This is a genomic window from Sulfurimonas sp. (assembly GCF_019429335.1).
Classification (GTDB): Bacteria; Campylobacterota; Campylobacteria; order Campylobacterales; family Sulfurimonadaceae; genus Sulfurimonas.
On the sequence record NZ_JAHYJB010000013.1, the window covers coordinates 1 to 44,291 of the forward strand.

44 protein-coding genes are annotated in these 44,291 nt (G+C 39.9%); 4 read left to right on the forward strand and 40 right to left on the reverse strand.

Annotation, left to right across the window (positions count from 1 at the left end; translation table 11 throughout):
- Nucleotides 1-43: 43 nt before the first annotated feature.
- From K0A91_RS06205 to K0A91_RS06315, 23 genes are all read right to left on the reverse strand, one after another.
- Nucleotides 44-559, reverse strand: coding sequence for a hypothetical protein (locus tag K0A91_RS06205; protein ID WP_295009059.1), 516 nt, complete (start codon nucleotides 557-559; stop codon nucleotides 44-46).
- A 251-nt stretch (nucleotides 560-810) separates the two neighbouring features.
- Nucleotides 811-930: an AAA family ATPase gene (locus K0A91_RS06210; protein WP_295009060.1), complete on the reverse strand. Its 120-nt coding sequence runs from the start codon at nucleotides 928-930 to the stop codon at nucleotides 811-813.
- A 27-nt stretch (nucleotides 931-957) separates the two neighbouring features.
- Nucleotides 958-1,209 (reverse strand): hypothetical protein, encoded by a 252-nt coding sequence (locus K0A91_RS06215; protein WP_295009062.1) that lies wholly within the window; start codon nucleotides 1,207-1,209, stop codon nucleotides 958-960.
- Between the two features lie 74 nt (nucleotides 1,210-1,283).
- Nucleotides 1,284-1,625: a TraR/DksA family transcriptional regulator gene (locus K0A91_RS06220; protein WP_295009064.1), complete on the reverse strand. Its 342-nt coding sequence runs from the start codon at nucleotides 1,623-1,625 to the stop codon at nucleotides 1,284-1,286.
- Nucleotides 1,626-1,646: 21 nt separating this feature from the next.
- Entirely contained in the window at nucleotides 1,647-4,013 is a 2,367-nt protein-coding gene (locus K0A91_RS06225; protein WP_295009066.1) for a tetratricopeptide repeat protein, read from the reverse strand.
- A 15-nt stretch (nucleotides 4,014-4,028) separates the two neighbouring features.
- Nucleotides 4,029-5,537, reverse strand: coding sequence for an NADH-quinone oxidoreductase subunit NuoN (nuoN, locus tag K0A91_RS06230; protein WP_295009068.1), 1,509 nt, complete (start codon nucleotides 5,535-5,537; stop codon nucleotides 4,029-4,031).
- Nucleotides 5,537-7,090, reverse strand: coding sequence for an NADH-quinone oxidoreductase subunit M (locus K0A91_RS06235; protein WP_295009070.1), 1,554 nt, complete (start codon nucleotides 7,088-7,090; stop codon nucleotides 5,537-5,539). The genes nuoN and K0A91_RS06235 overlap by 1 nt, the downstream gene beginning before the upstream one ends.
- A 3-nt stretch (nucleotides 7,091-7,093) precedes the next feature.
- Nucleotides 7,094-9,016, reverse strand: a complete 1,923-nt coding sequence (gene nuoL, locus K0A91_RS06240) for an NADH-quinone oxidoreductase subunit L (RefSeq protein ID WP_295009072.1) — start codon at nucleotides 9,014-9,016, stop codon at nucleotides 7,094-7,096.
- Between the two features lie 3 nt (nucleotides 9,017-9,019).
- Nucleotides 9,020-9,328: an NADH-quinone oxidoreductase subunit NuoK gene (gene nuoK, locus K0A91_RS06245; RefSeq protein ID WP_295009074.1), complete on the reverse strand. Its 309-nt coding sequence runs from the start codon at nucleotides 9,326-9,328 to the stop codon at nucleotides 9,020-9,022.
- Nucleotides 9,325-9,903 (reverse strand): NADH-quinone oxidoreductase subunit J, encoded by a 579-nt coding sequence (locus K0A91_RS06250; RefSeq protein ID WP_295009076.1) that lies wholly within the window; start codon nucleotides 9,901-9,903, stop codon nucleotides 9,325-9,327. Before K0A91_RS06250 ends, nuoK begins: the two co-directional genes overlap by 4 nt.
- An 11-nt stretch (nucleotides 9,904-9,914) precedes the next feature.
- Entirely contained in the window at nucleotides 9,915-10,550 is a 636-nt protein-coding gene (gene nuoI / locus K0A91_RS06255; RefSeq protein ID WP_295009078.1) for an NADH-quinone oxidoreductase subunit NuoI, read from the reverse strand.
- 9 nt (nucleotides 10,551-10,559) lie between these two features.
- Nucleotides 10,560-11,546 (reverse strand): NADH-quinone oxidoreductase subunit NuoH, encoded by a 987-nt coding sequence (gene nuoH / locus K0A91_RS06260; protein WP_295009080.1) that lies wholly within the window; start codon nucleotides 11,544-11,546, stop codon nucleotides 10,560-10,562.
- A gap of 3 nt (nucleotides 11,547-11,549) precedes the next feature.
- On the reverse strand, nucleotides 11,550-14,036 hold the full coding sequence (locus K0A91_RS06265; protein ID WP_295009082.1) for an NADH-quinone oxidoreductase subunit G: 2,487 nt from the start codon (nucleotides 14,034-14,036) through the stop codon (nucleotides 11,550-11,552).
- Nucleotides 14,033-16,279, reverse strand: coding sequence for an NADH-quinone oxidoreductase subunit G (locus K0A91_RS06270; RefSeq protein WP_295009083.1), 2,247 nt, complete (start codon nucleotides 16,277-16,279; stop codon nucleotides 14,033-14,035). The genes K0A91_RS06265 and K0A91_RS06270 overlap by 4 nt, the downstream gene beginning before the upstream one ends.
- Before the next feature lie 12 nt (nucleotides 16,280-16,291).
- Nucleotides 16,292-18,325, reverse strand: a complete 2,034-nt coding sequence (locus tag K0A91_RS06275; RefSeq protein ID WP_295009085.1) for an FAD-dependent oxidoreductase — start codon at nucleotides 18,323-18,325, stop codon at nucleotides 16,292-16,294.
- Nucleotides 18,326-18,339: 14 nt separating this feature from the next.
- The gene (locus K0A91_RS06280; RefSeq protein ID WP_295009087.1) at nucleotides 18,340-18,561 is read right to left on the reverse strand and encodes an NADH-ubiquinone oxidoreductase subunit E family protein; all 222 of its coding nucleotides are present in this window, start codon (nucleotides 18,559-18,561) and stop codon (nucleotides 18,340-18,342) included.
- A 94-nt stretch (nucleotides 18,562-18,655) separates the two neighbouring features.
- Complete coding sequence (nuoD, locus tag K0A91_RS06285) at nucleotides 18,656-19,894, reverse strand: NADH dehydrogenase (quinone) subunit D (protein WP_295009088.1); 1,239 nt, start codon at nucleotides 19,892-19,894, stop codon at nucleotides 18,656-18,658.
- Between the two features lie 8 nt (nucleotides 19,895-19,902).
- Nucleotides 19,903-20,709: an NADH-quinone oxidoreductase subunit C gene (locus tag K0A91_RS06290; RefSeq protein WP_295009090.1), complete on the reverse strand. Its 807-nt coding sequence runs from the start codon at nucleotides 20,707-20,709 to the stop codon at nucleotides 19,903-19,905.
- Nucleotides 20,710-21,219 carry an NADH-quinone oxidoreductase subunit B gene (locus tag K0A91_RS06295; protein ID WP_295009092.1) on the reverse strand — a complete coding sequence of 170 codons (510 nt, stop codon included), beginning with the start codon at nucleotides 21,217-21,219 and terminating at the stop codon, nucleotides 20,710-20,712.
- On the reverse strand, nucleotides 21,201-21,590 hold the full coding sequence (locus tag K0A91_RS06300; protein WP_295009140.1) for an NAD(P)H-quinone oxidoreductase subunit 3: 390 nt from the start codon (nucleotides 21,588-21,590) through the stop codon (nucleotides 21,201-21,203). Before K0A91_RS06300 ends, K0A91_RS06295 begins: the two co-directional genes overlap by 19 nt.
- 328 nt (nucleotides 21,591-21,918) lie before the next feature.
- The gene (locus K0A91_RS06305; protein ID WP_295009094.1) at nucleotides 21,919-22,527 is read right to left on the reverse strand and encodes a DUF6448 family protein; all 609 of its coding nucleotides are present in this window, start codon (nucleotides 22,525-22,527) and stop codon (nucleotides 21,919-21,921) included.
- A 209-nt stretch (nucleotides 22,528-22,736) separates the two neighbouring features.
- Nucleotides 22,737-23,150, reverse strand: a complete 414-nt coding sequence (locus K0A91_RS06310; RefSeq protein WP_295009096.1) for a nucleoside deaminase — start codon at nucleotides 23,148-23,150, stop codon at nucleotides 22,737-22,739.
- Between the two features lie 22 nt (nucleotides 23,151-23,172).
- The gene (locus tag K0A91_RS06315) at nucleotides 23,173-23,922 is read right to left on the reverse strand and encodes a hypothetical protein (RefSeq protein WP_295009098.1); all 750 of its coding nucleotides are present in this window, start codon (nucleotides 23,920-23,922) and stop codon (nucleotides 23,173-23,175) included.
- Between the two features lie 318 nt (nucleotides 23,923-24,240).
- Here K0A91_RS06315 and K0A91_RS06320 point away from each other — a divergent pair, with 318 nt between their 5' ends.
- Entirely contained in the window at nucleotides 24,241-24,714 is a 474-nt protein-coding gene (locus K0A91_RS06320; protein WP_294927869.1) for a pyridoxamine 5'-phosphate oxidase family protein, read from the forward strand.
- Nucleotides 24,715-24,813: 99 nt separating this feature from the next.
- Here K0A91_RS06320 and K0A91_RS06325 read toward each other — a convergent pair whose 3' ends face one another.
- The 8 genes from K0A91_RS06325 to K0A91_RS06360 form a co-directional block, all read right to left on the reverse strand.
- Nucleotides 24,814-25,566: a methylated-DNA--[protein]-cysteine S-methyltransferase gene (locus K0A91_RS06325; RefSeq protein WP_295009100.1), complete on the reverse strand. Its 753-nt coding sequence runs from the start codon at nucleotides 25,564-25,566 to the stop codon at nucleotides 24,814-24,816.
- A gap of 26 nt (nucleotides 25,567-25,592) precedes the next feature.
- The gene (locus K0A91_RS06330) at nucleotides 25,593-26,855 is read right to left on the reverse strand and encodes a serine hydroxymethyltransferase (RefSeq protein ID WP_295009102.1); all 1,263 of its coding nucleotides are present in this window, start codon (nucleotides 26,853-26,855) and stop codon (nucleotides 25,593-25,595) included.
- A gap of 148 nt (nucleotides 26,856-27,003) precedes the next feature.
- Nucleotides 27,004-27,447: a nucleoside deaminase gene (locus tag K0A91_RS06335; RefSeq protein WP_295009104.1), complete on the reverse strand. Its 444-nt coding sequence runs from the start codon at nucleotides 27,445-27,447 to the stop codon at nucleotides 27,004-27,006.
- Between the two features lies 1 nt (nucleotide 27,448).
- Entirely contained in the window at nucleotides 27,449-27,802 is a 354-nt protein-coding gene (locus tag K0A91_RS06340) for a CbiX/SirB N-terminal domain-containing protein (protein ID WP_295009106.1), read from the reverse strand.
- Between the two features lie 78 nt (nucleotides 27,803-27,880).
- Nucleotides 27,881-29,617: an ATP-binding protein gene (locus K0A91_RS06345; RefSeq protein ID WP_295009108.1), complete on the reverse strand. Its 1,737-nt coding sequence runs from the start codon at nucleotides 29,615-29,617 to the stop codon at nucleotides 27,881-27,883.
- 8 nt (nucleotides 29,618-29,625) lie between these two features.
- The gene (locus K0A91_RS06350) at nucleotides 29,626-30,774 is read right to left on the reverse strand and encodes an outer membrane protein transport protein (RefSeq protein WP_295009110.1); all 1,149 of its coding nucleotides are present in this window, start codon (nucleotides 30,772-30,774) and stop codon (nucleotides 29,626-29,628) included.
- A 15-nt stretch (nucleotides 30,775-30,789) separates the two neighbouring features.
- The gene (gene nfo / locus K0A91_RS06355; RefSeq protein ID WP_295009112.1) at nucleotides 30,790-31,635 is read right to left on the reverse strand and encodes a deoxyribonuclease IV; all 846 of its coding nucleotides are present in this window, start codon (nucleotides 31,633-31,635) and stop codon (nucleotides 30,790-30,792) included.
- The gene (locus tag K0A91_RS06360) at nucleotides 31,628-32,101 is read right to left on the reverse strand and encodes a hypothetical protein (RefSeq protein WP_295009114.1); all 474 of its coding nucleotides are present in this window, start codon (nucleotides 32,099-32,101) and stop codon (nucleotides 31,628-31,630) included. The genes nfo and K0A91_RS06360 overlap by 8 nt, the downstream gene beginning before the upstream one ends.
- A gap of 82 nt (nucleotides 32,102-32,183) precedes the next feature.
- On the opposite strand from K0A91_RS06360, the gene K0A91_RS06365 reads away from it, so the two are divergent.
- Complete coding sequence (locus tag K0A91_RS06365) at nucleotides 32,184-32,987, forward strand: ion transporter (protein WP_295009116.1); 804 nt, start codon at nucleotides 32,184-32,186, stop codon at nucleotides 32,985-32,987.
- 114 nt (nucleotides 32,988-33,101) lie between these two features.
- Here K0A91_RS06365 and K0A91_RS06370 read toward each other — a convergent pair whose 3' ends face one another.
- Nucleotides 33,102-33,410 carry a TM2 domain-containing protein gene (locus K0A91_RS06370; RefSeq protein ID WP_295009118.1) on the reverse strand — a complete coding sequence of 103 codons (309 nt, stop codon included), beginning with the start codon at nucleotides 33,408-33,410 and terminating at the stop codon, nucleotides 33,102-33,104.
- Nucleotides 33,411-33,645: 235 nt separating this feature from the next.
- On the opposite strand from K0A91_RS06370, the gene K0A91_RS06375 reads away from it, so the two are divergent.
- Both K0A91_RS06375 and K0A91_RS06380 read left to right on the forward strand, forming a co-directional pair.
- Entirely contained in the window at nucleotides 33,646-34,917 is a 1,272-nt protein-coding gene (locus K0A91_RS06375) for a DNA polymerase IV (RefSeq protein ID WP_295009120.1), read from the forward strand.
- A gap of 12 nt (nucleotides 34,918-34,929) precedes the next feature.
- A complete protein-coding gene (locus K0A91_RS06380) occupies nucleotides 34,930-35,871 on the forward strand; it encodes a DUF234 domain-containing protein (protein WP_295009122.1) in 942 nt (313 codons plus the stop codon).
- On the opposite strand, the gene K0A91_RS06385 is transcribed toward K0A91_RS06380, so the two are convergent.
- The 8 genes from K0A91_RS06385 to K0A91_RS06420 all read right to left on the reverse strand — a co-directional run bounded on the left by K0A91_RS06385 (nucleotide 35,864) and on the right by K0A91_RS06420 (nucleotide 44,063).
- Entirely contained in the window at nucleotides 35,864-36,664 is an 801-nt protein-coding gene (locus K0A91_RS06385) for a J domain-containing protein (protein WP_295009124.1), read from the reverse strand. The genes K0A91_RS06380 and K0A91_RS06385 overlap by 8 nt on opposite strands.
- Nucleotides 36,665-36,863: 199 nt before the next feature.
- Complete coding sequence (gene aguB, locus K0A91_RS06390; protein WP_295009126.1) at nucleotides 36,864-37,706, reverse strand: N-carbamoylputrescine amidase; 843 nt, start codon at nucleotides 37,704-37,706, stop codon at nucleotides 36,864-36,866.
- A 13-nt stretch (nucleotides 37,707-37,719) separates the two neighbouring features.
- Nucleotides 37,720-38,796, reverse strand: a complete 1,077-nt coding sequence (locus K0A91_RS06395; RefSeq protein WP_295009128.1) for a hemolysin family protein — start codon at nucleotides 38,794-38,796, stop codon at nucleotides 37,720-37,722.
- 168 nt (nucleotides 38,797-38,964) lie between these two features.
- Nucleotides 38,965-39,282 (reverse strand): cupin domain-containing protein, encoded by a 318-nt coding sequence (locus K0A91_RS06400; protein WP_295009130.1) that lies wholly within the window; start codon nucleotides 39,280-39,282, stop codon nucleotides 38,965-38,967.
- Nucleotides 39,279-40,064 (reverse strand): AmmeMemoRadiSam system protein B, encoded by a 786-nt coding sequence (amrB, locus tag K0A91_RS06405; protein ID WP_295009132.1) that lies wholly within the window; start codon nucleotides 40,062-40,064, stop codon nucleotides 39,279-39,281. The genes K0A91_RS06400 and amrB overlap by 4 nt, the downstream gene beginning before the upstream one ends.
- An 18-nt stretch (nucleotides 40,065-40,082) precedes the next feature.
- Nucleotides 40,083-40,670 carry an AmmeMemoRadiSam system protein A gene (amrA, locus tag K0A91_RS06410; protein ID WP_295009134.1) on the reverse strand — a complete coding sequence of 196 codons (588 nt, stop codon included), beginning with the start codon at nucleotides 40,668-40,670 and terminating at the stop codon, nucleotides 40,083-40,085.
- 74 nt (nucleotides 40,671-40,744) lie between these two features.
- The gene (locus K0A91_RS06415; RefSeq protein WP_295009136.1) at nucleotides 40,745-41,617 is read right to left on the reverse strand and encodes a TIGR01777 family oxidoreductase; all 873 of its coding nucleotides are present in this window, start codon (nucleotides 41,615-41,617) and stop codon (nucleotides 40,745-40,747) included.
- Between the two features lie 208 nt (nucleotides 41,618-41,825).
- Nucleotides 41,826-44,063: an AAA family ATPase gene (locus K0A91_RS06420; RefSeq protein WP_295009138.1), complete on the reverse strand. Its 2,238-nt coding sequence runs from the start codon at nucleotides 44,061-44,063 to the stop codon at nucleotides 41,826-41,828.
- Nucleotides 44,064-44,291 lie beyond the last annotated feature (228 nt).

Below are 44,291 nucleotides of genomic sequence, written 5' to 3' on the forward strand. Positions count from 1 at the left end.
AGAAAAAATCCAAGAGAAATAAAAAATCATTCGGACACTTATGCTAAAATATCGCCACAGAAAATATCTCTTCTTCAACTGTCCGAATGAAACCGACAGAGGTGTCCGGATAAACCGTTATATGCACATAAACAAAAGCTACACTATACCTTGCCCTTGTAATAGCAACATAAAATTTTGCACGACTTGTGCCATCAAGATTTTTATTTTTTAAAACAAAATCCAATATTGGTTTCGTTGGGTATATCAAAACTCTATCAAAGCCTAAACCTTTTGACTCTCCAAAGTTCATAACTGAAAAACTTGTATTAACCTTCGTTCCTCTGTTCCAGACCAATTGCAAAGGCTGATATTGTGCTAAATAAATATCTATATCACTTTCTTTTATAAAAAATATCCCTTTATGCTCTACTTCATCATTCTGACTTGATGAAGGAACTGAATAATTTGGAAATAATGTAGAAGAAAATTGACAAATAAATTCATTATTTCTATAACTACAATTCAAGCTGATTTCATCAATTTCGACTGAGACTTTTTTACATTGCTCATTGTACATATTTTGATGTTTTTCATCAAATGCTATCTTAAATGAAATACCACTTTCTTTGTCTTTTTTTTCATAATTTAAATTACCTTCAAATAGTGGGTATTTGCCATCTTAAAAAAATATTTCGATAAGTATGTATGGTAAAATTTCTGGATTCTCTAAATACTCTTGAATACATTCAACATTAAATAAATATTCTGTTAACTCATTTCTTAAATATTTACCGTTCAATAGCCCTGTAAGTGCCAAATGAATAGTTTCTAAAATAGTTGATTTACCAGCTCATTATTTCCAACTAATATATTTATGCCACTATCCAAATCCAACTCTAGCTTTTTAAAGCTTTTGAAATTTTCTATGTAAACTTTTTTGATTTTCATTTACTGACCCCTTTATACAGTTTTATTTCACTCATTCCCAACCACCTCTTTCACTCTACCCATCAACCCAAAACTCTCCACTTCCAAAAGTGAAAACACAAACCATTTTTTGCCGAGGTCTTTTAGGCTTGCTCCTATGTGGTAAATCTCTTTTTCATCGTAAATTATCCCCTGCTTGAACATATCTGCATTTTGCGAAAGAAATTGTCTCATCTTTACAAAGCTATTTATGATTTGGATACTTGTTTTTATGGTTGTTTGTATCGCTAGTTCACTCATGCACAACACCGCCCCAACACCAAAAGTTTTAGTTTTGTTATATTTTACCTAAAACTGTTGAGTTTTTAGATGTGTTATCTCTTAACGGAGGCGCACTCTATGCAAAGCCCGTTTTCTGGCATTATCTCAAGTCTCTCTTTTGCGATGTCATCGCCACAGTCTATACATTCGCCAAAGGTTTTGTTATGGATTCTGTTGAGTGCGGAGTTGATTTTTTTCAATCTTATCTCTGCTTGTCGCAGATTTTCAAGAGACATATTCTGCTCTTGCATAGCCTCTTGTCTTGTAAGCCTTCCTAGCGATACATCAGGACTTACGGGCTTTGTTCTCTCTTTTAAAGAAGCGATGCCGCCCTCAACCTCACTCTTTAAGTTTTCAAGTTTTTCTTTAAAGTATTGTAAATTTTCATCCTGCATTTTATGCCTTTGTTTTAGTTACTATATCTCTTTTGCGCTCTTTGCGAGTTTCGCCCAAGCAGATGCAGGTTCAGCATCTATTGCCTCTTGATAAGCCTTTTGCGACTCATCGTCTCTCCAAAGTTTGGCAAGAACGCTTCCTAAGAGATACTTTTGTCTTGCTCTTTGAGTGCTATTTAGCTCCAAGGTATCGAGTGATTTTATCACATCAAGCGCCCTGTCGTAATTCTCTTTGTCGGTATATGCCTGATAGAGCGTAAACTCAACAAAAGGGCTCTGCGGATGCGAAGCAGAGATGCGCTGTATACTCATAACTCTCTCGCCGTACTCTATGACTAGGTTGTTGTCTTTTTTCTCGCTTCCAACCGCCATTACGGCTATATATCTGTCAATATCGACATAGTCGTCTCCGTAAGCTTTTAACACATCTGCGATAGACTCAATCATATTGTTTGAATTTTCAAGCCTGTGATATGTGTCAAAAATATATCTGTAAACATCCCTATACGGAGAGTTTACCTCACTCTGCGTAAGAGTTATTAACTCCTTTGAAGCCTCTATTACATTAGAGTAGTTTCCTGTCGCAAAATCTACTTTAATATATCTGTAGAGCCACTTTTTTCTCTGCTCTAAATCTTTTGACTTGAGGTTTTTATCTGCCATTTTTTTAGCAAGCTCAAAATCCGCACCCTTCATGGCACACTCATAAACTCCATCATCCCACTCGGCTGAGAGTTCTATCTTATATTTTGACGAGACTACAAGTACGCTGTTACACTCTTTATCTTTAAGGGATTGCTTCATGGTTCCTATAGCAGCCTTTGTTATGAGCGTAGGAATATCACTATACTCTACGGTATCAAGCTTAAGAAGCTTTGTCTCCATGCCAAGAGCATCTGCAAACGCTCCCTCGGCTATTAAAAGTTTTGCTTTTTCATATATGGCTTTGTCGCCTATGCTGTCTCCCGCATACTCGTCCATCAGTTTTTCATAGTTTGCGAGTTTAGAGCTTGCGTTTTCATCATTTACGTCAAAAAAGAGCGAATCTTTTGCTACCTGAACCTCTTGAATATACATGCCGTCCGAAAAACGCTCTATATAGTTGTTTAAAGCCTCTAACGCCTCTTTTTTATTCTCAGACTGGCTTAGCCATATTCCTATGTTTCTTGAGAGCTCTTCGTACTCCTCGTCATTTGGATCAATATGCTCAAAAATCGCTTTTGCGATGGTTGTAGCCGAGATATAATCTCCGCTGTCATAAAAGTCATACATCATATCTAGCGACTTAAATTTTTGCTCTGAAAAATAGTCTGCTTTTGCCTTTGCAATCTTATCTACCTGCTCAGCAGCCTCTTTAATCTTTGAACTTGACATATGGATTTTTGCCAATCTAAAAGCCGCTTCTACCGCAACTTCAATGTTATCTGTTTCTCTGATAGCCTTTTCATACAGCGTTTGAGGCCTTGAGAAGTTGCCCGCAGCTTCAAGCGATTCTGCTAAATATATATATCCCCATTTTGCATATACGGAATCGGAATGCTCGCTAAAGAGTCTGTCATAAAAGTAGTCCGCATCGCTGCTTAAGCCGACTTTGCCGTAAGATTTTGCAAGAAGCGAGAGCACTTCCGGAACATTCTCATCTGAAGAGTACTCTCTTAGATAATCTTTTGCAACCTCTATAAGTTTTTCATTCTCATCCATTTTAGAGTGAACTCTGATCTTATAAAAAAGCAGCTCTGGCTTAAAGAGCGTGTCTGGGTACTCTTTCATAATATCATTAATCAGCTCCAAAGTGAACTCATAATTTTTCTCTTCGTAGAGCTTTTTTATCTTTATATATTCTGTTACGTCGCCGACTCTTTTTATATGGACGGGATTTCCCTCAATATCAAGACTTCCGACGTATGGAAACTTATCCTCGCCCAATGTAAAAGGAAAGTTTATAGCAGCGTCCGACTTCTCTTGCGCCTCAATGTAAGGAAGTTTATCTTTGTATCCTACAATCATCCAGCGGTTTGATAGTTCTACTTTTGCGCTAAAAACGGTGTCTTCCTTTACTAAATTAAAAACAATAGGAAAGAGTTTCATTTTTTCAAAAGGCTTGATTACAAGAAAAAAAGTCTCTTTTTTTATCTCACTGTCAATTTCAAAAAAACTGTTTTGGAGTTTTTGGATTTTTTGCGCCGGAGATTTAGGAAATGCGCAAACTATTTTTACAACAGAGTTAAAGTCATCTCTAAACTCTTGACATAAAAATTTGTCTTTATCGCTTAGGTGAAGCGTTGAGTATGATTGATGATTCTCTTTTGCGCCTTGGAGAGATATCTCAAGGGCAAAAACGTTTATAGAGAGAAAAATAAAGAGCAGTGCTTTTAACAAATGAGACACCCTTTATTTCATATTTTAGTAGCCGCTATTATATACAAATACCGTGACAAACTCTAAGAGTTGATTTACAGCCATAAAAGCAAATATAGTTCCTATGGCAGCAAAACCGATAATTGTTTTAAGTGGAAGTGTAGCATTTGCCACATATACGTGACCGTTGTTTTCAACAATCGGCTCTTTCATAAACATGTAAACTATCAATTTAAGGTAGTAATATCCGGCAATTGCAGAGTTTAACGCCATGATTAACGCTAGAACAGTGTATCCGCCCGTAACAGCAGAACTTATCAAGTAAAGCTTGCCCCAAAACAGAGCAAACGGCGGAAGTCCAGCTAGGCTTAACATAAACAGAGCCATAATTGACGCCGCCATAGGAGAGGTCTTAACCATTCCAGCAAACTTGTCATAGCTGTGGTCCGACTGCTGATGCGCAGGAAGATTTTTTTGTCTGCTTATCCATAGCATAGAGAATGAGCCGAGGTTTGTAAAGCTAAAGAGTATCCAGTATAAAAAGAGTGCGCTGTTTGACTGAGTTGTGCCGATTAAAATCGCCGCCATAACAAAACCTGCATGCGAGATTGAACTGTACGCAAGCATTCTCTTAACATCGGTTTGCACCAATGCCCAGACATTTGCCATAGTCATAGTCATAACTACACCAATATAGAGAATAACCTCCAGCCACACAACGCCGCTGTGGATTAAGAACTCAAAGAGTCTCATCGCAACAACGAATCCAGCTATCTTTGGAACAATTGACATGTAGCCTGCAAGTGCCGCTGATGAACCCTCGTAAACGTCAGGTGTCCATGTATGAAACGGAACCATAGATAACTTAAATCCAAACGACGCAAGCAAGAAGACAACGCCAACAAGCACAAAGCCGATATCTGCATAGTTGTTTGCAGCCAATACTTCAGCAATCTTGTTTATCTCAACTGAACCTGTGAGCGCATAAAACACCATTGCACCGAAGCTGTAAAAACCTGCCGCAAGAGCGCCCATGGTGAAGTACTTTACAGCCGCTTCAAACGACTTGTCGCGGTTATGCATAGCGATAAGCGTATATAGTGCCAGTGAAGCAGTCTCAAGTCCTACAAAGATAAGGATAAGGTTGTCTGTTGCAACCATAAACTGGAATCCTGCAATCATAAACAAGAAGAGCGCGAAAAATTCAGGGTAGCTGAACTCATGGAATCTCTTGTGTGTAAGTGCAAGCGGGATAAAGAGCATAGATGCGCCGACAATTATAAACTGTGACAAAATAGCAAGACCGTCTATAAGCATTACATCAAAAATACCCATGACAGTGCCGTTTTGGCTAAACACGCCAGCCGAATCCATCAAAGCGACAAAGTCAACCCCCAAGATAAGCAAGCTTAACATTACATAGAGAGATTTATCCTTTTTGCTATTAAAGAGATCAATCATAATAATTAACAGCGCACCAATAATTGGGATTAACATGGGCACTAGAGTGGCTAGATTTAACGACTCAATTGAAACATTTACCGGTGATAACATTAGCGTGCCTCCTCTGCTGAATTTGCAACAACATTCACATCTTTGAAAATATTTGGAATTCTAAATTTTGCCTCTTGCGTTATTGCTTTCTCATGCATTAATCCGACAACTGATTCAACGCTTGTATTTATTGTATCAAGCACTGGTTTTGGATAGATTCCAAGCCATATAGTGATAATCGTCAGCGGAATAAGAGCAACAAGCTCTCTTTTGTTTACATCTGGAAGATTTCTATTCTCCTCTTTTGTCACAACCCCAAAGAACATCTTCTTATATGCCGCTAACATGTAGATGGCGCCGACGATAATAGCAGTTCCCGCTAAAAGCGTCAAAATATGAGACTGTTTGTAAAAACCAAGCAGGCTTAAAAATTCGCCTACGAAGTTGATTGTCAGAGGAAGACCCACAGAAGCCATCAACATAATTCCAAAAATAGTCGCATATCTAGGCATAACGGAAGCCAATCCGCCAAACTCGCTCATCAGCTTTGTATGTCTTCTGTCATAAATTACACCGACAAGGAAGAAGAGCGCCCCTGAAACAACTCCGTGAGCTATCATAAGAAAGACTGAGCCGGTAATTCCCTCAACGTTTAGAGCAAATATACCAAGGATAATAACACCCATATGAGAAACAGATGAGTAAGCAACAACCTGCTTAATATCTTTTTGCGCATAGGCAACCATCGCCGTATAGATAATCATAATTATTGCCAGCACTGCTATCGGGTACATAAAGTAGACCGACGCATCCGGAAACAGCGGAAGCGAAAGGCGAATAAATGCGTATGTTCCCATTTTCAACAGGATTGCCGCAAGTATTACCGAACCGATTGTAGGTGCTTGACCGTGAGCATACGGTAACCATGTGTGAAACGGAAACATAGGGACTTTGACTGCAAAACCAATGAAAAATGCCGCAAAGAGCCAAAGCTGGAAAGATTCAGGCAATATCAGACGGTACCAGTCAAGAATGGCAAAGCTCCACTCTCCTGTTGCCTGATAGTAAAAATATGCCATAAAAAGCAGACCTACAAGCATTACAAGAGAACCGGCAAAAGTATATATGAAGAACTTTACTGAAGCATAAATCCTTAAAGGTCCGCCCCATGCTCCGATGATATAAAGCATTGGAACAAGCGAAAGCTCCCAAAAGAGATAAAATACTATTCCATCAAGCGCAGCAAATACGCCCACCATTGTCATCTGTAAAAACAGAAGCGTCACAATCATGTTTTTTATATCTTTTATCTCGTCGAGAGATGCGATGCCAATCATCGTAAAAAACGCTGCTAGGATAATAATAAATAGCGAAATTCCGTCAACACCGACTATATAGTTGATGCCAAACGTCGGAACAAGTGCGATAGTCTCCATAAACTGCATCCCAGATACATTATTGTCAAATGCAGCCCAGAGCCATAAAGCTAGCAAAAACTCAATAGTAGCAACTGCTACACCGTAAGCTCTTATGCTGCTTTTATTAACTACAAATCCCAACACACCTGCTAGTGCCGGGAAGAAAATTAAAATCGATAAGATATGATCCAACATCTATTAAACTCCTAAACCTGAGAGAAATGTTTTTATTTCTCCTGAATATCTTGCTGCAACTCCAAAAACTACAGCCAATGAGAGCAGAGCAACCGTACCCGCTACCATCCATTTTAGCATTGTCGATAGATTACCGCTCTGCATAACTCTTGTTCTCTCGCCTGTTTGATAGAATATATTTGCAATGCCATCAACCGTGCCATCAACAACCTTCTGATCAATTTTTGTCCAAAATACTTCCGAGAGTTCTCTATACGATTTTGCTATATACTCTTCATAAAAATAAGGAATATAGTACTGGTTGCTAAGAAGCTTGTATCCAAAACTATTCTCCATTTTAGAAGTTCCGTCCGGCACTTTGATATCTCTTGCCGTATATTTTTTATACGCATAAACAATCGCAAAAGCAACAAAAAGCTGAGTTCCGATTGTCATTATCCAGTAAGTTGCTACCGAGTGAACATGGTACTCAGCTGCAGGAAGAAGCTGCGTAACCATCTCATAGTAGCTCATCTTAAACGCACCGGCGATAATTGCCAAAATAAGAAGCGGGCTCATGGCAACAAGCATAAATTTATATGCTTCATGCGGATGGATACCGAATAGTTTGTATCTCTCTTCTCCGTGGAAGATTAGTGCTACAAGTCTAAATGAGTAAAACGCCGTCAGACCTGCAGTAAAGAGAAGCACGGAGTAGATGATATAGTGATTTTCAACAAACGCAACCTCTAAAATCAAATCTTTTGAGAAGAAGCCCGCAAGCGGGAAGATTCCGGCAAGTGCCACAGAAGCGATTGTCATCATAACAAACGTTCCCTTCATCACCTTGCCTAGACCTCCCATTTTAAACGGATCTAGCTCGTTATTCATGGCATGCATAACGTTTCCGGCACCCAAGAATAGAAGCGCTTTAAAGAATGCGTGAGCCATAAGATGGAAAAGCGCAACCCAGTATGCACCAAGACCCGCAGCTGCGAACATGTAACCAAGCTGAGATAGCGTAGAGTAAGCGATAACTCTCTTCATGTCGCGGTTTACAAGCGCCATAGATGCAGCAAAAAGTGCAACAAACGCTCCCAGAGATGCAATAAACAACCCGACATTTGGAATCAAATCATAAAGAGGATTTGCACGCACAACAAGATAAACGCCTGCCGTTACCATCGTTGCAGCGTGGATAAGAGCTGAAACCGGAGTCGGTCCCTCCATCGCGTCTGCAAGCCAAGTGTGAAGCGGAAACTGAGCCGATTTACCCATAGCACCGATGAAAAGGAAGATTCCCATCCATGTCAATACATCACTCTCTAAAGAGGGCATTGCCGCAAAAGCTTCTGCATACTGAAGAGTTCCCGTATTCCAGTAAATCAAGAAGATACCGATAAGCATACCAAGGTCGGCAATGCGGTTCATAATAAACGCTTCGTTTGCAGCCCAAGTTGCGCTCTCTTTATGGTACCAAAAACCGATAAGTCCCCATGAGCAAAGACCAACGCCTTCCCAACCGATAAATAGTCCTGCAAAGTTGTCACTCATAACAAGAACCATCATCGAGAAAACGAACGCCGATAGCCACGAGAAAAATCTATTGAACCCTTTGTCGTGGTCCATGTAGCCGATAGCATAAACGTGGACAACGGTTGAAACAAGTGTTACAACCATCATCATCGTAACGCTTATCTGGTCAACTACAAACCCAAACGGAATGTAAAGGTCTCCGGTTGCCATCCAAGTCATCATCTCTACATGTAAAATATTTCCTGTACTAAATACATAGAGCAGAAGAATAAAACTGCTTATAAGTGAGATGCCAAGCAGTGCGCTAGGGATGATTCCTGCAACCTTAGTCTTTGGTGATGCTCCAAAAAGAGCCGCAAACAAAGAGCCGACAAGCGGTGAGAAAAGCGCGGTATATAAAAAGAGTTCCATTGTTTATCCTCTCATCGTTGACATATTGTCAAGGTCGATATTGTTATGTTTTTTATGCCAGACTATTAAAAGCCCAAGACCAACGGCTACCTCAGACGCGGCAATAGCTATAACAAAAAATGCAAAAATTTGACCTGTCAAATCACCGTAATAGTGTGAAATTGCAGCAAATGAAATATTTACCGCATTTAAAAGTATCTCAGTTGCAAAAAATAGCATAAGCAGGTTTTTTCTTCTCATTACCCCAACTAAACCTATAGCAAAAAGGATAGTTGAGAGTACAAGATAGTGATTTAATCCGATTTCCATCATGAGAGAGCCTTTTTATTTTTATCTTCTTCTTTCATAATCATAATCTCGCCTTCGCTCATCAGAGTAAGAGAGAGATCCATTTTCTTTCCTGCAAGCACGATGCCCGCTATCATTGCCACAAGAAGCATAACTGCCGCAACCTCAAAAGGTACAAGATACTTAGTAAAAAGAACCATACCGACCTCTTGAGTATTGCCTGCTCCCTCTGTCATAGGATATAGAGCCTCTATGTTGTTTCCTACAATCGGTGCCGCAACAATAACAACAACCAAGATTGCAGAGATAATGCTTAGCCCTAAAACTATCGCCTTATTGCCCTGCTTCTCTTTAACCTCTCTTGTTGTGTCAAAAAACATCATACCAAAAGCATAAAGAGCCATGACTGCGCCAGAGTAAACTACGATTTGAACCGCACCTAAAAAGTCGGCACCTAAAATAAAGAAAAATGCCGATATAAAAATCATTCCTGCCGCCAAAGCCGATAGAGCATATAGCGCCTGTGACGTTGTTACCGCTATATAAAACATTGAAATTGTCAAAAAAGCGAACAGATAAAATGCAACTGCTTCAAACATAACCAAACTCCTTAATATGCTAGAGGTGTTTTTTTAACACGCTCGTCTTCATGTGGTGTAATTGCGCCAAAACCTTCAAACTCTAACTGAGTTCCGGCTTTCATCTTATCAAGCGGTGTGAGCATATCTTGATACATGATAAAGTGTTCTCTCTGGTCACTAGCGTTCTCATACTCGCCGCCATGCGTGATAGCAAGTTCAGGACAAACCTCTGCACAATATCCACAGAAGATGCAGCGACCAAGATTTATGCTGTACTCTGTCACCTCTTTGCGAGAGTTCTCATCAACTTTTGTATCTATTCTGATACAGTTTGATATACATATTTTCTCACAAAGACCACACCCGATACAGCGCTCTGTATCTGACTCCCAGAGTCGCTTCATCTCATGAACCGCTCTGTATCTTGGACCGATAGGCATCTTCTCTTGAGGATACTGAACGGTATGAATGTCAAACTTTATCATCTCGCGCAGAACTACCCAAAGACCGACAAACAGCTCGCCTCTTAGAGATCTTTGCACTACTCTTTTAAATTTGCCCCAGCCATCGACAGGATAGTCGGCTATATCAACCATATAGTAGTTGCTGTCTAATTCCGTAACATTTCTACTGCTAAAATGTTCTTCTACATGTTCGTTATGCATACTCACCCCTTACATCATTACTATACCGGTGATAACTATATTTATCACCGCTATTGGCATTAAAACTTTCCAACACAACCACATTAACTGGTCAGGTCTAACATCTGGCCAAGCCGCTCTTGTCCACAAGAAAAAGAAGAAGAAAAACGCAACTTTTCCAAGTAGCCCAAGTGCTCCAAGCAAGCTTCCGTCTCCATATCCGCCCAAGAAAACTAGAGAGATTACAAAAGAGATAAAGAACATGTTGGAATACTCACCGATGGCGAAAAGTCCCCATCTCATGCCTGAGTACTCAGTTCCAAATCCGTCAATAATCTCATGGTCGTTTGCAACCAAGTGAAACGGCGTTCTTCCCGTCTCAGCAAAAGCTGCTATCCAAAAGAGGATAAACGCAACAGGCTGTGACCAGAGTATCCAGCTTGTAATTCCACCTGACTGATACTCGTTAAAGTCAATAAGTGAAAGTGAGCCAACCATCATAATCGGAGCCAAAATAGATAAGCCTGTTATAACCTCATAAGAGATAAACACCGCTGCACCGCGCGCAGCAGAGAGAAGTGCGAACTTGTTTGCAGAAGCCATACCGCCAAGAAGAGGACCGTATAGACCGACTCCCATAATTCCAAGAATATATAATATACCGATGTTGATATCCGCAACTATCGGATGAACTTCGTATCCAAAAATCGTAAATGAAGGCAAAAATGGAATTGCGGCTGCCGCCATAAATGCAGTTGCAGCAGTTATTACAGGTGCAATTTTAAAGATGCGTCCAACTACGTTTGTCGGAACAATATCCTCTTTTGTAAAGAGCTTGATACCATCCGCAGCAACCTGCAAGAGCCCAAAAGGACCGACAATCATAGGCCCAAGACGGCGCTGCATAAACGCAAGAACTTTTCTCTCAAAATATGTTCCGATTCCCGCTAATGCAGAAAATATAAGTAAAATAACGATTATTTTAATAACCGTCTCTATTAAATATGCTGTTTCCATATATTACACCTTTTCTATCGAAGCTGCCACAAAGCGGTAATCGCTAAAGAGAGCCTCTGAATTTAATTTAGAGTCAAATGTCGGCAACAGTACTATGTCACCGCTGATTTTATTGTCACTTACGATATTTGCTACAAGTTCGCCGCTTTGGCTTTTAACTCTCACGCTCTCTCCTTCGTTGAAATCAGATTTGCTTAAAAACTCTTCACTCATATAAACACCGCTCGCCTCATCAAGGTTTGTAGTTTTATAGGTAAATGGGGTGAACTGTCTAACAGGATTTGCCATATAGATAAGCGTTCCCTCCATTTTTTCGCAACTTATTGCAGCTACAGACTCATCGCCGCTCACAGCAACTGCTACGTTATCAAGAAGATATCCGCGATGTTCCGTGCCGTCATTGTCATAATGGTTCGGAAGGCTGTCAAACTCTCTGGTTTTAAAACCTTTGCTTGTCGGCAGCATCTTTGTATAATCAACAACCAGCTCAGCTTTTAAACCAAGTTCATTTGCGATATCGTTAAGCTCATATCCCTTATATCCGATTGCCGCATTTGTAGGATTGACTCTTTTGTTGATGCTTGTAAGAGTTCCCTCCTGCTGATTGATTGCAGGCATATCCAAATCGCCATCACCAAGTGCCGAGAGAGTAAAATCTCCCTTAGTGTTATAACCGATTGCATACGAGCCGGCTTCATCATCAAGTTCACAGATAAGTGAGACGCCAAGCGAATTTGTTAAAGCAGGTATCATCACAAGCTCAAATGCGCTGTATTTTTCAATCAACGCCAAAAGACGAGCAAGATTTTTTGAGTTTGGATGAGTGTATAGGTCAGCTCCTGCAATTAAAACAAAGCTCTCCTTCTTTGCAAGGTTCTTCTCCAAATCTTCCATAAACTTCTCATCAGCTCCCAAAATATCTAAAAGACGGTTATCATCTACTACAACCTCTTTGGTGATTTTTTTGGGAACCATTTTCTTCTTCTCTTCTTCTACCTCTTCCTCTTCGCCGCTCTCTTCGTTTTTCTTCATAACTTTAACTATTTCGGTAACCTCTTCTTTGATTATCTCTTCGAGAGCTACAGTTTTTTGCGAGTGAAACGATGCAAGATACGAAACTATCTCTGAGGGAAGTTTCTCTTTGTCTGCAAACAGGTCAAGAATCAGATAAAGCACAGCCTCTTCTTGAAGCGGAGCGTGATACATAGTCATTATGCTCTTGCCAAGTCCCTCTATAATAGGGTCTTTTACAGGATGAAAATAAAGACCCGCGCCCTTGTTTACCGTCACGGAGTTGTTTAGCGCATAGCGCGCATTTGGATTGTCGCTTTTTAATGCAGCTCCAACCGAGATAACAAAGTTTGCGTTGTGAGTAGCTTCAAGATCGTAACCGTATAGTTTAGTTCCGCTTACTTGACTGTAATCATTTAAAAATGTCTGGAACGCTTTTGCTTCACTGTTTACAAGCTTGTAGCCGAACTTCTCTTTTAGCTTTTGAAGAACTAAAGCCTCTTCGTTTGTGATAGTAGAAGTAAACTTGATAGTGTCTGCTTTTTTAAATGCCTCTAGAGCTTTTGAAAATGCTGCCGTATCTTTTGCTTCAACTCTGTTTTGATAATCAAAGCCGTATCTCCCCGCACCGCAAAGAGAGACATAGTTCCACTCATTCATCACGCGGTAGATTTTATCATCCGTATTGTCGATGCCGGTATGTTTAACGTCGTAGCTTATTTGGCAACCCGCTGAACAGTGTCCGCATGTTGCAGGAATTTGCTTAAGTTCCCACGCATTTGAGGTATATATAAAATGTGTATCAACAAGCGCTCCGACAGGACAAACAGCAGCACATTCGCCGCAGCTTGTACAATCAAGCATCTCTTCGCCGCTTGTCAAACCGATAAGAGATTTGTTAAGTTTGTTCCACATCGCGTAAGCATCTTTTGGCATACTCTCTTTGTACTCTGCCTCAAGTGCATCGGCACCGCGCGGCACAGTTTTAAGCGAGTTGTCGCCTATCATATCTTTACATGCAGTAACACATCTTTCACAGACGATACAAAGACCCGGATTGTAGTGAATATGTCCCCAGTCTATATCTTTTCTGTTTACATCTTTCACCGCATAGTTCTGAGCATCAACGCCCATCTCTAATGTATAGTTTTGAAGTTCGCATTCGCCGGACTGGTCACAAACGCCGCACTGAAGAGGATGGTTTACGTCATAAACCTCCATAATCGCACGGCGCTCTTTTATGATATTTTCAGTCGAAGTCGTAATGTTCATCCCCTCTTTTGATTTCGCATTACAAGCATAAACCTGCTTGCCATCAGCCTCAACAAGACAAAGACGACATGCAAGTGTCGGACTGCATCTTGTCAAATAGCAAATTGCAGGTATAAAGATATCGTTTGCACGGGCAGCATTTAATATATACTCGCCCTCTTGCGTCTGTATCTCTTTTCCGTCAATGTTTATACTGATTTTATTCATTGCACCACTCTCACTATTTTGGATTTTTCAAATCTATATCTGCTAGCATCCACGCTTATATCAAATGTAGGATTTAGAGCTACAGTTCCTTTGAGTTCACCATCTATCTTAAACTCTCTTTGGATTGTTTCTCCTGCAAAGCTTATCTCGACTTTATCTCCGTCTTCAATTCTAGCAGCAACAGCAAACTGCACAGAACCCAGAAGATAGCTCTCACGAGGTAGGTGCTCTCTCCTTAGAGTATAGTTGTTGAACTGAAGAACAGGGTCACAATGGTAGATAATAGTACCGTTGAACTCAGGCAGATCATCAAGCTCTTCAAGCTTGCCATCAGACTTACATGTAACTTCATCAAGCAGATAACCGCGCTCATCATCTCCAAAAGGAGAGAGGAAGTTTTCCAGAGAATCAAACGCTACGCTCTTAAATCCTGCATTTTTATTTAACTCTAACGTGTAATCTACAGTCTCTTCTTTATCAAGTCCAAACGCTTTAGCAATATCGTTTAGCGTATATCCATTAAACGATAAAGCAACGTTTGTAGGCACTACTCTGTTGTCTATGCTTACAAAAGTTCCCTCTTGCTGATTAAGCGAGGCAACTGCCAAATCTGCGCCTTCAAGTGATGAGATTACAAATTCTCCCCTTGCGTTGTATCCGACTACGCCAGGGATATTCTCATCATATTCAAGTGTGTTTATAAGCGATACGCCAAGCGTATTTACATCGCGAGGAACAATTACTAAAGCAAAATCGCTGTACTTCTCTATAAGTGCGGCAAGTTTTGCTATATTGCTTGCTCTCTCATGAGCGATAAGGTCATTTCCGATTATAAGAGTTCGTTTTTTTGCTCTTGCAAATGATTTCATCATAAAAGAGAGCTCCTCTTCGCCGATGTTTGTCTCAGCGTATAGGTAACCAAAATCAAGCTCGTCAAAGAACTCTTTCTCGCTCTCATCCAAATCTGCATCCTGAAGTATAGTGTGAGCAAGAAGCGCCATAACGCCCTCTTCAGTTCCTACTTCATACTTCATAAACTGCGTAGCCGTATTTTGCATAAGCGTATCTTCCATAGGATGCGCATAAACTATCTTTGCACCGTTATGTTTTGAAGCGGTTGTCATGGCGTATCTTACACCAGGATTGTCGGTAGCTATTCTGCTGCCTATTATTATCAGGGAATCTGATTGTTTGATGGCATCAAGCGAGCCGCTATGGTGAAGTTTTCCGCTTACAGAGCTGTAAGCTCTCATAAACTCACCAAAGACTCTTGCATCTTCGTTAAAGAGCTTGATTCCCAGCTTCTCTTTTAAAAGCTCTAAAATATGAGCCTCTTCGTTTGTTATCATAGAAGAAAAACGTATAGCTTTTGCATTTTTAAGAGCCTCTATTGCTCTGTTAAATGCAGCTTCATCACTATTTTCTCTGTTCTCAAAATCAAAACCGAAACGTCCCGCTCCGCAAAGTGAACTAAATTCAAAGTTGTTTTTAACTCTAAATATCTCATCCGCGCCGTTGATAGAGCTGTGTCTTGTCTCATACTCAAGAGGGCATCCAGCCGAACAGTGCACACACGTTGCAGGAATGCGATCAAGCTCCCAAGCGTTTGCTCTGTATTTAAAACCGCTGCTAGTCAGTGCGCCGACAGGACAAACCGCGATACACTCTCCGCAGAATGTACAGTCAAGAGTTTCGCTGTTCTTTGGAATAATAGTCGAGCTGTATCCGCCGAATTTTACCTCGATTGCGTCATCACCGATAACCTCATTACATACATGTACACACTTCTCACACATAATGCAGAGTGAAGGTTCATAGTCTATCAATCCCCAATGTTGTGTAGGACGAAGCTGGTCGCGAGCTGAGAAGTTTTGGCGCTCTACGTTAAACTCTAAAGTTTTATTTTGTAGGTCGCACTCTCCTGATTTGTCGCAAACACCGCACTCTAGTGGATGATTAACATCATAAAGTTTCATGATGTTTGTTCTCTCATTTTGAAGAGTGTCATTGTTTGTGATAATCTCCACGCCCTCAGTAGGAGGAGTGTTACAGCTAAGAATAAAACCCTCCGCCCCCTCAGCTTCAACAACACACATGCGGCAAGATGCGCACGGAGTAGTTTTAGAGATATAACACATAGTAGGGATATAGATGCCGTTTTTGCGCGCTACAGTTAAAATAGTCTCGCCTTTTTGCGCCTCTACAGAGATACCGTCAATTTTAAAATTAATCAATTTATTCATCTCCTTCATCCTCTACGCCTGTACCATCGCGATATAGTAACAACGCATACAGCGCTGGGCTTCGCTCATGGCCTCTTCTTGAGTAAAGCCCAGCTTTACCTCTTTGTTGTTATGTTTTCTATCATCAACATCAAGTACCGTAGAGTGCTCTCTAGCAACACCTTTTAACCAGCCTGTAATCTTCTCTTTCTTGTCATAAACGCGAAGCTTTCTTAAGTGGTCTTCCATAATCTCATCGTCACTTAAACTAACCTCGCCACTCTGAACATAGCGAGCCATAACTGAAGCTGCACGTTTTGCCTGACCTACCGCATTTACAATAGTCATCGGGCCGTATTCACAATCACCTGAAGCAAAAATGCCCTTGCGCGATGTCATATAATCCTTGCCGTTTGTCTTGATAGTAGCCCAAGAGGTCTTCTCAATCTCCCACTCTTGGGGGAGAAGTTCAAGGTCAGCCGACTGAGAAACCGCAGGGATAATATAGTCAGCCTCTATTTCATAAGAAGCACCCTCGATTTTTACAAGCTCTGCACGTCCTCCGTTTGGATTAGGAACCAGTTCAAACTTGTCTACCAAAAGAGATTTTAAGATATTATCTTCATCTCTCATCTGTGCAACTGCAGAGTGGAAAAGAAACTCTACGCCCTCTTCAACAGCCTCGCGGTACTCTTCATAGGTAGTATTTTTAATAATTGTTTTTTCATCTCTGCGGTAAATCATATAAACTTTTTTCGCATTAGCGCGGATTGCACAGCGAACAACGTCCATAGATGTAAAACCGCCGCCGACACACACAAGAGTTTTACCTGTTAAATCAACATAATCAGTTGTTAAAAGATTCTCTTCCTGCTCAGCTTTTGTGATTGTATAGCCATACTTCTCATAAAGATTTACCTTGTCCAAAAAGTCGATTGCACCCCAATAGCCTTTTATTTCAGCTCTCTCGTTATCACAATATACTTTTTTAGAGATTCTTGTACCCGTTGCAACCATTGTCGCATCATACTCGCTCTCAAATCTTCTCATATCATCGGCGTTGATTTTAGAGTTTACTAAAAAATTAACACCCATATCTTTGACACACTCAATATCTTTGTTATATTTGTCAATCGGCATTCTGTATTCAGGGACACCTACTGCAACTTCCCCGCCAAGCACCGGAAGCTCTTCGTAAACATCAACTTCTATGCCCTCAGCCGCAAGATAGTAGGCGGTTGTAAGACCCGCAGGACCAGCGCCGATAACGGCAACTCTTTTGCCGATGCTTGATTTTTTCTCCATAGGATGGAAGAAATCATATCCATGATCAGTCTCCCAATCGGCACCTAAACGCTTAAGCGACATAATCGATATCGGCTCATCAAGATTACTTCTGCGACAAGCCTCTTCACAAGGATGAGGACAGACACGTCCGCAAACATGTGCAAGCGGCATAGTCTGGCGGGTAGCCATAAGAGAGTCGTCCATTCTAAGGTCTCTTACTCCCTCAATATATGCAGGAATATCTACATGTGAAGGACAAGCATCAGAACATGGCGATGTTATTTTTGCAATGTAACCTATTGTCTCATGATAGTGCTTTGAGGGCTTTTGCTTATCTATACACTCCAAAAACACATCTTCAAAGTGCGTCATCAGATCAATAATAGGGTTTGGAACAGTTTTTCCAATCTCGCATTTTGAAGTTATCTGCATACTTTTGCCGATCTCTTTTAAATGGTCCAAATCAGCTCTGCTTCCCTCACCGCGTGCAATCTTGTCAAGCTGGTCATATAGAATTCTGCCTCCCCAACGCCCAGGCGCACATCTTCCGCATGCCTCAGAGTACTCTTGATACTGCGCAGCGTACTCCATTGCAAGACGGATAACATCTACGTTTTCATCAAAAAGCGCAACTCCGTCCCAGCCTATAAAAGCTTTTGATTCGCGGTGGCTGTCATATTGTGCCGGCAGGTTATAGGCTGACTCTTTCCACTCCTCTGCAGGCGTGTTAATATTGTTGACAAACTCGCCATTCCAAGTAGAAAAATATACTTTGCTCAAAATTCAGATCCTGCTTATTTTTTTGTTACGATAGTCCAGTCGACTTCGTTGAATTTTAATGAGTTTAATAGCTCATATCCACACTCTTTTACCAAATCCGCAGATCTCTGTATAGGCGAAAAATCACCGATTTCAAACAGAAAGATTGCAACTTCACCAGCTTTATGAGATGATAAAATCTCTCTCATTCTAGGCTCAAAATTATCTTTTAAATGTCTTAAATCATATCTTTTCATATATATCTCCTTTTACAAAGAAGTGAATTCTTTGCAAAATTCCCCTCACTAAAGCTACATCTGACGATGAGAGAAATATTATTAAAATTTTTCATTAGCGGTCAACCTCTCCAAAAACGATATTTGTTGTGCCGATTATAGAAACAACGTCAGGAATATAGTGACCAGGTAAAAGGTCGGTCAATATTCCGGTATGCCAGAATGAGGGCGCGCGAAGTTTTAGTCTATACGGGTATGGTCCGCCTTGAGAGTTGATATAAAAACCAAGTTCACCTTTTGGAGACTCGGTTGCTACATAAACCTCTCCTACAGGAGGTCTCATGCCCTGCGTTACAAGAACAAAGTGCTGCATCAAAGAGTAGTTTTGCGTCATGATGTCAAGCTTTGGAGCAGAGACATATTTCGGCGCATGAGCCATTAACTCTGTCTGATTGTCTTTGACACATTTCTCGTACATGTCGATTGTCTGGTAAAGAATCTTTGCGGACTCTCTCATCTCTTCCATGTAGATGCGGTATCTTGCGAAGTTGTCACCTTTGTCAGAGTAAGGTACTTTAAACTCTACTTCATCGTAAAGCTCGTACGGCTCCTCTTTACGGATATCCCAAGCAACGCCAGAAGCTCTTAACATTGGACCTGTACAACCCCATGAAAGCGCCATCTCTTTTGAGATTATTCCGACCTCTTCCATTCTCATCAGCCAGATACGGTTGGTATTAAGAAGATCTTCATAATCTTTGATATTCGCCGGAAGCTTGTCTAAAAATGTGCGAAGCTGAGCGATAAAACTATCTTGAATGTCAAGAGGGACGCCGCCGATACGAATAGCAGCATGTGTAAGTCTAGCTCCGCAGTACCCCTCGATAATATCCATCAGATGCTCTCTCTCGCGGAAAGCAAAAAGAAAAACCGTCATAGCGCCGATATCAAGAGCGGTTGTTGCCAGCCAGAAAAGGTGTGACATGATACGGTTAATCTCAAGAAGCATCATACGGATAACTTTTGCACGGCGAGGAACTTCAAGACCGATAAGTCTCTCAACTGAGAGTGCAAATCCGTAGTTGTTTGCAGATGATGCGATATAGTCCATACGGTCGGTTGTAGGCATAAACTCGTTATAGATCATATTTTCAGCCATCTTCTCCATACCGCGGTGAAGATATCCTATATCCGGATGCGCTTTTACAATCATCTCCTGCTGAAGATGGAGCATTAAACGTAACTGTCCGTGAGCAGAGGGATGCTGAGGACCGAAGTTTAATATCATCTCATTGTCTTCTCTATCAAAAGTGATATTTTCAAAAAACGGGGTTAATCTGTTTTTTACTTGCATGGTACTCCCTATCTTTGAGGGTCGTCAATAACGACCGAATCTTTTTTATCGAATTTTTTAATCATAAAAACACCGCCATCTTCTTGATAGTTCTGCTCATTCTTAGGCTCGTTGCCCGTTATCTTAGTCCCCTTAGGTACTTCATGTCCAAGACGTGCGAATCTCTCAGAGTCGTATCTGTCCACTTTTGCAGTATCACGAAGTTCAGGCCCGATAATATCACGCGCCTCTTTACCGTAAATCTTGTCAACTTCATACCATGAGGCAAACTCATCACCCTGCAGAGGATAACTTTTTAGAAGCGGATGTCCCTGCCAGTCATTAGGCATAAGAATTCTCTTCATAAACGGATGTCCGTTTGCTTCAATGCCGAACATGTCAAACATTTCACGCTCAGACCAGTCTGCCGAGCGGAAAAGCTTTTCAACGGAATTTACAGCCTCGCCTTTGTTAATGAACATTTTTATACGCAGACGTTTGCGTTTGTTCATGCTAAGCATCTGGTAAAAAACCTCAAAACCGCCTCTTTTTGCAAGCCAGTCAATCGCACTCATTTCACTTAGCTGCGTATATTCACATCTGTCTCTTAAGAGTTCTAAAACTTTATAGTTATCCTCTGGCTTGATGAAAACAACCATCTGACCTACTTGTATATATGCGTCAAGAACTTCAACTTTTGCTCTTATAGCCTCTAAATCATGAGCAAACACCTCATCATCTTCAACCGAAAATTTCGGCACTTGAGGTGACACATAAAATCTGTCTGTATAGTACGCTTTTTTCTGTACATCGTCTTTAGGTTTATAAGCTCTCATCTACATCAACCTTTTAGCTTTTTGTGCTCTTGAAGCTTTGTTGGCACGAATTTTTTTCTGTAATAACATAACACCGTACTGAAGCGTCTCTGGACGAGGAGCACACCCTGGAAGATACAAGTCAACAGGGATGATTCTATCAACTCCCTGAACGGTAGCGTAAGTATTAAACATACCGCCTGTATTTGCGCATGAACCCATAGATATAACCCACTTTGGCTCTGCCATCTGGTCATAAAGTCTTTTAATAAACTCAGCATGTTTTTTTGTAAGCGTTCCTGCTACGACCATAACATCCGCTTGACGAGGAGATGCCCTAAAGATTGTTCCAAATCTATCGAAGTCATATCTTGAAGCGCCTGACGCCATCATCTCGATACCGCAGCAAGCAAGTCCGTAAGTAAGCGCCCAAATAGAGTTTGAACGACCCCAGTTTACTATTTTATCTATACTCGTAAGAGCAACCGGCAAGCCACCGTTTTGCGTATAATTTATTTTATGTTGTGCCATTCTAGCGCTCCTTTTTTCCATGCATATACAAAACCGATAGTTAAAAGCAGTATAAACATTAACATCTCAGCAAAGCCAAACCATCCGAGCAACTTGAAATCAACTGCCCATGGAAACATAAAGATTATCTCTACGTCAAAGAGCAAAAAAAGCAGTGCAAACAGATAAAACTGTGGAGAGATTCTGTTTGGCTGCTTTGTAACCTCAGGTCCACACTCATAAACCGACAACTTAATCTTTTCACTGTTTTTAGCTGCCAATGCACGGCTTGCCAAACGAGCTACGATTGTCGTAACCGTAAATGCACCGAATGTCAGAAGAAAAAGTACAAATATCCCAAAATACGGATTTGAAGTCACTACATGCTCCATATAACCTACCTTTGTTATTGTTATTGTTTTAAAACGCATAAAAACATAAGCCGTTTGACTTAAATATTTTCACATATTTTTTGAAAAAACAGTTTACGTGGATTGTAGCAAAAAGAGTATTAAATAAAAGATTAACAGGTTATTTGAAGTAGTTGCTGTTACTAAATACTACATGTTTTTTTGAATTTTTATTACTCTTGTGTAAAGCCGAAACACACATTTGTGCCACTGTGGGAGAATCTCTGCTTTTTATCACTTTACCTATCAACGGATTTTGAGAGATTTATTCACGGGGTGAGCAATATTTCTTCGCCCCCCCCCTTTTTTTTTAATGGTTATCGTGCGATTTTTTTGAACCGTGGTCATGTCCGCCGCTGCCGGCTGCCATGTTGTGTATGCCCTCAACGAAATGGACGTACCTAACGTACGCCTCCACATAGTCCCGACCCTCTTTGACGCTCTCCTCTTTATGGGCATCTTTTTCTTTAGCCTCTTCAAAGCGCTTTTTGATAGCTGTTTCGACTGCATAGGCTACTTTTTTGGCAAGAGCGTCAACCGAACCCGCTTCCAGTGCTTTGTCGGCCGCCGCTATTGCAGGTTCAACGTTGCCGGCAGGTTTAAGACCGGTATAAGGGGCGCCTTCTCCTGCACGGTGAACACGCACAAGCGTTTCAAAGAAGTAACGGTCCGCCATCTCCTGCACATCTTCTCCTTTTGTGCGAACTTTCAGGGCACTGTTGAAAGCATGGGTAATCTCATGCTCCTGATGGGCATCTTTGACCCATTTTAAGACTGGAGTAATATCCTTTTTCTCTAGAGCAATCCTTGCATCGTTGAGAACAGGACCGTCTAGCGTATCGCAGTGGGCGAAGGCATTGCCTGAAAATGCTACGGCAAGCAGAGGGATAAAACCTTTTTTAATATATTTTTTTAACATGTGATTCCTTTTTAATTTTGTTATGGGAGAGTTTATTGCAGATAAGTTAATGGGTTATTGATGGGTGTTTAAAACAAAAATAAAATTGTTTCAGATTGCGTCAAAATCGGAACAGTTTAAAAGCGAAAACAAAGAGTCTGCAACATAAAATCACCATTTATCGCTTACCTATGCATGGCTTAGTATAAAATCTTATCCTCTTTCGCGCTTCACACTTTAAAAGGCTCTAAGGATTCTGCTCTGTCAATGTTTATTATTTTTAAATTATTTTTTTCATAAAATTTTTGATCTCTGAAGCCTATTTTGTCGGCATCTTTGCTTGAGGCACCATAATAGACTGTTTTTATATTTGCCCATTTTATAGCGCCTAGACACATCGCACAAGGCATACATGTAGTATAGATTTCGCATCCGCTCAAATCAAATGTCTTTAATTTTTTTGAGGCTTTTTTTATAGCATTTATCTCGGCATGAGCCGTTGGGTCATTGGTTTTTAGAACTTGATTGTGAGCTTTTGAGAGAATCTTGCCATCTTTTACGACGACTGCGCCAAAAGGTCCGCCGTGGCTTTGTTGCACACCCTTAAAAGCCTCTTTAACGGCTTGATACATAAACTTGTTCATTTAATCTACTCTGTCTTCTTTTTTAAAATCTATATTTCAACTCTACTCCGACCTCTTTTGTCGTATTTTTGGGCTCATACAGCGTGTGTATATATACACCGTCATAGTAATAGTTTTTTTGGGAGTCTTCTATTTTCCAGTAGTTAAAAAAAGCTCCTATGGACCAGTTCTGCTGCTCATATGCGGAGCTGATTCTAAAGCCGTAGCCATGCTTTTGCTCATTTACAGGGTCACCATATACAACTGCATGCCATGGGTTTACGTCAGAAAGATAACTTTTTTGTTCACCCCATGCAAAATAGTCATATTCAATATTTGTTGAGATGCGAGCACTATTGCCGACTTTAAAACGCTGATTGATACCTATTGGGATATATAGATACTGGCTTGTACGGCGGTATCCTCCGCTCCCGAGGTCTCTTAAATCATTCTCTAACACACGGTACCCGATACCTATATATGAACCTAAAAGAAAACCGTCTGTGATTTTTTCTTTTCCGACAACAAGACGCGTTTCATACAAATCATCAGAAACATCGCCAACTCCAGAATCACTCCTGTACTCCACATCTCCCGTGGCATAACGAAATTCACCCTTAAGATAATAGTCGTCTGTCATTGTTTTGGTTGCTGAGGCAGAAAATCCATATTTTGTGCCTTTGTTAGACATAAAAAAAGAACCCTCTACCTCCTCCTCATACTCATACATGTATGACTGCACTCCAACTTCAAACGAGTCAACTGTTTTAAGAGAAAAACTTTTCTCTGTCATATCTGCCTCTGCCAAACTAACGATTAAAAAACAAGAATATAGAGCTGCAATATTTTTTTTTCATAAATATCCCCTGATTTATTTTAAACATAATATCATAAGGTTGTTAAAATTATAAAAATTACTTATTTAAAAAACCCATCAACTTTTCACTGTCAAAACTAGCATCTTTCTCTTTTTTAATCTCTTGCTCAAAATCTTCTGTAGAAAGCTGTAGTTAAGAAAAATATCAAAAGAGAGTTAGCAATTTTTGGATTGACTCAAGTTCTATAACTAGTCTATAATAGTGCTAGATTTATATATTTAAAAAGGGCAAACATGCGACATAGAACTAAAACACACCTCTTAAGCAAAGAGCAGATAGAAGAGCTGTTTTTGAGAGCTGAAGTTGGACGACTTGGGACTTTTTCTCAAGATGCTTTTCCATATATATTGCCTATGCATTTTGTATATTTTGAAGATAAAATATATATGCATGGCTTGCCAAAGGGCAAAAAAATTGACAATATTGCGTTTAACCCAAATGTCTGTTTTGAGATAGATGAAATGTTCTCTTTGTTGCATGAAGGTGTTGAAAACCCTTGTGATGTAAACACGGCATTCAATAGCATTATCGCTAAGGGCACGGCTTCAATTGTTACTGATTTTGATGAGAAAAAAATCGCTTTATCTAAAATCGTAGAAAAATTTACACCACATTTGGCAGATAGAGAGATGCCTCTTAAGATGATAAATGCAACCGCTGTTATAAGAGTGGATATTTTAACATGTGTCGGAAGGTATTATAAATAAAGGGGAAATTTCTCCCCTTAAAAGTGATCTATTTTTCTTTGTTTAAAGACTCATAAGCAATCAGTATCTTTTTACGCTCAATTCCCCATCTATAACCGCTCATGGCTCCGCTTTTAGAACTCTATGACATGGGATTAAGTATCCTATGTGGTTTCTTCCGATGGCACTTGCTACTGCTCTGGTTGCTTTTGGTTTATCTAGGAAGTTTGCTATATCTTGGTAGGTTGCGACTATCCTGTTTGGCAGATTTAAAAGAGCCCTCCAGACATTTATCTGAAGATTTGTTCCCTTTACAAATAGGGAGTATTTTTTATTTTTTATGAAGATATTCTCTAAGTACTCATTTGCGGCTTTTTCATCGAAACAAAGATTTGCATTTTCCCAAAGTTCTTTAAATCTGTTGAAAATTTCATTTTTATTATTATCAATAAAACCCAAATAACAGATGCCTTTGTCCGTAAATCCTATCAAAGCCTCTCCAAAAGGAGTTTCTCCAAATCCGTAAGTTATTAAAACATCTCTGCCCTTTTCTCTCCACTCTTTTGGAGTTACCCCGATTAGGTTTACAAAAAGTTCATGCAGTCTGCTTGAGCTTGAGAGCCCCATATCTAAACTGCTCTCAAGTATGGATTTAGACTCTTTTATATGCTCTTTTGCATAGTTTAGTGTTACGCTGTGTAAAAACTGCATAGGAGTAACGCCTACATACTCTTTAAATACTCTTATAAAGTGGTATTTGCTCATGCCGATATTTTTAGCGACTTCATCAATTGAAGGGTGCTCTTTGAAATTCTCATCAATATATTTGATTGCTTTTTCTATCTGTATATAGTTGCTATTAAAAGTATGCATCGCCTCTCCAAACTCTCAAAAAAACCTTAGTAAGTCGATTGATTATAAATCACAAAATTCCCGGCTAACTCTTCTAACTCTTTGTTTATTTTAGGATGGAGAACTTTATCTTCAATATTATCTAAAACATCGCAGATTTTATTTGCGATAAACTCAAACTCTTTTTCTTTCATGCCTCTTGCCGTTATTGCAGGGCTTCCTATTCTGATACCCGAGGTTATAAACGGTGTTCTCTTCTCTCCCGGAACTGTGTTTTTATTTACAGTTATTCCCGCATCTGCTAAAGCTGTATCTGCATCTTTACCAGAGAAAGGTTTGTCTAAAAATGAGACCAAAACAAGATGATTATCCGTTCCACCCGAAACAAGTTCAAATCCTCTCTCAAGCAGTACTCTCTCGAGCACTTTAGCATTTGCCTTTACCTGTTTTGCGTACTCTCTCCATGATGAATCTAGCACCTCTTTAAATGCAACTGCCTTCGCAGCTATAGCGTGAACAAGCGGTCCGCCTTGAGTTCCGGGGAAAATGGCTGAGTTGATTTTTTTAGCAATCTCCTCATCATTTGTCATAATCACGCCACCTCTTGGACCTCTTAGAGTTTTATGTGTAGTAGTTGTTACAACATCTGCATAAGGGAATGGGCTCATATGCTCCTTAGCAGCAACAAGACCTGCAACGTGCGCAATATCGGCAAATAAAATAGCACCGACCTCGTCGGCTATCTCTTTAAATTTCTTAAAATCTATCTCTCTTGCGTATGCGCTAGCACCGCAAACTATGATTTTTGGTTGAGTTATTTTTGCAATTTCTAAAACTTTATCATAATTGATTCTTCCATCAAGCTCTACGCCATAATAAAATGCAGAGTAGTTTTTACCCGAAAAAGATGGTTTGCTTCCATGAGTTAAATGTCCGCCATCAGAGAGATTCATACCTAAAATTCTATCTCCTGCTTGAAGGAGTGCCGCATAAACAGCAGCATTTGCTTGACTTCCTGAGTGAGGCTGAACATTGGCATAAGCACAGCCAAAGATTTTACAAACCCTATCAATCGCCAACTGCTCAACAGCGTCAGCTTCCTCACAACCGCTATAGTATCTTTTATATGGATACCCTTCCGCATATTTGTTAGTAAAAACACTTCCCATAGCCTGCATAACGGCTGGGCTTGTAAAGTTCTCACTAGCAATCATCTCTAAGTGATTGGTTTGTCTCTTTAGCTCTTTTTCAATAATTGAAAAAACTTCACTGTCTGCAACTTCCAAGCTTGCATTTGATATAAAACTCATCCTTTTTCTCCAATCTTTTATTTTTAAAAGAATAACCGAATCAAAAAGATTTAACAATCCAAAAATTGCTATCTTTGGTTTATCTTTAATAAAAGCTTTTTAAAAATAGGGTGTTGATTATGAGTATTGAAAAACTATTATTGAACTATTAGTAGAGTATTTTATCCCTTTTTGCACTCCATGCTTCAAATGGTTTCAAGCACTCTTCTCTGTCAATATTTTTTAACTCCAAAAACTCTTTTTCATAGAACTCTTTATCCCTAAAACCAATAGCATCCGCATCGTCACTTGTTGCTCCGTAGTAAACTGTTTTAATATTTGCCCATCTTATCGCTCCCATACACATAGGGCACGGCATGCATGTAATATAAATTTCGCATCCGCTTAAATCAAAAGTTTGGAGTTTTTTGGAAGCTTTTTTAATTGCATTTATCTCGGCATGTAAAGTCGGGTCATTTTGTTTTATAACTTCATTATGAGCTTTTGAAATAATTTTGCCCTCTTTTACTATTACGGCTCCAAAAGGTCCGCCGTGGTTTTGTTCTACACCCTTAAATGCCTCTTTTACGGCTTGACGCATAAATTTTTTCATGCTATCTACCAGATAACAAGATATCTTCAATCAACTTTACATATCCGCTGTTTGCCCCAATATACTCTAAAACAGTAATCTCAATCTTATATTTTTTACTGCATACTTCACTAAGAGAGGGAATATCTTCTTTTACATGCTTTCCCGGAGCCAAAAAAAGAGGTAAAACTTTTATGGAGGTTGCACCGGCTTTTTTGAGAAGTTTTACGGCATTTTCAAAATCAGGCTCAGCTAATTCCAAAAAGGCCAACTCTATGTTTTGAATATTTTTTCTAAGCTCTTCTAAAACCTTAAAACTTTCTTCATTTGAAGCTTTTACTTTACTTCCATGTGAAAGAAGTATATATCCATCCATCTTCTCTTCTCCTCTACTGCTATATCTAACTGAGATAATTTTTCATTGACAACTCATCAATATAATTTTATAAAAATCTTATTTATTTATAAATCCCATCAATTTTTCACTGTCAAAACTTGCACTCTTCTCTTTTTTTATCTCATGTTCAAAATCTTTTAAATAAAAAACAGGTTCCTCTCTTACAGCTACCTTGTATGCAGTGTTTTTAATCACTAAGCTTATTTGTCCGCCTGTTAAAGAGTATTCAGCAAGCTCGTTTAGGTCAAAACCCTCTTCATATGGCGCATGCAAAGGAAGCATCTTGTTCCACAAAGAGAGTCTCTGCTCTTTGTTTGGTTTTCTAAACTCTATTTTATAGTTAAAGCGTCTTGAGAATGCCTTGTCTATATTTTCAAGCAGATTGGTAGTCGCAATTAACACGCCTCTAAACTTCTCAATCTGCTCCAAAAAGATATTCTGCATCTGGTTGTGCATCTGGTCAGCCCCGCTGTTTGCTCCGCTTGAGCGCGCGCCCAAAAACTGGTCTGCCTCGTTTAACAAAAGTATAGGGTCACTCTTTGTTTTCTCACACAAATCGTAAAAAGTGTCAAAAATCTTTCTTACGTTTTTCTCGCTCTCTCCGACATACATGGAGAGAATTTTTGAACAGTCAAATGCCAAAACTTGGCGTTTAAGCGACTTTGCAAGCGAATATGCAGTCATAGTTTTACCCGTTCCTGCCGCGCCGTAGAAGATTATTCTTGCGTCAATACCGCTCTTTTTATCTTTAATGCCCCACTCTACGAGTCTTCCGACAACCTCTTTATCAAGCTGTCTCATAAGGTTTTTAAGTGTCTCTTGTGTCTCGCTTGCCAAAACAACATCACTTAGCGAGGTCTCGGGTTCAACAAGCTCAAAAATATCCTGCTCGTCAATAAGCGTATTAAGTTTTATTCGGCGAACCTTTTTATTTTTTTGCGGATGAATTATGCTGTGAAGCACCTCATCGACGATGTAAAAAGCGCGTGAAATGCCACCAAAAGGATTCAGCATCTCCTCATAATCTATAATTCCGTCATTAATCAGGTTTGAGCCGTCCTCTAAGAGTGAACGGTTCTTGATACGCTCATACTCATCAAGCGATATTAGTTCGATAAGCGTATTCATCTCGCGCAAAGAGGCGTCGGTTGCGCTGTACTCCTCGCGAAGGAGGGCTAGAAAAATCACCTGCTCTTTTGAGCTCATCTTTTTTTGTTTAAAAAATTTATCCAGCACAAGCTTGCCTGTGGTCTGCTCAACCCTCTCTTCTATGCGCTTTTCAAGAAGCTTAAGTTTTGCCTGCGTTCTGTCAATCCCAAGCGAGTGTTCATGGACATTTTGGCGGATGGCACTCATCTTCTGATATAGCTCTATGCGAAGAAACTGGTCCTGCAGATACTCTAAATGGTCTGTATATGGCTTAATATCCGGCAGTTCACTCTCGGCTGCGCCGTCTTGGAGAAGCTTTAAAAATGACGAAGATAAACCCACCGCGCTGTTTAAAAGTTCCAAAGGCGTCACCTCTGATATTTTAAGCGGCGTAAAGCTCTGCTGATGAAGCCAGCCGAGCTCCAAAAGAAGCTTAACCTCGTTTAAATGCTTTATTCCTTCATACTTCTCATCGCCATAAATCTCCTGCAGCAGTTCAAGGATGAGGACGTCATCTTCTCCGCGCATATACCTTTTTGTCAACGCATGCAACAGCTGCGCTTCTGTTTTGCTGCATTTTAACTGCGCGTAAATAAGCGTTTTTTCTATATCTTTTGCTTCTAAAAAATCGATTAATGTTTCCAAATATATCCTTAAAATTTATACTCTAAAGCCGATGAGACCATCAGCACGTTTGCGTTTGAAAACTCTCCATCTAGAGTGGCGTTTGAAACTCTTCTGTCCTCTCTTATTGAATAAAGTGCAGCCAAACCTACATTTATCTTCTCATTTATCTGATATCTCGCGCCAAGCGAGACCGAAACGGAGTCGCTATCAGGCATCTCAAACCCAAGCGTTGCATCAGGTGCCGGCGACTCGTCTATAACGACACCGCCCATGAGGGTAAGTGCATCTAGCTTTTGTGTTATGCCAAAACGAAAAGCATTTGTATCTTTCCAGTTTTTGGCTATTGGTGCAGGATCTGGCAAACCTTGCCCGAAATCAAAATCGAGCTCCTTATATGCAGACCAATAATTTCTCTCATATACAAACTCCAGCGTTGTTTTACTCTCCAATGTATAAGCAACTGCAATATTTAAAAGGGCAGGCACCGGTACGCTTACCGATGCGCTACTTTGCAGAGAGTTTATAACAACATCACCCTCCATACTTAAATCCACTTTTGAACGGTATGTTAGTGCAAGCTCAAACTCAGATGCGGGTCTATATGTAAGGGCAGCATTATAGCCAAAATCTATGGAGTTACCATCCATAGCCAACGAGACGCCGGGGCGACTATTTTTAACTACTCCCTCTGAGTAGATTGCTCTAATACCCAGCGCAACGGCAATTTTATCGCCTATCGGTAACGCAACACTCGGGTTTACCTCAACGGTTTTAAGCGAAAACTCCTGCGCACTGTAAATAGCAGGAGCATCATCCCACCTCTTTGAAAGTCCTGCAGGAGAGACTACGCTAAGTCCAAAACGTGCACCGCCAATCTCATGTGAGGCATAGTGAAGAGAGGGGACGACAAAGTTCTCTTTTTTCGACTCTATATCTATGCCCGCCGCGTCATAGTTTACATCGCTAAGTCCGATGTACATCAGATTTGCTTCCATAACAGATTCATTTTTCATAAAAACCATATTTGCAGGGTTGCAGTATGCCGAATCGGCACTTGAAACATGTGCAACATTTGCCGCGCTAAGAGCAACCGAGTTCAAAGAGGTCTCTGGTATCTTATATCCCCCCGCAAACAAAGCGCTTCCCAACATTAAAAATAGAGTAATATTTCTCACTTCTCCCCCATCCTCTTAATTCTCAAAAGAGTAAAGCAGCGCTATCTCTTCTTTCCAGATGCTATCATCGATTGTCTCAAGAATAAGCGGGATGTCATCCATGCGCTCATCGTTCATTATAAACCTAAAAGCATCAAGCCCGATTTCACCTTTGCCAAGAGAGTTGTGTCTGTCCACATGCGATTCAAATTTTGCTTTTGAGTCGTTTATGTGCATCCCCATCAGGTAGTTAAAACCTACGATTTTATCAAACTCGCTCCATGTTTTATCGTACGCTTCTCTTGTTCTTATATCGTAACCCGCGCTAAACATGTGGCAGGTATCTATGCAGACACCAACACGGCTTTTGTCCTCTATTTTATCGATAATTTGCGCCAGATGTTCAAACTTAAAGCCAAGGTTGCTTCCCTGCCCTGCCGTGTTTTCAAGAACCAAACTGACACCTTCTGTTTTCTCCAGCGTTCTGTTCATAGCATCTGATATATTGCCCAGACACTCATCTTCGCTTATCTTCTTTAGGTGGCTTCCAGGGTGAAAGTTAAGTCTGTCAAGCCCCAAAAGAGAGCATCTCTGCACCTCATCCAAGAATGCCTCCATCGACTTCTCCCTAGCTTCCGTCTCTGGATGACCCAGATTTATAAGGTATGAGTCGTGGGGAAGTATATGTTTTGCCAAAATCCCGCTTGTCTGCAAAGCTTTTTTAAACTTATCTATCGTCTCACCATCAAGCTCTTTGGCGTTCCACTGTCTCTGGTTTTTTGTAAATAGTGCGAACGCTTTTGCGCCGATTGCCACTGCGTTTGTCACCGCATTAAAGACGCCTCCGCTTGCACTTACATGTGCCCCTACAAATTTATTCATCTATATCCTTTATGTTAAAAATTATGCTGTTTTTTCTATCTTTGAAATAGACTCCGCTTGAGTCTACCTTGTAGCTGATATCTACATGTTCGTTTTTTATACTCTGCGAAAAACCGTCAGGAGTTTTGCTCAGGTTTGCACCGCCGTAAATTGCACGGGAGAGCAGGATGTTTTGAAGCGTATCATCGGGATAGGCACCATTTAGATACTCTTTGTTAAATCCGCTTTTGCTCATACATCCACCACTCGTGCAGATGAGATGATTGACACTTATCTTCTCTATGTTTTTGCCAGCCATAAATAGTTCAAGCTCTATAGCATCCGAGCTGTTTCTAAGGTACCCTGCGTCTGAAAACTTCATCTTTGGTGATTTTATAGTAATGATTTTTGTCTGCGTATGTTCATAGTTTTTGATGCTGCATGCACTAAAAAAAAGAAGAGTAAAAATCAGTAATATATATTTCATAATCGAATTGTACCGACATAAAATTAACTGCCATGTGTTATTTAAAGCTTGATAAAATTTCAAAAAAAATTAAAGGAATCTCATGTACGGCAAAATCGAGACGATTGTAGAGAGCAAAAGCTTTGTTAACTTTATAACTTATCTTATTATCCTAAACGGCATAACCATGGGGCTGGAGACTTCAAAAGAGTTTATGGCAAATTTTGGCGGAATTACTTCGCTTTTCAACACTCTTGTCATCTCAATATTTACCATAGAGATTGCTATGCGTATCTATGTTCACAGGCTCTCTTTTTTCAAAGACCCGTGGAGTGTTTTTGACTTTAGCATTGTGGCTATCTCGCTTGTCCCGATAAGTGCAGGTTTTGAGATACTAAGAGTTTTAAGAGTACTGAGACTCTTTAGACTTATAACTGTCGTTCCTCAAATGAGAAAAATAGTCACCGCACTTATAAGCGTTATCCCCGGTATGCTATCCATCGCCGCACTTATGGGACTCTTCTTTTACATATTTGCCATCATGGCTACGCAGCTCTACTCCGAGAAGTTTCCAGAGTGGTTTGGAACATTGGGCGAATCTTTCTATACACTTTTTCAAATCATGACGCTAGAGTCTTGGTCTATGGGAATCGTACGCCCTGTTATGGAGGTTTATCCGCTGGCATGGATGTTCTTTGTTCCCTTTATTTTTGTCGTAACCTTTGTTATGATAAACCTCATAGTAGCTATAGTAGTTGACGCGATGTCGATTATAAACAAAGTTGAAGAAGAGCACATCGTGCAAGAAGTACATGTAGCAGAAAATCACACAAAAAGCGAACTCGCAATGCTAAGAGAGGAGATAGCTGAACTAAAGACTTTACTAAGAGCAAGTATAAAGAGCTAGAGAACATATTTCTAGCTCCAGAGGGTTTCTATAGCCTAATCCCATGTATGATTCCTATATAGAATATAGAAAATATATTACATACACATCGCCAGATACATGGGATTTTAGTATTTAATTATTACTTACTGTTGCCTTTTCATAATTATTAATAAGTTCTAAGTTATAAACTTTAACCCATTTATGAAGAGATATTGCATCAAGTACCCACCAGATAAACATTGCAATTAATCCAATATAACCAACTACTATTATCATAGTAAAAAAACTTACTATTGTAATAACTAGCATAGTAACCGCATTACTTTTACCCATATAAAAACGATGTGCTCCAAAAAGTCCAAGAAACCACCATAATATATACGCCACCACAGGGTTCTTTTTCTGCTCTTCTAATCTCATCTGATCTACATTTACACTCATTTGGATCCTTTTATATTAAACTTTACTAATTATTATTATTTTTTATATTTTAGTCAATAATAATGTGATAATTTTGTCATAATAATGTCCAATGTTACAATATGTATCTTAAAATAATTTTGCGTCAATATATATTAAATACTGCTTTTGTATCAAAATATAAAGAAGTACAAAATATCTTTGCAATTTGCCATATTTTAAACCTACATGTAGAAATTTATCTACAATAGCATTTATGAAAATACACATAGATATAGATTGTTTTTTTGTCAGTGCCGCTCGCATTAAAGAACCTTTGCTTGAAGGCAAGCCTGTAGCAATCGGCGGGCGGAGTGATACGAAAATATTTAACAAAGATGCAAAAAAACAGACCGTCAACTTCGAGAACTCAGGCTCTTTTGTGCCTACTTTTTACAAAGCTTATGAAGAAAAGGATGACGACATAGACGCTTTTAAAGATGAGGATGGGCGCGTGCGAGGCATACTTACCACTTCAAGCTACGAAGCAAGAGCGTATGGCGTAAAGACTGCCATGAGCATAAATGAAGCGCTTACTCTCTGCCCTCATCTCATCATAAAAGCTCCCGACATGTCGCTCTATCAAAAGCTCTCACATGAGCTTCACGACTTTTTGTCATCCAAAATCCCGCTTGTTGAACAGGCAAGCATAGATGAATTTTACTGCGATTTGGAGGGCTGGGTTGAAGACGTGGATGTTGAGGATTTTATAAAAAATTTAAAAAATGAGATAAAAGAGGTGACAAAACTCCCCGTCTCCATCGGTGCGGCACCGACCCGCTACATTGCCAAACTTGCCACTTCACATGCAAAGCCTTTTGGCTGCAGAGTTGTGCGCCCTTGCGAGCTTGATAATTTTATAGAGAATATTCCTGTCGGCGCGTTTGCAGGCATCGGCAAGAGTATGAAAACAAAACTTCTAGGTGTTCAAATCCACACGCTTGGAGAACTAAAAAAAAGAAAGGGAACTCTAGAGTCGTGGGGATCCTACGCAAAAGAGCTTTACGCCAGAGTTTGCGGACTTAGCGATGATGAGATTCATACAAAACATGTACGCAAATCCATCGGCATCTCAAGAACATTCGACCCGATTTTCAAAAGAGATGAGCTAGGAAGAAGAGTTCATGTTCTTGCCCGCCATCTCAGTTTTGCCATCTTGAAACTAAAGGTTACGCCTACGGTTTTTCATCTATCCATCGCTTATGAGATGAATCAAAAATCGCACAAAAACATAATGCTTTGCGAAATCTTTACTGAGAAAAAGTTTGACTCTCTGTGTCTGTCTCTTTTTAATGAAGCAGATGTGCATAAAAGATTACATGTCATTAGAATCAGCATAAACTGCTCAAGCTTTACGAGAGAGTCAAAAAGAGAGCTCTCACTTATAAATTTTGCAGAGGAGCAAAAGATGAGAAAACTAACGGAACACTCCCAAGAAATAAGAGAAAAATACGGTATCGATATGTTGAAATGGGGAAGTGAATTATGATAGAATAAATCAATGATAAAAAACAGACTCCTAGAGCAGTTTCGCTCCTTTTATGCAAGAAACTATCCTGATGACATGGAGATGCAAATCGAGTATTTTGCAATCTTTGGAGGTCTTGGATGGGAGATAGACACTGCGAAATCAATAGAGCTGTTAATCCAAGAACTTCTGCTTGAAAACTATGAAGAGATAAACAAAAAAATAGAGGATTTAACTTTCTCAAACAGAGAATATCTACGTCTTTTGCGTGCTTTGGCGGTAGGGGACAGAAAGATTTTTTCAGCGTTTAATAGGGCAGGACTTAACAACGCAAACGGCGGAAGCGCTCTTAACTTTCTGCAAGAGAAAGGGCTCATCCAAATAGAGTTTTCAAGAGAGGAGCCTGCTCGCTCTCTAAGCCCCACGGGCAAGCTAAAAAGAGAGGTCGCAAGGCACAGAATCTCGCATAAAGTTCTCTTTACCCATCCGTTTATAAGATTTTGGTTTTACTTTATAGCGCCGCATGCAAGAGAGATAAAAGAGTTTAAGTTTGAGAGCTTTTTTAAAGATTTTCAAATAAGACGCCACAGCTACACGAGCCTTGTTTTTGAGGAGCTCTCGGAAGTTCTGCTTAACTACAACCTTAGAGACGCACAGATACTAAGCTCAGGCAGTTATTGGGATGCTAACGTCGAGATAGATATTCTTACCATAACAATGCAAGAGAAAGTATATGCGGCGGAGTGTAAATGGTCAAATCACAAGGTAAATAAAAAAGAGTGGCATAAACTCTCAGAGAAGTGCCAAAAACTTGGTATTGAACCCACTCAAATAGTTCTATTTTCAAAAAGAGGGTTTTCTAAAGAGCTTCTCGCACGGCAGAGCAAAAAACTAGCACTCTACAGCGCACAAGATTTTGAGGCGCTGCTTAAAAACATAAAAAAAGAGGAGCTTATAGATAACTTTTTTAGCTAGCGCGAAGTGCTGAATAAGCCTCTTGAAGAAGCTGAAACTTCTGGGTATAGTGCCTTATCATATATGGGGATTCATGCTCAATCTTGTCAGGGTGGTAAGCTTTGGCAAGTTTTTTGTAGCTCTTTCTAAGCACATCCTGACTAGCTCCAATCGGGCACTCTAAAATAGTGTAGAAGTAGCTCTTCTCTCTATCTTCCTCATCTTTGCAAAGGTTGCCGAAGCTGTAACTTGCAAAATCGCTGTAAAGCTTGCTTATAAAGTGGTTGTCGTAACTGTAGCTGATTTGATAGTGCAGAATATGTCGCTTGTTTAATGCTCTCTCAAGCCTTGCTTTTGCCCTGTAATCCGATACGTCAACAACCAAAGAGATATCCGTACCTCTCTCGACATAAACTTCAAGTTGCGAGCGTAAATAGTTTATAACCCATGAGTTTGGATGGTCAAGAGTTATGAGGACGGTATCTTTGTTGTATGCGTAGAGATTTACATTTATATTTTCGGGCTCTTGAAGTTTGTTTAGTTCAATTTTTATAGGCTGGTTTCCGTATTTGAGCATTGAGCGCAGAAAAAATTCATGTGAAAAGTCATGTTTTACGGCATGGTATTGGCTAAGCTGGTTTAAAAACTCCTCTCTGACCTCCATCAGCGTCTCATTTCTAAAAACAAGCACGGCCTTTGGCAGAAAAAGCATACCTCTGGTGTGATGGTGTAAAAACTCCCTCATCCACGAAGTATTGAGTGTATCGAAGTCCGTAGTGATAAGAATAAGATTATTGCGTAGTACAATCTCCATGTTCTAACCTTTATTGGATTATTTTACTCTATTAGAGCAATAATAGTTCCAAACTAGGGACTAATGCACGATAGAGGATTTTGTTCAAGTTTGAGGCGAAACGAAAGTCAAATTGAGGAGTTTACTGTAGTAAATGACGAGATTTTACTAAATTTCAACGAAGAAATTTGGCAAAAGCATCATTGTGCAGTGGTCTCTGCTAACAGATATTTTTGTACATCTCTGGACGTCTGTCTCTTATAAGTCCCCAGTAGTCTCTCTGTTTTTGGTTCTCATCTATGTCAAACTCGGCGTAGATTATCTCCTCTTTATCTCTTGAGGCTTCGGCAATTTTTGCACCAGTATAGTCTGTTATGAAAGATGAACCGTAGAAATTCAGACTGCATGCAACGCCCTTTTCTTCACCGATACGATTTGCAACAACTACTGGAACGGTGTTTGTCGCAGCATGTCCCATCTGAACTCTCTGCCAGTGCTTTTTTGAGTCAAGATGGATTTCAGGTTCGCTTCCGATTGCAGTCGGATAGAATATAATCTCAGCGCCCATAAGCGTTAAAGCTCTTGCTGTCTCACAAAACCATTGGTCCCAGCAGATTCCGACACCAATTTTTGCATAAGCGGTATTATAGACCTTAAATCCCGTATTACCAGGTTTAAAGTAGAACTTCTCCTCATATCCTGGGCCGTCTGGAATGTGCGTCTTACGGTAGTTATCCATAATAGTACCATTTGCATCTGCTACGACTAAAGAGTTAAAATAGCCCTCGTCGCTCTTCTCAAAATAGCTGATTAAAATAACTACATGCAACTCTTTCGCTAACGTGCTAAATCGCTCTATTAGTTTGTTGCCTTCCCTTGGAGATGCCCATGAGAAGTACTTTTCATCCATATCTTTGCAGAAATAGTAACCCTCAAAAAGCTCCGGAAGCAGAATGATTTTAGCACCGCCTTTTGCGGCTTCTCTAGTTAATCTCTCAGCCTTATCAACGTTTGAAGTTTTATCTTCACTCATCTGCATCTGAATTGCACTGACTTTGACCATCTTCTTGTCCCGTTTAAGCGTTTTTAGCTTTTTCTATTTTTTTTCTCTCAAATCTCATCTTGTCTTGAAACTGCTTACTTCTGTCTTTTGCAAAAAGCTGCATATCTTCAATCTCGTCCATCTCATCAACAATCTCAACACCCAAAAGTGTCTCAATCGCATCTTCAAGCGTAACAACACCGACAGTTTGCCCATAGTTGTCATAAACGATAAAGAGGTGCGTTTTGCGCTTTATAAATTGGTCTATCAGAGTAGGAACAGGGATGTTTTCTGAGACCATATGTACTTCGTGTGAAATACTCTCTAAAGTCATACTGTCATGATCTTCATTGCTCTCTTCAAGAATTCTTTGACTAAACACGATTCCAACAACGTCATCAAGCGTCTCTCTGTAAATAGGAATACGCGAATGAATATACATACGGTCATCTTCTACCGCTTCTTCAATGGTTGTTGAACTAGGCATTGCAAAAACAACGCTTCTTGGCGTCATAATATCTTTTGCCTTTATATTTTTAAGCTTTAAGAGATTCTCTATAAGATCACTCTCTTTGCTAAGAATTGTTCCCTCTCTCTCGCCCATTGCAACGACTGCCATAATCTCATCGCGAGAAAAATTATTTTGATGTTTCTTGTTTCTTGATATATAATTTGTTAAAAATGATGAAACCCACGTAAAAGGCGCGCTTATTGTCATCATAACCGAGATAACGTACGCCGATGGCACCAAAAGTCTTTTCCAATAAATAGCACCTATTGTTTTAGGGATAATCTCTGAAAAGTACAAGATAAGAAGCGTTACGACAAAGGCAACGAGTGCTTGCCACTCCTCACCAAAGAGTATCTGTGCCTGAGCTCCTACGCCTGCCGCACCCATGGTGTGTGCAAATGTATTTACAGTAAGTATAGAAGAGATAGGTTTATCAATATTTGATTTTAGCTTTTTTAGCCTATTTACTAAACTTTCATTGTGATTTTTGGACAAACTTTCAATGTAAGAATTTGTACTTGATAGTAAAACCGCCTCAAGAATAGAACAGAGAAACGATATTAAAATTGCGATTGAGAGATAAGTTATCAATATCATCATAGGTTTATTCCTATGCGAACGAGGGTTGAACTACGCGAGGCCGGGTCGCTTTGGGTCATTATAAAATTCCTTTAAATTTTTTAGAGCTGAAAGTATATCATATTTAGGTTACTAAGACATCTCTTTGGAATATACAAGAAGAAAAGTAAAATAAAAATCACTTATACTTTAATAGTAAACCGCAAGCCAAACGCTCTCTTCTTCAGGCTTCGTCCAGGAGACTCTATGCTTTTTATGGGCAGGGATGTTTATATAATCTCCGGCTTTTAATCTGACCTCATTCCCATTTAAAAAAGAGATTATTGCCTCTCCTTGGAGTAAAATTACCCACTCGTTGCTTCTTTGGTCATACCACTCATCTTGCGGTGTGGTATGACCAAAAGAGACTATCCGCTCTATTTTTACTCCATCTTTTGAGACAATCTTTTCAAATAACTCATCTTTTAGCGTTGATGGAATCAGCTCAAATATATTTGATTTTTTCATGAAAAATATGCGCTTGTATAACCGACAACCCTGCTAGTGTCGTTGCTTGCATCAGCACTTGTCCTGTAGTCAAGTATGTGAGATGCGAGAGAGAGCTTTTTTGCACTTAGTATCATCGCCTCAACTCCAATATTTCCGCATGCCTCACATCCGCTGTGAAGCATTCCGACATCAAGTTTTTCAATAGATGTAAGGCAGATATTGTCAAGTCTATGTGCTTCACCGAGATTGTAAAAATGGCTCAAATCCGTACTGATTACAACTCCTGCGTCGGGCTGTTGTAAAACAAAATCGATTATCTCAGATACATAGTGCGCATTTGCGTAGCTATAGACAAGCTCGAGTATACTGACATCCTCAATATAGTGTTTTAAAAAAGGGAACTGCACCTCGGTACTGTGCTCAAAGTGAGCCTCCTTAATACATGAGATGGAGAACTTATCCTTGAGTTTTAACGCCAAATCTTCTATAGCGCTAATTTTGCCAAACGGGGTGTCGTAACTGCTAAATTCGCAAAGGCTGATTCCATCAAAAGCTATTTTGTGAGATGGCCCAATTACTACGAATTTTTTAATTGAGCTTTTTTGCAAAACTCTATATGCGATGTTTGCCGTATATCCTGAGTAGATATAACCCGCATGAGGAACTATAATAGCTCTCGTGTTCACCTCTGGCAGAGTAAAATTTTCATCATATATAGCGCTGAAATGCTCAAAATATCTCTCCAGCTCAACCGCCCTTCTTGGATAAAAAGTACCTGCAACACTCATATTTCGTTTCATAACTACACTCCTGGCCTGCTATTTTGTTTTTCGTTCCAACTCTAATATCTCATCAAACTTGCCCTTAACGGCTTCTACTCTGTATCTGTAGATAGTCGGATGCTGGGCATAAACTGAGGGATTTAAACCCGCCTTCATGCTAAGATGCTCCAAAAACTCTCTTGGTGATGGAAGCTGTTCCCACACTTGAGGCAAAAATGTGCCCTGATTTCCCTCATGTTTTAAAATAAGTCCGTCAATATCAGGAACGACCTTTTTTAGCAAATCATCAAAATCTTCATACTCCAAAAGCGTTGGCTCGCTAAGAACTGAAACCTCAACGTAGATATGTGATAGCTCATTTTCATGCAGCTGATGAAATCTTGGGTCATGAAATGCGGCAGATACAGCATTTGCGACTATGTCACTCATAAGTGAGCGGTGTGCGACAATGGAGCCGATACAGCCTCGCAAATGTTCATCAAACTTTAGAGTCACAAATGACGCACCATCTTTTTTTAAAAAAGGGTAGCTCTCTAAGAGCTTGCTTTTATCGAAATCATACGAGCCGTTAAACTCTCTAAGTATAGAGCTTTTAGCAATTCTAAGCACAATAGTATCTAGCATAGCGACTCCTTTTTTGGCAAACTCTAAATTGTACAACTTTGAGCTTTATAAAAAACTAAATCAAATCTTAAAGACTATCCTACAATCTCTCTGAGCGCAGGTTCAAATTTATCATACTCAAAAACAAACCCGCTCTCTAAAAGCTTGCTAGGATAAACCTCTTTTGAATCAAGAACAACTCTTGAGCCCTCTCCAAAAATCAGCTTTATAACAAATGCAGGAACTCTAAAAAAAGTAGGTCTGTGTAAAACTTTGCCAAGAATATCTGTCTGCTCTTTATTTGAGAGCGGATAAGGAGATGTAAAATTTACCGAACCTGAGATATCTGGTGTTTTTGTGATAAACAAAATCGCTCTTAGCAGGTCGTCTATGTGTATCCATGAGACCATTTGCTCTCCGCTTCCAAGCTCTCCTCCGACTCCCATTTTAAACGGAGGCACTATTTTATCCATAGCACCGCCCTCTTTGGAAAATACTACCCCGAATCTCATCTGCACGACTCTGACATCAAAAGCTTCTGCTTTTTTCGCCTCAGCTTCCCAATCCCTGCAGAGAGCTGATAAAAAATCATCTGCATAGTTTTTGGAGTTGTCATCATGTGCTATATTTGACTCATAGATTCCGACCGCCGAAGCGCTTAAAAAAAGTTTAGGTCTCTCTTTACAAACTCCAATAGCCTCAACCAGCTTTTTTGTGGTCTCTATTCGGCTTGAGTAGAGCGTTTTTTTATAACTCTCGCTCCATGGAGCCAAAATAGTCGTGCCGCTAAGATTTATGAGAATATCGCATTTTTCTATCTGAGCAACCACTTCCTCTATGGATGTGTTGTCGCGAATCTTTACGCCGATAACATCATTATGCTGCGAAGTAAACAACTCTTCAAGTTTTGAGCCGACCAAGCCGCTCTTGCCGCAAATGGCAATTTTAAGCCTATTTCCTATCGCCATATAAAACTCCTTGAGATTACATTCTGCTTCGATTATAGATTTATAATTATAAAAAAGCCCTTACTGCTATCTGATGTTACACACTAAAACGAACATGTCCGTTTTAGTGGCAGGGACAGATGTCCCTTGCAACCCACTAAAGCTACGAAAAAACTTTGTTTTTTCGAGAATGAAAAGTGTGTAACATACGTTAGTATATTTATAATTTCTATAACTCCAAAAGAACTGTATCTCTTGCAGTTGCTTCAAACTTCTTGCATCCACTCTCAAAAGCTCCGCTCTCGCCTATCAAGATGCACTTGTGTTTTGCTCTCGTAACGGCTGTATAGATGAGCTTTGTATTGTGCATAATGTAGTGTGAAAAACTCATGGGAATGACGACAATGTCATACTCCATGCCTTGAACTTTATGAATAGTAAGCGCATAAGAGAGCATCAGATGAGACTTTAACTCCTCATACTCATAAACGACTACTACATCCTCGTTCGGATAGAATACGAACGCCTGTTCATCCTCATCTTCTATCTTAAAAAGAAGTCCGCTCATCCCGTTAAATATGCGTCTCTGTGCCGAATCTTCGCCGTTTTTATACCCCTCGCCGCTCCACGATGTCATATTTTCATTTTTAGTGTGAACAACCTTGTCCATAAGTCTGAACTCTACGCCGCCCTTTTTTACGCACTTTTTAGGATTTGGGTTGAAGTAATCTTGCAAAACACTGTTTAAGTTGTTTACGCCAAGAGTTCCGCCCTTCATCGGGGTAATAACCTGAAAATAGTTTAGATACTCTTTAATCTGCTTATTATTCAGTCTATACCTTGCTTTTTCTATTGATTCTACGACCTTGTGGGCTATCTCGGCAACTATTTGCGCGGAGTTATTCTCTCTCATATCCTGCAACTCTTTTTGAGAGAGTTGGTTTTTCAAAACATAATAGTTCTGCATAGAAACATCCAAAAACTCAAAATCTTCATATATTTTTCTATACTCGGGAACATTACCTATTCGTATCTCATTTGCGATAACCGTTATGGCTTTGTCTTCACTCTGTCTGTAGATTTTTGTAAGCTTTACAATTGGTGCAAGCTCCAATGTCAAAACATCACTCAGTACATTTCCCGCACCTATGGGAGGCAGCTGCGCATCATCGCCTACGATAATCAAGACGGCATTTTTATCTATTTTTGAAACCAGCCTTGCAAAGAGAGAGGAGTTTATCATGGAGGCTTCATCTATTAAAACAACCGAGTAAGAAAAATTGTCCCTGTCTTCAAACTTAACCAATAAACTCTGTATTGTTGCACTCTCATAACCGGTCGTATCTGCAATGCGCTGCGAAGCTATACCGCTAAGAGCACATGTCATTATCTCTTTTTTGTCATATTTTGTATTTAGCAAATCAAGTATGGTTCTGGACGTAGTACTCTTTCCCGTTCCGGCATAACCGACCAAAAAGAGTATAGACGCGCCCTCGTTTATCTTCTTTACCGCCTCTTTTTGTTGCTCTCCCAACTGAAGCTCTTTATCTTTTAAAAACTCATCCAAATCTTTCACAAAGCCGCCGTTGTCCAACTTTGCTCTTCTCTTAAACTCATCATATAAATACTTCTCCGCATCATAAAGACGAGCGGGAGAGACACGGTTGTTTTTCATAAGGACTACGCTTTGCTCTGCAACGCGCTCTATAAGCGTTGCTTCGTAAAGATGGTTTTTGTCGCTGAACATAAGCAGTTCATTCAGCTCTCTAAACAAAATCTCTTTTGCCACGCAGGAGTTGCCCTGCTGTTCGCAGTAGTTGAGCAGAACATAATCCATCGCCGAGCTTATGCGGTTTTCATCGTTTGGGCTCACTCCCATCTTAAGAGCTAGCTCATCGGCACGTTTGAAACCTATGGAGTTTATGGAGGTTAAGATGTAGGGGTTGTTTTTTATCTTTGCACAAGGCTCATCAACGTCGCGCATCGCAGTTGCAATGGTCGTAAGAAGTGCGGGAGATACGTCATAAGGAGTTAGAAATTCCCCTATCTCACGCATGGAGCGAAACTTTTTCCAGCTTGTTTGTATCTTTTTGAGACGTTTCTCTTTTATACCGCTAAATTCTAGCAATTGTTCTATATCGTTGTCTAAAACCTCGACAAGCCCCTCATTTCCGAAATGCTCTATAAGCTCAGCCGTCAGCTTCTTTGTAAACCCTTTTATGATTTTGTTCAGAAAGAAAAAAAGCTCATTTTGGTTCACTTTTATCTGCTCAAACTTAAAAGTTCTGCCATACTTCTTATGCTCTTCCCAGTGCCCTTTTAGTGTAATGGCACTATCTTTTAAGTGTGAGACCGCACTCTCATAGTATGAGCCGCTAACCTTCTCCCCGCTCTTTAAAACGGCGATAAAAAAAGCCTCTTCTTCAAAAAGGATTTTGTCTATTTGACCTATTATGGTTTCATTCAATGTTTAAGACCTATCTATTTTATATATTAATTGCTGATATTTTTGCGAATGTATTATGCCTTTATATAACCTATTTATGGCTTTTGCATAAATAATGCAAGCTCAACTTTCGCACATAAAACCAAGCTCTTTTTTGGTGTAAGCTCCGATAAGAGCGACAAGTTGGTGTAATTCTTTACTCATCTTGATATTATTGCTGATATTGGCTATGTTTGTAAGGATTTGCAA

What these genes read in the sequence shown, in the direction of transcription:
- K0A91_RS06235 (WP_295009070.1), bottom strand. Translation starts at nt 7,090, where the DNA reads ATGTTGGATCATATCTTATCGATTTTAATTTTCTTCCCGGCACTAGCA.
- K0A91_RS06265 (WP_295009082.1), bottom strand. Translation starts at nt 14,036, where the DNA reads ATGAATAAAATCAGTATAAACATTGACGGAAAAGAGATACAGACGCAA.
- nuoI (WP_295009078.1), bottom strand. Translation starts at nt 10,550, where the DNA reads ATGCATAACGAACATGTAGAAGAACATTTTAGCAGTAGAAATGTTACG.
- K0A91_RS06365 (WP_295009116.1), top strand. Translation starts at nt 32,184, where the DNA reads ATGTACGGCAAAATCGAGACGATTGTAGAGAGCAAAAGCTTTGTTAAC.
- K0A91_RS06210 (WP_295009060.1), bottom strand. Translation starts at nt 930, where the DNA reads ATGAAAATCAAAAAAGTTTACATAGAAAATTTCAAAAGCTTTAAAAAG.
- aguB (WP_295009126.1), bottom strand. Translation starts at nt 37,706, where the DNA reads ATGGTCAAAGTCAGTGCAATTCAGATGCAGATGAGTGAAGATAAAACT.
- nuoN (WP_295009068.1), bottom strand. Translation starts at nt 5,537, where the DNA reads ATGTTATCACCGGTAAATGTTTCAATTGAGTCGTTAAATCTAGCCACT.
- K0A91_RS06325 (WP_295009100.1), bottom strand. Translation starts at nt 25,566, where the DNA reads ATGCATACTTTTAATAGCAACTATATACAGATAGAAAAAGCAATCAAA.
- nuoK (WP_295009074.1), bottom strand. Translation starts at nt 9,328, where the DNA reads ATGATGGAAATCGGATTAAATCACTATCTTGTACTCTCAACTATCCTT.
- K0A91_RS06315 (WP_295009098.1), bottom strand. Translation starts at nt 23,922, where the DNA reads ATGACAGAGAAAAGTTTTTCTCTTAAAACAGTTGACTCGTTTGAAGTT.
- K0A91_RS06280 (WP_295009087.1), bottom strand. Translation starts at nt 18,561, where the DNA reads ATGAAAAGATATGATTTAAGACATTTAAAAGATAATTTTGAGCCTAGA.
- K0A91_RS06300 (WP_295009140.1), bottom strand. Translation starts at nt 21,590, where the DNA reads ATGGAGCATGTAGTGACTTCAAATCCGTATTTTGGGATATTTGTACTT.
- K0A91_RS06400 (WP_295009130.1), bottom strand. Translation starts at nt 39,282, where the DNA reads ATGAAAAAATCAAATATATTTGAGCTGATTCCATCAACGCTAAAAGAT.
- K0A91_RS06215 (WP_295009062.1), bottom strand. Translation starts at nt 1,209, where the DNA reads ATGAGTGAACTAGCGATACAAACAACCATAAAAACAAGTATCCAAATC.
- nuoL (WP_295009072.1), bottom strand. Translation starts at nt 9,016, where the DNA reads ATGGAACTCTTTTTATATACCGCGCTTTTCTCACCGCTTGTCGGCTCT.
- K0A91_RS06385 (WP_295009124.1), bottom strand. Translation starts at nt 36,664, where the DNA reads ATGGAGATTGTACTACGCAATAATCTTATTCTTATCACTACGGACTTC.
- K0A91_RS06305 (WP_295009094.1), bottom strand. Translation starts at nt 22,527, where the DNA reads ATGTTAAAAAAATATATTAAAAAAGGTTTTATCCCTCTGCTTGCCGTA.
- K0A91_RS06250 (WP_295009076.1), bottom strand. Translation starts at nt 9,903, where the DNA reads ATGTTTGAAGCAGTTGCATTTTATCTGTTCGCTTTTTTGACAATTTCA.
- nfo (WP_295009112.1), bottom strand. Translation starts at nt 31,635, where the DNA reads ATGAATAAATTTGTAGGGGCACATGTAAGTGCAAGCGGAGGCGTCTTT.
- K0A91_RS06395 (WP_295009128.1), bottom strand. Translation starts at nt 38,796, where the DNA reads ATGATGATATTGATAACTTATCTCTCAATCGCAATTTTAATATCGTTT.
- K0A91_RS06370 (WP_295009118.1), bottom strand. Translation starts at nt 33,410, where the DNA reads ATGAGTGTAAATGTAGATCAGATGAGATTAGAAGAGCAGAAAAAGAAC.
- nuoD (WP_295009088.1), bottom strand. Translation starts at nt 19,894, where the DNA reads ATGCAAGTAAAAAACAGATTAACCCCGTTTTTTGAAAATATCACTTTT.
- K0A91_RS06290 (WP_295009090.1), bottom strand. Translation starts at nt 20,709, where the DNA reads ATGAGAGCTTATAAACCTAAAGACGATGTACAGAAAAAAGCGTACTAT.
- K0A91_RS06340 (WP_295009106.1), bottom strand. Translation starts at nt 27,802, where the DNA reads ATGGATGGATATATACTTCTTTCACATGGAAGTAAAGTAAAAGCTTCA.
- K0A91_RS06415 (WP_295009136.1), bottom strand. Translation starts at nt 41,617, where the DNA reads ATGGCGATAGGAAATAGGCTTAAAATTGCCATTTGCGGCAAGAGCGGC.
- amrB (WP_295009132.1), bottom strand. Translation starts at nt 40,064, where the DNA reads ATGAAACGAAATATGAGTGTTGCAGGTACTTTTTATCCAAGAAGGGCG.
- K0A91_RS06320 (WP_294927869.1), top strand. Translation starts at nt 24,241, where the DNA reads ATGCGACATAGAACTAAAACACACCTCTTAAGCAAAGAGCAGATAGAA.
- K0A91_RS06380 (WP_295009122.1), top strand. Translation starts at nt 34,930, where the DNA reads ATGATAAAAAACAGACTCCTAGAGCAGTTTCGCTCCTTTTATGCAAGA.
- K0A91_RS06330 (WP_295009102.1), bottom strand. Translation starts at nt 26,855, where the DNA reads ATGAGTTTTATATCAAATGCAAGCTTGGAAGTTGCAGACAGTGAAGTT.
- K0A91_RS06375 (WP_295009120.1), top strand. Translation starts at nt 33,646, where the DNA reads ATGAAAATACACATAGATATAGATTGTTTTTTTGTCAGTGCCGCTCGC.
- K0A91_RS06220 (WP_295009064.1), bottom strand. Translation starts at nt 1,625, where the DNA reads ATGCAGGATGAAAATTTACAATACTTTAAAGAAAAACTTGAAAACTTA.
- amrA (WP_295009134.1), bottom strand. Translation starts at nt 40,670, where the DNA reads ATGCTAGATACTATTGTGCTTAGAATTGCTAAAAGCTCTATACTTAGA.
- K0A91_RS06270 (WP_295009083.1), bottom strand. Translation starts at nt 16,279, where the DNA reads ATGAATAAATTGATTAATTTTAAAATTGACGGTATCTCTGTAGAGGCG.
- K0A91_RS06335 (WP_295009104.1), bottom strand. Translation starts at nt 27,447, where the DNA reads ATGAAAAAATTTATGCGTCAAGCCGTAAAAGAGGCATTTAAGGGTGTA.
- nuoH (WP_295009080.1), bottom strand. Translation starts at nt 11,546, where the DNA reads ATGGAAACAGCATATTTAATAGAGACGGTTATTAAAATAATCGTTATT.
- K0A91_RS06310 (WP_295009096.1), bottom strand. Translation starts at nt 23,150, where the DNA reads ATGAACAAGTTTATGTATCAAGCCGTTAAAGAGGCTTTTAAGGGTGTG.
- K0A91_RS06205 (WP_295009059.1), bottom strand. Translation starts at nt 559, where the DNA reads ATGTACAATGAGCAATGTAAAAAAGTCTCAGTCGAAATTGATGAAATC.
- K0A91_RS06295 (WP_295009092.1), bottom strand. Translation starts at nt 21,219, where the DNA reads ATGGCACAACATAAAATAAATTATACGCAAAACGGTGGCTTGCCGGTT.
- K0A91_RS06360 (WP_295009114.1), bottom strand. Translation starts at nt 32,101, where the DNA reads ATGAAATATATATTACTGATTTTTACTCTTCTTTTTTTTAGTGCATGC.